Raw genomic sequence first — 57,671 nt, 5'->3', positions numbered from 1 at the left:
GGAATAAGGCCAAGCAGGTTTCCTTCGAGAAGAAGGAGGAGATCGAGAAGCCGAAGCCATCGTCTGGCAATTACCAGGCGCAAAGCGGCTTCAATTTCACCTCTGGAGGTGCCACGAAGGAAGCTGCTCAGGAAGGCACGGACGAGGGACAGACCACCATCGGTGGAGTACGGATTAACCGTCCGGCAGATTCCCTCCGGCAGCCGGAGGCGCGGCCAGAACCAAAGCGGGCGGAACCCAAGCAGCCTGAGCCTGCCAAGGAAGAAGCTCCCGCACCAGCCAAGCCGGTAGAGAAGCCGCAGACTCCGGAGCCAAAGACGCCAGAGCCAGCGCAGTCAGACAAGTCTGAGCCAAAGCAAGCTGAGCCAGAAAAGAAACCGGGGAAGGACTCAGAAGAGAAGCCGGAGCAGAAGGCCGATTCCGCGCCAATCGTGCCACCCGTGGCCGCACCGCCCGTGACTGCACCTCCTGTAGCGGACAAGGCCCAGGACAAGCCAGAGGCTGAAGAGGCCGAGGTTGGCGTCGAAAAGGAACAAGAGCAACCCGAACAGCCCTCCGAGACCCCGGAAGATCAGCTCAACGATGCCGCTGTCGCTCGGGCGGAAGAGCAGAGCCAACAGGTTGAACAGGCCACTACCCCGGAGACAATCCAGGAAGAACAGCCGACTGCGGACCCGGCGGATGACATTGCTCCCGTGGATGGACGCATGGGCAAGCTGCGTTCGCGCATGGCAAAGTCCCAGAATGTCATCGGTAAGGGGGTGCTGGGAATTTTGTCCGCTGGCGACCTCGACGAAGATGCGTGGGAGGAGATCGAGGACACGCTGCTGATGGCAGACCTTGGCACCAAGACCACACTGGCGGTGGTCGATGACCTCCGCGGAAGGATCGCTACGCAGGGTGTTTCCAGCGAGGCAGAGGCCCGTGCGATGCTGCGCGCTGCTCTGATCGATGCGTGCAAGCCGCAGATGGATCGCTCCATCAAGGCCATGCCGTATGAGGGCAAGCCCGCCGTGATCATGGTAGTGGGCGTGAACGGAACGGGTAAGACCACCACCACCGGCAAGCTCTCCCGTGTGTTGATCGGCATGGGCCACTCCGTGACGCTGGGCGCGGCGGATACCTTCCGCGCGGCAGCAGCAGATCAGCTGGAGACGTGGGGTCGGCGAGTCGGCGCCAAGACTGTCCGCGGTGATGAGGGGGCGGATCCTGCATCCGTCGCTTTCGATGCCGTGTCCAAGGGCATCGAGGATTCTTCGGACGTCGTGTTGATCGATACCGCAGGACGTCTGCACACCTCCGTGGGACTGATGGACCAACTGGGCAAGGTCAAGCGTGTTGTGGAAAAGCGGGCCAAGGTTGACGAAGTCCTGCTGGTGTTGGATGCGACCGTGGGACAAAACGGCCTGACCCAGGCGCGCGTGTTCCGCGAGGTTGTGGACATCACTGGCGTGGTGCTCACCAAGTTGGACGGCACTGCCAAGGGCGGCATTGTCTTCCAGGTCCAGGAAGAGCTGGGCGTACCGGTGAAGTTGGTGGGTCTCGGCGAGGGCGAGGATCACCTGGCTCCGTTTGAGGTGGAGAGTTTTGTCGACGCCCTGCTCGGTTAAATTCCGCCGTGGTTATCTGGCCGCTGGGAAACATTGCGGAAACATTTCGGGCTTCCGTTCACGAGGTTGTAAAAAAATAACCGAGTAATGGACACATCGGCTGTCTTAGATAGCTAATGACAGAAGTGTTGTCCCGAGAAAGAGATTGACCAATGACCCCCGACCAGCTCGCCGCCACCAGCGGCAATGCCTCTTGGATGCTCATGAGCGCCGCCTTGGTGCTTCTGATGACCCCCGCGCTTGCCTTGTTCTATGGAGGCATGTCCCGCCAGAAATCCGCCATCAACATGATGATGATGTCCTTCGGCTCCCTCGGAGTGGTCGGGGTTGTCTACATCCTGTGGGGCTGGTCGATGTCCTACGGAACCGAGTCCTGGCTGGGATTGTTTTCTAACCCTTTCGAATTCTTTGGCTTGGAAAACGCCATAACCGATGAGGCGGGGAATTACATCGCGGGTGCAGCTGGATACGCCAATGTGATTGATATCTGCTTCCAGGTCACCTTCGCCGCCATCGCGGTAGCCATCATTTCTGGCTCGCTGGCCAACCGAGTGAAGTTCAAGACGTGGCTGTTGTTCACCGCACTGTGGGTCACCTTTGCGTATTTCCCGATGGCACACATGGTGTGGGGTGGCGGACTGCTGAGCCACGCAGAAGATTCCTTCGCTTCCTGGATGTTCGGCACCATCGATGAGGCTGGCGAGACTGTCGCCGCAATTGCTCCCATCGACTTCGCTGGCGGCACCGTGGTGCACATCAACGCCGGTATTGCAGGTCTGATCTTGGCACTAATCATCGGCCACTCCCGTGGCTTCATGGAAGAAGAGACCAAGCCTCATAACATGCCGCTGGTGATGTTGGGCGCAGCACTGCTGTGGTTCGGTTGGTTCGGATTCAACGGTGGCTCTGCTTTTGCTGCCGATGGTCTGGCCGGTTTGGCCTGGATCAACACCACCGCCGCTGCGTGCGCTGCGATGCTCGGCTGGTTGCTGGTCGAGCGTGTGCGTGATCACCGGTCGACGTCACTGGGTGCAGCCTCTGGCGTGGTGGCTGGGTTGGTGACTATCACCCCGGCCGCTGGCACGTTCACGCCGCTGACGTCACTGATTGCCGGGCTCATCGGGGGCATTCTGGCTGCCTACGGCGTGGGCCTGAAGTTCCGTTTCCGTTTCGACGATTCCCTCGACGTGGTGGGTCTGCACTTGGTTGCAGGACTATGGGGAACGATCGCCTGCGGGCTGTTTGCTAAGGATATCGGGCTGTTCACGGGTGGTGGTTCGGATGGTTTCAAGTTGCTGGCCGTGCAGATTGTCATCGCGCTTTTCGCTGCGCTGTGGTGTGCCGTGGTCACCTTGATCATTGGATTGGCGCTGAAGTACACGATGGGATGGCGCATCAAGGGCATCCACGAGGAAGCCGGTATTGATAGTGCGCTGCACCGTGAGACCGCGTATCACTACGAGAACACATAGCGGCGTGCGCCAAATACCGCGCTGGAAAGCAGTGGTTGTTCAGCTCCCCTGTAAGGTAGGGGAGTTAGACATTGGCTCTGGTGGTGACCATATTCCCGCCGAGCACCACAAAGTGCCTGTTTGAGCAGGAACGAGACGCGAAGAAGGAGACAGACACAGCGTGTTTGAGTCGCTTTCAGATCGCCTTTCCGGCGCCCTCCAAGGGCTCCGCAGCAAGGGTCGGTTAACCGAGCAGGATATTAATGCCACAGCCCGCGAGATCCGCTTGGCGTTGCTGGAGGCTGACGTCTCCCTGACTGTTGTCCGTGGCTTCATTAGCCGCATCAAGGAACGTGCGGCGGGCTCTGAAGTTTCCGAGGCTCTGAACCCTGCCCAACAGGTCGTCAAGATCGTCAACGAGGAGCTCATCCAGATTCTCGGTGGCGAAACCCGTCGCTTGAACCTGGCGAAGAATCCGCCGACCGTCATCATGCTGGCAGGTCTGCAGGGTGCGGGTAAGACCACTCTGGCCGGAAAGCTCTCCAAGCACTTGGCAGAGCAGGGCCACACTCCGATGCTGGTGGCCTGTGACTTGCAGCGCCCTGGTGCAGTGCAGCAGCTGCAGATCGTCGGTGAGCGTGCAGGTGTTCCTACCTTCGCTCCGGATCCTGGCACCTCGATGGATTCGCTAGAGCACCAGATGGGCACCAGCCACGGCGACCCAGTGCAGGTCGCCCAGTCCGGTATCGAAGAAGCCAAGCGCTCTCAGCATGACATCGTGATCATCGATACCGCGGGCCGATTGGGTATCGATGAAGAACTCATGACCCAGGCGCGCAACATCCGCGATGCCGTCCAGCCTGACGAGGTCCTGTTCGTCATCGATTCCATGATCGGTCAGGACGCGGTGACCACCGCCGAGGCCTTCCGCGACGGCGTGGACTTCACCGGCGTGGTGCTCACCAAGCTCGACGGCGATGCCCGCGGTGGTGCCGCGCTGTCCATCCGTGAGGTCACCGGCAAGCCGATCATGTTCGCCTCTACTGGCGAGAAGCTGGAAGATTTCGACGTCTTCCACCCTGATCGCATGGCCAACCGCATCTTGGGCATGGGCGACATGCTCACTCTGATTGAGCAGGCCGAAAAGGTCTTTGATCAGGACCAGGCGGAGTCCTCCGCTATGCGCATGGCCTCTGGCGAGTTGACGCTGGAGGACTTCCTTGAGCAGATGATGATGATTCGCCGCATGGGCCCGTTGGGCAACATCTTGAAGATGATGCCGGGCGGTTCTCAGATGTCCAAGATGGCGGACATGGTCGATGAAAAGCAGCTCGACCGCATCCAGGCGATCATCCGGGGCATGACTCCGGGCGAGCGTCAAGATCCCAATATTCTCAACGCTTCCCGGCGCAAGCGCATTGCTAACGGTTCCGGCGTGGAAGTAACGGACGTCAACCAGCTGGTGGAGCGCTTCTTCGAGGCGAAGAAGATGATGGGCAAGATGGCCGGCCAGTTCGGCATGGGCGGTGGCTCGGCGACGAAGAAGCAGAAGAACCACCGCAAGGGCAAGAAAGGTAAGAAGGGCAAGAACGCTAAGCGTCGTGGCCCAACTCAGCCGAAGATGCCTCCGGGAATGGGCGGCATGCCGGGAATGCCCGGGATGCCCGGTGGTGGCGGAATGCCGGACATGGCCGAGCTGCAGAAGATGCAGGAGCAGATGCCCCCTGGATTCGAGAACATCGATCTATCTAAGATGGGCTTCGGCAAAAAGGGCAGGTAGCTGGGGTCCTTACGTGCCGCAGAATGTGGTGTAGGGTCCGAAGCCTTCCGGAGCAGGGTGTGCGAACTTTTCGTCGTGCACCCTGTTGTTTTTCTTTTCGACGCCAGACTCTTCGCTTCCGGTGCTGTCGAAAGGATCAGTCACGGCCGCAAGTAGTTCTTCAAAGGCTTCGAAGTCTCCATATGAAGCAGCTTGGAGTGCTTCCTCCACCAGGTGATTGCGGGGAATGCGCACGGGATTGGTGTGCCTCATCAACGCGGCATCGGGATTGAGCTCGTGCCAGCGATGCAGCCACTCTGCGGGTGGTAGTGCGGAAGCTTCCTCATCGCCGCTCGCACTAGCTGACACGGTGAGGTTCGTTGACTCTGCCAGCGTGGCGAGGCTCCGCAGGACTGAAAGCTGATCGGGTTGTGCCCCGTTGAGCCACTCCACAAACTCGTCGCACAGGGCACGCTGTTCCGAGCTAGGGGAATCGGAACCTGCCGTCGTGAATCCTAACGCGGGCACCATCGTCCGCGTAAACGCATTGCGATACATCGACGGGAATTCCTGCAAGACCTCCGTGGCTGCGGCGACTGCCCCCTCGGTATCAGTATCCAACTGCTCCTCAATCACAGGAAGCAGAGATTCCGCGAGACGTTCCAGATCCCACAGCATGATGGCTGGTTGGCGTCCGAATGCGTAGCGCCCTTGCTGGTCAATAGAGCTAAACCAAGTGTGGGGATTGAATGAATCGAGGAAGGCACAGGGACCGTAGTCAATCGTCTCACCGGAGATGGTGATATTGTCCGTGTTCATCACCCCATGGACAAACCCCACGTGCATCCACCGCGCCACGAGCCGCGCCTGCTTAGCGCAAACTTCTCGAAGCAACCCCAGGTAGTCGCTATCATCCAAAGGCGTGTCGCTGTCGGTTGCGTGGTGGCGTTCCAGCGCGAAATCTGCGAGTTCCTGGAGGAGCTCCGGAGAGCGCTGCTGCATCATCCGGGCGTATTGAAAACTGCCGACCCTCAAGTGAGAGCTAGCTACGCGTACCAGTACTGCCCCTGGCTCAGGAACGTTTCGTTGAACGGACTCGCCAGTGAGGATCACAGCCAAAGAGCGGGTGGTGGGGATGCCCATCGCGTGCATCGCTTCGCTGATGAGGAACTCCCGCAGCATCGGGCCCGCCGCTGCACGGCCGTCTGAACCACCCCGGGAGTACGGTGTGCGTCCGCTGCCCTTTAGATGAATATCGCGCGGTGCGGCAGTCTCGGGTGAACCTCCAGAAGTCACTTCGAGTTCGCCGAGTAGGGCCGCGCGACCATCGCCCAATAGTGGATTGAACTGGCCAAACTGATGGCCGGCATACGCCTGGGAAACCGGAAAGGCATCCTCCGGAAGCTCTTCTCCCAGTAAAAACCGCAAGCCATTTTCCGTGCGCAGCCACCCTGGATCAATACCCAGCTCGCGAGACAGGGGTTCGTTGAGGAGGAGAAGGTTGGCGTCGGAAAAAGGAACGGGGGACCACGGCGCACACATGGCGGGCAGACTGTTGGCGAAACGGGAGGTGAGGCGAGGGGAGGAGGACAACATGCTCGCCACTGTAACGATGAAACGTACAACGACGCGAAGGGTTTTGGTGAAACGAACCCCATCAACTAAAATGTGCAAGGTTGCTGCGTTACACCGACACCGACTCCGGTCGGCCGGTGGTCACCCGCAGCTAAAACATCAAGGGTTGAACCGGCCTTTTGCATCCGGCATAAGGTGACTGAACTGCCCCGTGACCAAATAAGGAGCCATCATGGCCGTAAAGATTAAGCTGCAGCGCTTGGGTAAGATCCGTACCCCTGAATACCGCGTGGTCGTCGCAGACGCCCGCACCCGTCGTTCCGGCAAGGTTATTGAGAACCTCGGTATCTACCAGCCAACCTACAACCCATCTGTGATCCGCATCGATTCCGAGCGTGCACAGTACTGGTTGGGCGTGGGCGCACAGCCAACCGAGCCAGTGCTCGCACTGCTCAAGGTGACCGGCGACTGGCAGAAGTTCAAGGGACTCGAGGGCGCCGAGGGCACCCTGAAGCCACAGCCAGAGAAGAAGTCCAAGCTGGACCTGTTCAACGAGGCTCTCTCCGAGGCTGCTGACGGACCAACCGCAGAGGCCATCACCGAGAAGAAGCGCAAGGCAAAGGAAGAGGCAGAGGCTAAGGCTGCTGCTGAGGTTGCCGCTGCTGAAGAGGCTGCAGAAAAGGAAGCAGCTGAAGAGGCCGCATCTGAGGAAGCACCAGCTGAGGAAGCTGCTTCTGAAGAGTCCGCAGAGTAATTTCGCGCTGCGATTCTTCTCGCTAGGCTTGGGATAACCGGGTATAAAAAGTGAAAAAGACCGACCTTCGGGTCGGTTTTTTGTATGCGCAACTAACCCTGCAATCACCCCTCGGTGGTAGTTGGTTGTCTCGCACCTCACTACAGTTGGGAAGGCACGAGGAATTTATGATGAACAACACAACTTGGAGGTAGCGCCACCGTGAACGTAGATCAGACCGTAAAGACCTATTACGAGCAGATTCTGCAGCGCAACGCCGGAGAGCCGGAATTCCACCAAGCAGTCTCCGAGGTATTGGAAAGCCTCAAGTACGTACTGCAAAAGGATGATTACTACGCCGAATACGGTCTGATCGAGCGCATGTGTGAGCCGGAGCGCCAGATCATCTTCCGCGTGCCCTGGACCGATGATCAGGGCAACGTGCAGGTCAACCGCGGTTTCCGTGTGCAGTTCAACTCTGTGCTGGGTCCTTACAAGGGCGGCTTGCGCTTCCACCCATCGGTGAACCTGGGCATCATCAAGTTCCTCGGTTTTGAGCAGATCTTTAAGAACTCCTTGACCGGCCTTCCCATCGGTGGCGGCAAGGGTGGTTCTGACTTTGACCCGAAGGGTAAGTCAGACCTGGAAATCATGCGTTTCTGTCAGTCCTTCATGACTGAGCTGCAGCGCCACATTGGCGACAAGATCGATGTGCCTGCCGGTGACATCGGCGTGGGAGGACGCGAGATCGGCTACCTCTTTGGCCAGTACCGTCGCATCAACAACGTTTACGAATCCGGCGTGCTGACCGGCAAAGGCCTGCAGTGGGGTGGTTCCTTGGTGCGTACCGAAGCTACGGGTTACGGCGCGGTGTACTTCACGCAGGAAATGATGAGCGCCGAAGGTGAACGCCTGGACGGTGCCAAAGTCATCGTTTCTGGTTCTGGCAATGTGGCAATCTACGCGATCGCCAAGGCGCAGGAATTGGGTGCCACTGTGGTGGGCTTCTCTGACTCTTCTGGTTATGTCTCCACTCCCGATGGCGTGGACGTGGAACTGCTCCAGGAAGTGAAGGAAAAGCGACGCGAACGCGTCTCCGAGTACGCCAAGGAAGCCTCCGAAGCCGAGTTCCATGAGAACGGTAATATCTGGGAGATCGAGGCCGACGTGGCTTTGCCGTGTGCCACCCAGAACGAGCTGGACGGCGAGTCCGCAAAGCTGCTGGCAGACAACGGCGTGAAGTACGTGGCAGAGGGTGCCAACATGCCGTGTACCCCGGAAGCAATCGAGGTCTTCCGCAAGCGCAAGGTTCGCTTTGCGCCCGGTAAGGCTGCCAATGCTGGTGGCGTGGCCACCTCCGCTCTAGAGATGCAGCAGAATGCTTCCCGCGATTCCTGGAGCTTTGAGTACACGGATAAGCGTCTTAAGGGCATCATGCGCAATATCTTCAAGTCATGTGCAGAGACCGCCGAAGAGTACGAAGTGGAGCGGGACTACGTCACCGGCGCAAACATCGCGGGCTTCCGCAAGGTGGCAGACGCGATGCTCGCACAAGGCGTGATCTAGCCGGATCTGTATTCGTTGTCACTGTCCTACCAGGCCTTCGGCTTATCTGCCCCGTCAGTATGATCTGCCACCCCCTGTGAATTACACTGACCAGCATGGTTGAACTGCAGATCGGACGCGTTATCAAACCCCACGGCGTGCGTGGGGAACTCGTGGTGGATGTCACCACTGACCAGCCCGAGCTGCGGTTCGCGCAGGGCACCGTTTTGCAGGGCCGGCAAGCAGGACGCGATATGGAGCTGACTATCCGCTCCACGCGTCCGCACCAAGGCCGCCTGCTGCTGACCACAGAAGAGATCACCGACCGCACGGCCGCTGAGAGCCTGCGTGGCCTGCGCTTTTTCGCCGATCCCATCTTTGACGAGGATGAAGAGGGATACTACGACCACGAGCTGGAAGGCCTGCGCGTGCTCAACGTGGGCGCCGTGGACGAAGAAACTGCTCACGCTCGCGCCTACGAAGGTGCCGAGCCAGAACCCGAGGACATCGGCGAAGTCACCGGTGTGACGCACGGCCCAGCGGGCACGCTGCTGGAGGTCGCGCTCGATGCTAAGCCCGGCAAGATCGTGCTGATTCCTTTCCGCACCGCCATTGTTCCCATCGTGGATCTGGACAACGAAGCCCTGGTCATCACCCCGCCCGAGGGCCTGTTGGATCTCTGAGAGGAACGCTAAGAGCCGTGCGCCTAGACGTCATCACCATCTTCCCTGAGTACCTCGAGCCACTTCGGCACGCGCTGCTGGGTAAAGCCATCGAGTCCGGAATCTTGCAGGTCGGAGTGCATAATCTCCGTTCCTGGACCAAGGGCGTTCACCAAGCCGTGGATGATTCTCCCTACGGTGGCGGCCCCGGCATGGTCATGAAGCCAGAGGTTTGGGGCCCAGCGTTGGACGACGTTGCCGCCGGCACTGGTGTAGTGGCCCAGTCCACGGATCTGACCTCCTCGGTCCCGCACCGTCCGTCGGCTTCCTCGTCTATCGTTTCCGACGCCAAGGATGAGCGACCTGGCGTCGAAAATAACAAGACCCCACTGTTGATCGTGCCCACCCCGGCGGGCATTCCGTTCACCCAAGACATGGCCGAACGATGGTCGCAGGAGGACCACCTGGTGTTCGCGTGCGGCCGATACGAGGGCATCGATCAGCGTGTGGTGGACGAAGCGGCGCGGACCTACCGGGTGGAGGAAGTATCCATCGGCGATTACGTGCTCATCGGCGGGGAGGTTGCGGTGCTGGTCATGGCCGAGGCCGTGGTCCGGCTCATCCCCGGTGTGCTGGGAAATCAAGCCAGCCACCAGGAAGATAGCTTCCAAGATGGGCTGCTGGAAGGCCCCAGCTACACCAAGCCTCGTCTGTGGCGCGAGCACGAGGTGCCGTCGGTGCTGCTGAGCGGCAACCACAAAAAGGTGGACCGGTGGCGCCGGGATCAGGCACTGCTACGCACAGCACAAAGGCGGCCCGAGCTGCTGGAACAGCTGCGAGCCGCCGGGGAACTCAGCCCCCGCGACGAGCAAGCCCTAGAAGCAGGCTGCTCGCCGGAGGGCTAGGTTCCCAGAGGGCTAGGTTCGGTCTGATCCGAACCTAACGCTTCAAATCTAGTGATCCGCACCAGGGATGGCGTGCCTGTGATCGCGCACTGCTTCGCCTTCGGCGTACAGTGGCATATCCTTCTTCGCCTGGTAGAAGGGGGCGTTATTTGGCTCCAGTGGCTGCTTGCCACGAATCAGGTCCGCGGCCTTCTCCGCCAGCATCATCGTGGGCGCGTAGATGTTGCCGTTGGTGATGATCGGCATGACTGACGCGTCAACCACGTACAGGCCCTCAGTGCCGTGGACTTGCATGGATTCAGGATCCACCACGGCCATCTCGTCTTCTGCCGGGCCCATCTTCGCCGTGCAGGAAGGGTGCAGAGCGGTTTCGCCATCGTTGCGCACCCACTCCAAGATCTCTTCGTCGGACTGGACGGCGGGTCCTGGGGAGAACTCCTTGGTGCCGTGCTCAGCCATCGCATCGGTGGCCATCAATTCGCGCGCCTTGTGTACGGCCTCCACCCACTCGCGGCGGTCCTGCTCCGTACGGAGGTAGTTAAACAGCATCTTTGGCTTGACGTGCGGATCCTTGGACTGGATGCGTACCCAGCCCTTGGTGTCCGAGAACATTGGTCCCACGTGCCACTGGAAGCCGTGCTTGACCTTGGCTGGGGTGCCATCGTAGCGCACGGCCATGGGCAGGAAGTGGAACATCAGGTTGGGGTAGTCCTCGTCGTCATTGGAACGAACGAAGCCGCCCGCCTCGAAGTGCGAGGTGGCCACCGGCCCCTTCTTGGTGAGCAGCCACTGCAGGCCCATCAGCGGCCAGCGCCACTTGTGCAGGAAAGGCTGGGAGGAGTACTCGGTATCCACTTCGTACTGGATGTAGACCTCGAGGTGATCCTGCAGGTTCTCGCCCACGCCTGGCAGGTCCTTGACCACGTCGATGTCGTGGTCTTCCAGCAACTCACGTGGACCCACGCCGGACAGCTGCAGCAACTGCGGAGTGTTGATGGCGCCGCCGCAGAGGATTACCTTGTCTGCGAACACGCGGTGGGTCTTGCCCTTCCATTCGTATTCGACGCCAACCGCCTTGGTTCCCTCGAACAGAACGCGGGTGGTGAATGCCCTGGTACGGATATCGAGGTTCTTCCGATCCTTAACGGGGTGCAGGTAGGAACGCGCAGAGGAGGCTCGAGAGCCGTGCTTAATGTTGCGGTCGAATGGAGCGAACCCCTCCTGGCGGTAGCCATTGACATCGTTGGTCAGGTGGTAGCCGGCTTGCTGCACAGACTTAAATAGCGCTTGGAACAGGGGAGTGGTGGCCGGTCCGCGGCTCAAGTACAGAGGGCCGTCATGACCGCGGCGAGGATCCTGTGGATCTGCACCCTTAGCGGTTTCCATCTTGTTGAAGTACGGCAGGCAGTGTGCATAATCCCAGTTGCTCATGCCGGGAAGCTGGCCCCACTTTTCGTAATCCATGGGGTTGCCACGCTGGAAAATCATGCCGTTGATGGAACCGGAGCCACCCAAAACCTTGCCACGCGCATGAGGTACGCGCCGTCCGTTCATCTCTGGCTCTGGTTCGGTCTCGTACATCCAGTCGTAGTGCTTATTGCCGATGGGGAAAGAGAACCCAGACGGCATGTGAATGTAGAGATCCCAGATGGAATCCATGCGGCCAGCTTCCAGAACCATCACGGACTGATCTGGATCCTCACTCAATCGATTGGCCATCACAGATCCGGCGGATCCGCCACCCACGATCACCGCATCACGTCGGCGGTCTTCCACCACCTCACCCGCGGTGTCGTTGGAATTAAATAGGGAACGCACAACGCTTGTGAACGCCATATATAGGACCTCTCTGTGTCGGTTCTCATTCGGATCTGCGACGGCTCGTGTGGCATGTCTTGCCCGAGTCATTCTTGGCTCGACGCTACCAGAATGCCGTTTTGACGTGGATCTATGCTGCCTCCGGCTGCAAGTTTGGAGGACTGATCTAAAGCATCAAAAGACAACTTCACTCCTGTGTAGGGTGAAAACGTTGCGTGTTGTTGGCAGTCAATCCTTGTGAATCAGGCGCCAGGCACGTGGGTCGCAACTCGACCAGATTGACGTTTCATGAACGTAAAAGCTGCGGAAGCACCATGTCTGCAGCGAACGACATTTGAGGAGATAACTGGATGAAAAATTCAGAGAACTCGCACGACCCCACCGACGAAAGACGAGCGTCAGAGCAGATCCAGCCAGAAGTGGTGATCGGGTCGTACAACGTGGGAAGCTCGGAGCCATACCTGCCGGGAAGCGTGGAGAGCCCGCGCATTAATTGGCCGGTCTTTCTCATTTCCGCAGCTGGCGTGTTGGCTGTCACGCTCTACGCGGGTATAGGCAAGGATTCTGCGGCCGAACAGTTGGCCACGGTGACCGGTTGGATCGCCACCAACCTGGGTTGGTTCTATATCTTGACCAGCACGATCGTCGTGGGTTTTGTCTTGTGGGTGGCGTTCTCCAAGGCAGGTACGATTCGTCTGGGGCCGGATCATTCTCGCCCTCAGTTCCGCTTGTTCTCGTGGGCGGCCATGTTGTTTGCCGCGGGTATCGGCGTGGATCTCATGTTCTTCTCGGTGGCGGAACCCGTCACTCAGTACTTGGCCCCACCTGAGCTCACTCCGGAGTCCCAGGCGGCCGCCGAGCAGGCCGTGGTGTGGGCGCTGTTCCACTACGGTGTCACTGGTTGGGCAATGTATGCCCTGATGGGCATGGCTTTTGGCTACTATGCCTACCGCCTCAATATGCCGTTGGCGATCCGCAGCGCTTTATCGCCTATTTTCGGCAAGCGCATTCATGGCCCTATCGGCGATACCGTCGATATTGCTGCGGTGTTGGGAACGGTCTTTGGTATTACGGCATCGCTGGGTATCGGCGTGGTGCAGTTGAACTATGGTCTCAGCCTCATGTTCGGGATCGAGCAATCGCTAGCTGCGCAGATTGCCCTCGTCGCCATCGCCGTGGTGGTTGCCACCATTTCTGCAGTCTCGGGCGTGGATAGGGGAATTAAGCTGCTCAGTGAGCTCAACGTGGTGCTGGCGCTGGGTCTGCTGGTGTGGGTCGTTGCCACAGGCAAGACCGCGTTTTTGTTCGACGCCTTCGTGATGAATATCGGCGACTATGTCTCGTCTTTCCCAGGCATGACCATGGAAACCTTTGCATTCGTCGAGGATCAAGCCGCCGTGAAGGAATGGATGTCTGGTTGGACTCTATTCTTCTGGGCTTGGTGGGTGGCATGGGCGCCATTCGTGGGTCTTTTCTTGGCGCGTATCTCCCGTGGCCGTTCACTGCGTCAGTTCGTGGTGGGCGTGCTGACCATTCCGTTTTTCTTCATCTTGGCGTGGATGAGCTTCTTCGGAAACTCCGCGTTGGATCGCATCATCAACGGCGGAGATTTCGCATTTGGAGAGACCACGGCGGCTGCCCCGGAACAGGGTTTCTATGACCTTTTAAGCACCTACCCCGGTGCGACTTTCCTCATCGGTTTGGCCACACTCGTTGGCCTGTTGCTGTACATCACGTCTGCCGATTCTGGTGCGCTGGTGCTTTCCAACTTCACGTCGAAGATCACGGATAGTAGGCAGGACGGCGGAAAGTACTCCCGTATGTTGTGGTCCGTTCTGGTGGGGGTGCTGACCATTGTTCTTCTGCAAATGGACGGTGTGACCACTGTCCAATCCGCCACCGTGGTGATGGGATTGCCATTTGCCGTGGTGATGTACGGCGTGATGTTGGGACTGGTCCGCTCGTTCCGGTTGGAGAATTACCACACCAACGCCCGGGCAATTTCCTTCCATGGTGCGATCTCCGGACGAACTGGTTCGGGTTCCCAGAATGTGGGTTGGCGCCACCGCCTGAGCCGAGCCTCAACGTGGCCACACAGTAAGCGAGCACAGGAATACCTAGACGCTGTGGCTCAACCTGCGTTGGAACAGGTCACCAGAGAGCTGGAGAACAAGGGACTGAAGGCCGTACTTATCAGCTCCGCGGTTTCTGGATTGCCAGTATCGCAGCTGGATCTCACGGTAGATATGGATCAGGAGCAGGATTTCCGCTACCAGGTCTATCCGATGGAGCATCCTGTGCCGTCGTTCACGCGAAACACCAGCGATGGAGAGGTTTATTACCGCCTCGAGGTCTTCGATCGCACTGGTTCTTTGGGATATGACGTGTTTGGCTACACGCAAGATCAACTGATCAATAATGTGCTTGACCTCTATGAACGCCACTTGGAGTTCTTGCACATTCAGCGTGATCTGCCCGGAACGTCAGATATCACGGACGGTTCGGAGCCCGCTCGCGAATGGTCAGAGGACGCCTAACCGCCAGTCCTGCCACGTCGCGGAAGCGCCAACAGATTCCGTAGGCTGGCATCCAGACAAAACCCGCACCAGAGGCGATTGGCTCATTGGCCCACACTCTGCCGTTGCATTTTTTCGCCTCTGAGAGATTTATAGGAGCTCGACAACCTTGACTACCTTGTTTGACCCCACCCAGTGCGACATGTTGCGCGGAGCCACGGACGGATCTACTCCGTCGACTCTGTTTATCGATGGTAAGTGGCAACCCGCAGCGTCGGCAGAATCCCGCACCATCATCAATCCAGCAGACGGTTCCACCGTAGGAACGGTCTCTGAGGCGGGGGAGGAGGACACGATTCGTGCGATCGAGGCTGCGCGCAAGTCCTTCGATTCTGGTGTCTGGTCGTCGGTTCCCGCGATGGAGCGCGGCAAGTTGTTGCTGAAGGTCGCGGATATTATCCGCGAGCGCAAGGACACGTTTGCCGCCGCCGAGTCCGCAGATACGGGCAAGCGTCTCGAAGAGTCGCAGGCGGACATGGACGATATCGCTGGTGCTTTTGACTACTTCGGCACGTTGGCTTCGCACGAGGCAGGCCGCGTTGTCGATCCTGGCAACCCGGATGTGCGTTCTCGTGTCGACGCCGAACCCGTGGGCGTCTGCGCGTTGATCACCCCGTGGAACTACCCGCTGCTGCAGGTCAGCTGGAAGGTCGCGCCCGCCTTGGCCGCCGGAAATAGCTTTGTTCTCAAGCAGGCGGAGCTGACCCCGCACACCGCCATGATGCTGCTGAGCATCCTCAAGGAAGCCGGACTGCCGGACGGCGTGGGCAATCTGATCACCGGCGCCGGTGCTAGCTGCGGTAATCCACTGAGCCAGCACCCAGACGTGGACATGGTTTCCTTTACCGGCGGACTGGTCACCGGCCGTCTGATTGCGAAGAACGCCGCAGAGTCCGTCAAGCGCACAGCATTAGAGCTGGGTGGCAAGAACCCCAATGTTATTTTTGCCGACGCCAACTTCGACGCTGCCGTAGATAACGCCATGTCTGCTGCGTTTTTCCATTCCGGTCAGGTGTGCTCCGCGGGTTCCCGCATCGTGGTTGAGGAATCCATCCATGACAAGTTCGTGGAGGAATTCACCAAGCGCACGGCCAAGATCAAGGTGGGTGGCCCCGTCGATTCCGTGGCGGAGACAGGCCCTCTGATTTCCGAAGAACATCGGGAAAAGATTGTTGCTTACGTCGAAAAGGCAAAGGAACAGGGCGCGAAGATCACCACGGGCGGCCGCATTCCTACTGCGGAAGACAATCAGGGTGACCACGGAACGGGCGAGACCGATCTGACTGCGGGGGTGTACTACTTGCCGACGATCTTGGACGAGTGCACCCAAGACATGGATTGTGTGCATGACGAGGCCTTCGGCCCAGTGGTGACCATCGAGACGTTCTCCACGGAGGACGAGGCAGTCGCCATTGCCAACGACACGGAGTACGGGCTCGCTGGAGCCGTCTGGACTTCGGATGCGGGCACGGCCGAGCGAGTGGCGCGCAAGCTCCGTCACGGCACCGTGTGGATCAACGATTTCCACCCTTACCTGCCGCAGGCGGAGTGGGGCGGTATGAAGCAGTCCGGCAACGGACGCGAGCTGGGTCCCACCGGTTTGGCGGAATACCAGGAGCACAAGCACGTCTACACCAATCTGTCCCCGGCAGTGACCGGGCAGTTCAAGGGATAAGGCGATTCCGCAATGACTCAGCAGCTCACGCATCCCGTGCTCGCCGATATCAACGCGCTGCTGCGCGCCGCGGATACTGATGCGGTGGCACGCAGGATCGCGGAAACGCTGAGTCAACGCGGGGCGTGTGACATCCAGGTGCATATCGCAGACGTGGCCGCCGGGTGCGAGCCGGACAACATGCTGGTTACCGAGTGGCAGCAGCGATTCGAAGCCCCTCCCATCGCGGAGAGCTTGCATCGGATCGTGGTGGGAGCCACCGCCCCGGAATCTTTGCCGGATGCGGATATCACGCAGACCGTTGCAGAAGCGCTACCGAAAGCACCGGACGGGTCCCAGGGCCTGTGGTACGGCTCCACTCGCCGCGCTGAACTGCAGAAAGCGGATCTGAGCATCCCCATTGCGTGCCGAATGAACTAGCCACGCACCCGCTTTATTAGAGTGATCCAGATGATTAGCCAGACTATTGCGCGCGAACTTGGCGTCGGAGAAAACAACGTCAAGGCGACGATCGCCCTGTTGGATGAAGGAAACACGGTGCCTTTCATCGCCCGCTACCGCAAGGAAAAGACCGGCGGGTTGGATGACACCCAACTGCGAACGTTGGAACACCGGCTGAACTACCTGCGAGAACTCGAGGACCGCAAGGCTACGGTCATCGAGGCCATCGAGGCGCAGGGCAAGCTCACCGACGAGCTACGGGCGGAGATTCTCGGCGTAGACACGAAGGCGCGCCTGGAAGATCTCTACCTGCCGTACAAGACCAAGCGCCGAACCAAGGCGACGATCGCCCGCGAGGCCGGTCTGGAACCTCTAGCCAAGCAGCTGGTTGCCCCAGGAGTCACGGTGGATCCGGCCGAATTGGCCGCCGAGTTCGTGACGGAGGGTTTTCCCGACGCCACCTCCGTGCTCACCGGCGCCCGGCACATCGTGGTGGAGGACATCGCCACCGATGCGGACGTGGTGGGCCGTGTCCGCGACGAGTTCTACTCCCGGGGCAGTGCCATCGCTGAAGTAGTCGAGGGGAAAGAGGACGCAGGTGCGAAGTACCGGGACTACTTTGAGTTCTCGGAGCCGTTCACCGCGCTGCCCAGCCACCGCATTTTGGCACTGCTGCGAGGTGAAACCGAAGGCGTGCTACGCGTGAACTTTGCCGCTGGTGACGGCTCCGATGAGGATGCCGATAATGCCTACTTCCAGCAGCTCATTGCGCGGGACGCAGAGCTGGAGCCACAAGGCGATGTGGCAGACAAATTCCGCGCGGAGTGCGTGCGCTTTGCATGGCGGACCAAGTTGGCCGTCAGCTCCGCGGTGGATGTACGCATGCGACTCAAGGAGCGTGCCGATGAAGGCGCCGTGGAGGTGTTCTCCCGCAACCTGAAAGATCTACTGCTGGCAGCACCGGCTGGTCAACGGGCGACGCTGGGGCTGGACCCCGGCTACCGCAATGGCGTGAAGTGCGCCGTGGTGGATGCCACGGGCAAGGTGCTGGATACCGTCATCGTCTACCCGCACCAAGGCGCGGCGAAGTGGGATCAGGCTAGGACTGTGCTGTCTGAGCTCACTGCCAAGCATGGTGTGGAGCTGTTGGCCGTGGGCAACGGCACAGCTTCTCGCGAGACAGAAAAGCTGGCGCGGGAGATCGCGGATCTGATTGCGCAGGCCGGTGGCGCTAAGCCGCAAGCAGTGATCGTGTCCGAGTCGGGAGCATCGGTGTACTCGGCATCGGAGGTGGCGGCGCGCGAGTTCCCGGAGATGGATGTCTCTCTACGTGGCGCGGTCTCGATTGCCCGCCGCCTGCAGGATCCCTTGGCCGAGCTGGTCAAGATCGATCCGAAGTCCATCGGCGTGGGCCAGTACCAGCATGACGTGAACCAGAATCTCCTCAGCGCGGGATTGGATTCGGTGGTGGAAGATGCCGTGAACTCCGTGGGCGTGGACGTTAATTCTGCTTCTGCCCAGTTGCTGCAGCGCGTGGCCGGAGTCACCCAGACTCTGGCGGACAACATCGTGGCCTACCGCGATGACAACGGCGCGTTCACTTCTCGCAAGGAGTTGCTCAAGGTTCCTCGTCTCGGACCGCGAGCCTTCGAACAGTCCGCTGGATTCCTCCGTATTCATGGCGCGAAGGATCCTTTGGACGCCTCCGCTGTGCACCCAGAGGCCTACCCGCTGGTGCGTCGGATGAGCGAGGAGTCCGGGCTGTCCGTGGATTCCCTCATCGGCAACACCCGCGTGCTGAGTACCTTGCGGCCGCAGCAGTTCGCCGATGAGCAATTCGGCGTGCCGACGGTGACGGACGTTCTGGCTGAGCTGGACAAACCCGGTCGCGACCCTCGCCCTACCTTCAAGACCGCGACATTTACCGAGGGCGTGGAAAAGGTTTCAGACTTGACTCCGGGCATGATCGTCGAGGGAACGGTCACCAATGTGGCTGCCTTTGGAGCGTTCGTCGATGTGGGCGTGCACCAGGATGGCCTAGTCCACGTCTCCGAGATGAGCACCAGCTTCGTCAAAGACCCCCACGAGGTTGTCTCCTCGGGGCAGGTCGTCAAGGTTCGTGTGGTGGACGTTGACGTGCAGCGCAACCGAATTGGTTTGTCGCTGGTTCTTGCCGCTGACGCCAACTCCAAACGATCCCACTCGCGTGCCGGTGCACAGCAGGGTGCTGGCCAGGGAGGAAAGAAGCAGGGAGGCAGGAAACAGAGCGGCGAGAAGCCAGGCGGTAACAATCCGGGCGGCCGCGGAAACGGCAAGAGCCCACAACAGCAGGGGAGTGCGCGACCATCTGCTGGCGGCGGATCTTTGGCCGACGCGTTACGTAAGGCCGGGTTTGGCAAGTAGCCGTGTCAGATTTGCCTGATCAGCTTGGGTACTGGCATACTACTCGGGTTAATCAGTTGTGGGTACGAACCCGTAGGCGCACCAGTGAGTGAAAAGCCGCGAGGATCCTCTATCCAGACGAGCACGAAGGATTATATCCATGCATATTCTTGACAAGGTCGATGCAGCACAGCTGCGTTCCGACATCCCAGATTTCCGCCCAGGCGATACCCTCGACGTTCACGTCAAGGTCATCGAGGGCACCAAGTCCCGTATCCAGGTGTTCCGCGGCGTTGTTATCCGTCGTCAGAACTCCGGTATCCGCGAGACCTTCACCATCCGCAAGGTGTCCTTCGGCATCGGCGTGGAGCGTACTTTCCCAGTGCACTCCCCAAACATCGATCACATCGATGTTCTGTCCCGCGGCAAGGTTCGTCGCGCGAAGCTGTACTACCTGCGCAACCTGCGCGGCAAGGCAGCCAAGATCAAGGAAAAGCGCTAAGCTTCCCCTTCTTCTCACTAGCCCCCATCGTCACCACCTCGCGTGGTTGCGGTTGGGGGTTTTGTGTTGGGCTCATCGTGGGACGTGGGGCGGAGTATGGCGTCGGAGAAAAAGAACACCGCACGTCAACCGCTACACAGACACGGACAGCACGTGACTCACCAGAGGTGACAGTTCCCGCTGGTACGCTGTCACCTTGTGACTGAACAGCGTGCTCAAGATTCCGATCCGACCGGCCAACAGGCCGCTACCGGTGCCGCCATGGCCCGCAAGAAGGAAAAGAAGGAAAAGAAGACCTACCCGTGGTGGGTAGAAATGCCGATCATCATCGTGGTGACGCTGCTGCTCCTCGGTGCGTTCAACACGTTTGTTGGGCGCTTGTACCTGATTCCCTCTGAGTCCATGGAGCAAACCCTGCATGGCTGCAACGGCTGTACTCCAGACCGCATCTTCGTCAACAAGCTTGCTTACGGAGACGACGAAAGCCCCGAGCCGGGCGACGTGATTGTCTTTGAAGGACCCGATTCGTGGAACGGCAGCTACGTCTCCACCCGTAACTCCAATAAGGTCATCCGCGGCATCCAGAACGCGGGTACCTTCATCGGCCTGGTCGCGCCGGACGTGAACACGCTGGTAAAGCGAGTGATCGCCACCGGTGGGCAGACGGTGCATTGCCAGGAGGGGGACAAGGGCATCATGGTGGACGGCAAGCTGCTCAATGAGCCGTACATCAATGACCCTCCGGCCTTCCCCATTGCTTCTCCGACGGGCTCAGAGGCTTGCGGTGGAGAGTACTTCGGCCCCGTGACCGTGCCGGACGATCACCTGTGGATGATGGGCGATAACCGCACCAACTCGCTGGATTCCCGCGGACACATGGGCGATGAGCTGCAGGGCACGGTGCCAGTCAGCAACGTGGTGGGACGCGTGGAGGCGATCGTGCTGCCCGTCAGTCGCATTGGCCGCGTGGAATCCGTGGACAACCAGGCTGCTTAAGCGCTGAATTTTTAAGCCGAACCCGTGTTATCTACTGAACACCCAGCCACCTCGGCGCGCCCGCAGGTCCGTGAGATGTCGCATGCACGCACTCTGGAGCACGCGTTAGACGTGGCGGGCTTGGGGCCCGTGGCGGGAGTGGATGAAGCCGGGCGTGGCGCATGCTGTGGGCCGATCACCATGGCGGCCTGCATTCTTCCGTCGGGCCCGATTCCGGAGTTGGATGCCTTGACGGACTCGAAGAAGCTCTCGCCGAAAAAGCGTGATCAGCTGTTCGGGGTTATTCAAGACAAGGCCGTGGCGTGGTCCGTGATCCACGTGACCGCCGCAGAGATTGATCGGCGAGGCATTCAGCCCGCCAACGTGGATGGCATGCGACGCGCGGTGGCCGTGCTCGATGTCAATCCCGGCTACGTACTGACCGATGCGGTGAAAGTGCCGGGGCTGATGCAACCGCACTTGCCGATGCTCAAAGGTGATCAGCTCTCGCGGTGTATCAGTGCCGCGAGTGTGCTGGCCAAAGTCTCGCGGGACCGGCTGATGGTGGAGATGGACGCGGAATTCCCGGGCTATGGACTGGCAGGGCACAAGGGATATGGCACTGTGGATCACATGCGCGCGGTGAGTCTCCACGGCGGAACCCCGCATCACCGTTACACTTACAAAAATGTGGCGGCGGCTCGTGCTGAGTACGAGCAGCAGCGCACGTAAAGCCTGATTGAGCTGCGGGACACGCCTGGGCGTGGACTGTGGCGCGCGATTTTCTTGGAAGGTGTGGAGGCTCAAGTGAGCGCTGAAGAGCTAGACGACTACGAGGCAAACGTCGAGCTGTCCATGTACCGCGAATACCGCGACGTGGTTAGCCAGTTTTCCTATGTGGTGGAGACCGAACGCCGTTTCTACCTGGCTAATGCCGTGGAGCTGATTCCGCGTAATTCTGGCGGCGAGGTCTACTACGAGGTTCGCATGTCCGATGCGTGGGTCTGGGACATGTACCGTCCCGCCCGCTTCGTGCGCTACGTCCGCGTGATCACGTACAAGGACGTCAACATTGAGGAGCTGGACAAGCCGGAGCTGCAGCTTCCGGAGAACTAGCGTTCTTTTTCTTTTCTTCCACAGGCCAGGGGTTGTCCACAACCTCCTGGTCTTTTGTTGTTTTCGTTCCCTTTTTCCCGACGCCAAACTCCTGCCCGTAGTGCACCGTAGCCTGCATGACAACGAGACACCTGGGCAATGCAGGCGAGGATATGGCCGTGGCCTATCTGACAACCTTGGGCTGGACAATCCTGGAGAGAAACTACACGTGCCGCTATGGGGAACTGGACATAGTGGCACTACCAGATAATCAGCGAGCCGACGTGCTTGCGTTTATCGAGGTGAAATACCGGGCCCGAACGTTTTTCGGCACTGGGCTGGAAGCGGTGACTGTGACGAAGCAGCGGAAGGTCTCGTTGGCAGCCACGCACTGGATGTCTGAGCGCAGGAAGCAGCTTGATGCGGCGGGTGCTCATAGGCCGCACGTGCGCTTCGACGTCATGGATATCGGTCCTGCTGGCGTGCGCGATCACGTGATGGGGGCGTGGTGAACCATGGGTGTGGGATACGCGTGGGCTATGGCATTGGAAGGTTTGGAGGGACTGGCGGTACGAGTCGAGTGCGACTTGGGAATGGGCTTGCCGGGCATCAGCGTGATCGGCATGGGGGATGCGGCGGTGGTGCAGGCACGGGATCGCGTGCGGGCTGCGCTGAATAACTCTGGTTTGCAGTGGCCGGGGCAAAAGGTGGTGATGAGCTTATCTCCCGCGGGAGTGCCCAAGCACGGTGCTCGGTATGACTTGGCGATGGTCTGTGCGATGTTGGCTGCGCGAACCACTAGGGCAGGGATGCAGGAGAGGCTCAAGAGCGCTGTGCTGGTGGGCGAGCTTGGTCTGGACGGAAGGCTGCGTCCTGTCTCTGGTGTGCTTCCCAGCGCGGTGGCTGCCAGCAGGCGAGGATTCCGCTGCATGGTTGTGCCGGAAGCCAATTATGCCGAGGCGGCACACGTGGCAGAGCTTGTCCAGGATGTGCGGATCTGGGTGGCGGGTGCACTCGTTGACGTGGTGCGCTGGATGCGCTCAGGGGAGGGACTGATGGAGGCGCGGGAGTTCGCGCAACTGATGGGTCAGGATGCAAACAGTCAGGGTGTTGGCGGACAGGGCACTGACAGACAGGGCGCTGAGGGAATGCACGCGCAAGAGCCAAATAGGAGCGCGAGCAGCTGGAGAGGACACACTGATGACGCACCGGACATGGCCGACGTCGCCTCTCAACCGGAAGCTCGTCGCGCACTGGAAGTGGCCGCAGCCGGGCGGCATAACCTCATGTTGTTGGGCCCTCCGGGAACGGGAAAGTCGATGCTCGCTCAGCGCCTTCCGGGAATCTTGCCGGAGTTGACCACCCACGAGTTGTTGGAAAGCGCTGCGCTGCACTCCATCGCCGGAGGCAACAGCCAGATGCACCAGATCTTCTTGGGCAGGCGCCCTTTTATCGCCCCTCACCACACAGTCACTCAGGCAGGATTAATTGGGGGTGGTGCACGCCCCAAACCCGGCGCGGTGAGCTTGGCTCATCACGGAGTGCTGTTCCTCGACGAAATCCCAGAAGTGGCGCGAGCAGTGGTGGATACCCTCCGCGTACCGATGGAGACCCAGTATGTGGAGCTGACCCGGCAGCAAAGAACGTGGAAGTTTCCCGCGAAGTTCCAATTAGTGTGTGCGGCCAATCCGTGTCCGTGTGGAGCGGAGTTCGACACACAGTGCACCTGCGCCTCGGGGATTCGTGCGCGCTATCAATCGAAACTCTCCGGTCCGCTGCGGGATCGAATCGACATCTTCGCGCGAACCCGAAGTAACAAGCTGGCGTCTCTCCGCCCCGGTGGGGAGGAGAGTTCTGCCTCAGTGAGGCAGCGCGTGGTGGAGGCAGATGGACGGGCGCGAGCGCGATGGGCAGGCGTCGATAAGGAAGGAACCTACAAGCACGCCGTCAACGCGAACATTCCGGGAAAGGTCATGCGCAGGGATGCGCCGGCGGAGGACGAGGGCATGTGGGCGCTCCAGGATCTTCTGCGGCGAGGAACGCTTTCGCAGCGCGGAGTGGATAGAGCGCTGCGGGTCAGTTGGACGCTGGCGGATTTGCACGGCAAGACGCGCCCGGGGGCAGCGGAGATTCTCGATGCAGTGGAGATGTACAGCGATGACTCTGAGTGAACATCAGCGCACCGAACTCGCGTGGATCTACCTGCGACACGTGGTGGAAGGCAGTAGGCGGGATGTGCTCGATCTTCTGTGGCCGGACGGGTGGGAACTGAGACGGATGAATCAAACCCCAGGAGATGCCATTCGGGTGGCGGGGATGATTTTGCGCCGGGATGAAGCTCTGCCGGAGTCTTTGCTTAACGCGACAGCGCACCGCTATGACTTTGACCCACGTGCTACCCAGGAGCGGAGCAAGCGGATGGGGATGCGCTTGCTGGCCTCGGACTCGGAAGAATGGCCCACGGAATTCACGGATGCCTTCGTGAGGATGATGGGAACCGGGGCAGATAAAGACGCGGGAGTCAGGGGACAAGCTGAGGCGCCGTTTGCCGTGTGGGTGCGCGGGGAGGCGAGCCTGGCGGAACTGGTGAAGCATTCCATCACCGTGGTGGGCACGCGCGCGGCCACTCGCTATGGGCGCGCTGTTGCCTACCAGTTCTCCACGGAGCTGAGTATGCAGGGCTACACCATGGTCTCTGGAGGGGCAGATGGGATAGATAAGCAAGCGCACATGGCCGCGCTGGAGGCGGGAAGCCACACGGTGGCAGTCATGGCCTGTGGGGCGGATGTCAGTTACCCCGCGAAAAACCATGAGCTTTTTACTCGCATGGTGAATTCCGGTTCGTTGATCGTCAGTGAGTACGCGCCGGGAACGAGTGCCGCTCGTCACCGGTTTCTTACGCGCAACCGCCTAGCGGCAGCCCTGGGAAAGGGCACAGTCATGGTGGAGGCACCTGTGCGCTCGGGGGCTATCAACACCATGAACTGGGCCGAATCAATGCTCAAGCCCACGCTTGCGGTTCCAGGCCCAGTGGACACAGCGGCGAGCCAAGGCACGTTGTTGCGTATCCAAGAGGGCAGAGCGCAGATGGCAATAACATCCCAAGACATCCTGGACGCGGTGGAACCGCTTGGCAAGCAACTGGAGTTGGATGTCTGTACTTCCGGTGGAAGCGAGAATAATCGGGGCGAAGGGAGAGGGGCCGAAGGTGGTTTTGATCAGCGAGGAACCGGACCGAAGTTGAGTTGGCAAGAAACCGCAGTGTTCGACGCCGCGGGAATCGAGAACGATGACAGCGGCAGTATGACCGAGATTCAGCGAGACACGGGTTTAGACGGGGTGCTGGTGATGAAGTTGGTCAGAGACCTAGAGGCAGGGGGACTTTTGCGAAGAATGGGAGATCGGTGGGTCAAAGTTCGTGACTAGGCGCGAGGCCGGTCTATCATTGGCCACATGAGTCCCACTGGTAACTCCGGTAGCCCAGCGGAGGAGAAACGAAGCCGAGTCGACCCGAACTCGCCGCTGGGACAAGCAATGCGGGACTACGAAGAACACCTGCAGCTGGTGCTAGGGCGCTCGGACAACACCATTCGCGCCTATCACCAAGATCTATCGACGGCTCTTGAGGGCAAGACTCAGATCTCCGAGCTGACCCTCGAGCACGCCCGTGACGTGCTGGGATGGGCAGTGGAAAGCGAAGCCAGCCGCGCGAGCATCGCCCGCATGGTCTCCTCACTGAAGGGGTTCGGCGGATTCTTGGCACACCGCGAACTGGTGGAGGCCAATCCTGTTTCCTCGCTCAAGGCACCGAAACCGCAGCGCCATCTTCCACGCGTACTGCGGGTGGACCAGGCTAAAGAACTGCTGGATGCTGCTCGGGAACGTGCGAAATCCGAAGCCAACGAGGCGGAAGATGCGAAGAATTCCCGCCAGAAAGCGCTCGCCATTCGTGACTGGGCGATCCTCGAAATGCTCTATGCCACAGGTATTCGCGTCGGCGAACTAGTCAGCGCAGACGTGGCCGACGTTGACCTGAACAACCGCTACCTCCGCGTGACCGGTAAGGGCAACAAGACTCGCGTGGTGCCCTTTGGCTCCCAAGTGATTCAGGCGCTATCGGCGTGGATGGACGCGCGCCCGGAGTTGCTCACTACGGGCGGTCCAGCATTGTTCCTCGGCTCGAGGGGTGGCCGTATCGACCAACGCCAAGTACGCAGTCTGGTCCAGCGCGTCACTTCTGAGGCCAGTGGTCCCACGCTTTCCCCGCACGGCTTCCGCCACTCCACGGCCACTGCAGTGCTGGAAGGTGGGGCGGATCTGCGTTCCGTGCAAGAGCTTCTCGGACACTCCAGCATGGCCACGACCCAGATCTACACCCACGTGGGAACCGAAAGACTGCAGGCCGTCTTCCGCCAAGCTCACCCCCGCAGTGGAGCAGACGACTAGCCCTCGCCCCCTCACCGCTCGTCCGGGTACAGCCGCACATGGGGAGTGCCCAGCAACGTCATCGGGTCAATATAGCGCTCGTCTATCTTCGCGCCCCAAGAAAGCCCAGGAGACTTTCGCGCATGCTGTCCAAGTAGGGAAGCGTCCGCCACAGTGCCGATCTGTTCGCCTCGACGCACCGCCTGACCTTTGCGAACGGTGGCGGTAACTGGCTGATAGGTGGTACGAAGTCCGTCAGAATGCAGAACCGAAATCGTCGGCGTTCCCACCACGACCCCCGCGTAGTAGACGGTTCCTCCTCGTGAGGCCAGCACCGCGTCGCCTGGGTTGGCCTTTAAGTCGACGCCACGGTGGCCCCGATTCCAGTTCTGGTCTGGAATCTCCGCGGGAAGCAGAACTGCGTCAGTTGGATCACTCGAGGGGGCGTGCGCGATGGGGAGACGATGAGTTGCAGAGATCGTAGGCGCGTCCGAGGCTGGAATCGGGTGTGGTGGGGGAGCTTGTGCGGCATCCACAGTGGTGTTGAAGCAGGTCAGAAAGGTGATCAGTGTGAGTGTGGTGAGGAAAGCGCAGAAGCGAACGGCCATGCGGTGCGTTACGGTGAGCGTGCCGGAGGGGTGAGAGTTCATGAGACAAATGTGACGTCGGAAAAGATGAAGAACAACCACCCACTCCGCCAGCCTGAGGATAACGAACTTTATCCACAGACACGCTGCTCAACGAAGTTGTTGAGTAAGCGGCAAACGGGGTAGAGTTGTGCGCAGCAGTGTGCCAAGACTTGGCTACAACAAACTGAAAAACGAGCGGGACGTATTACCGCTCGCCAAGCCGGACATGCTGACTACGCGTAGACGCAATACGACCTCACATTATGGTTCAACCACTACGGTCCTCACTTCACGTGGGGCACAGGTTGGACACGGCCTTGAGGATGTCTGCCAGGACGTCGCACAAACCTCAACCACAACCGGATGAGCGTGAGTGAGGCGAAGAAACCGTAAGAACCCTAGACTTTTGAAAGCGAGGAAGGGGCAGCACTTCAAACAGAAGCGCTGATACAGCGAGACTGCCCCTGTAACACCATGGCTGTTGTTACTATGCGCGAGCTGCTCGATGCCGGTGTCCACTTCGGTCACCAGACCCGCCGTTGGAACCCGAAAATGAAGCGATTCATTTTCACCGACCGCAACGGCATCTACATCATCGACTTGCAGCAAACCCTGACCTACATCGACGAAGCATACGAATTCGTCAAGGAGACCGTTGCCCACGGCGGCAACGTGCTCTACGTGGGCACCAAGAAGCAGGCACAGGAAGCCGTTCAGGTTGAGGCTGACCGCGTGGGCATGCCTTACGTTAACCACCGCTGGTTGGGTGGCATGCTCACCAACTTCCAGACCGTGGCAAAGCGCCTGCACCGCCTCAAGGAGCTCCAGGCAATGGACGCTGCAGAGGACGGCTACCAGGGTCGCACCAAGAAGGAAATCCTGATGCTGACCCGCGAGCGCAACAAGCTCGAGCGCGTTCTGGGTGGCATCTCCGACATGACCAAGGTGCCTTCCGCACTGTGGATCGTGGACACCAACAAGGAGCACATCGCGGTTGCTGAGGCTCACAAGCTCAACATCCCCGTGGTGGCAATCCTGGACACCAACTGTGACCCAGACGTGGTTGACTTCCCAATCCCGGGCAACGACGATGCCATCCGCTCCGCAAACCTGCTGACCTCCGTCATTTCCTCCGCAGTAGAGGCTGGCCGCGCGGCTCGCGCCGAGCGCCAGGAAGCTGCAGCTAAGGAAGCAGCGGGCGATGCAGACAACGCTGACAAGACCGAGGCTCCAGCAGCTGAGTCCACCGAGGCTCCTGCCTCCGAGGCACCAGCAGCAGAAGCTTCTGAGGACAAGTCCGCAGAGTAGGCCCAACGTTCGCCCACCCCGTATGGAACGCCGTCACGGTATCCAACGGGCGTGGGCGATCGTCTTCACTTAGGCTGTTGTTCAAACGGCCACTTAGACCTTTCCACCAATAAGGAGGAACGCCACACATGGCGAACTACACCGCAGCAGACGTTAAGAAGCTCCGCGAAATCACCGGCTCCGGCATGATGGACTGCAAGAAGGCACTCGAAGAAGCTACCGGCGACTTCGACAAGGCCATCGAGATCCTGCGCATCAAGGGTGCCAAGGACGTGGGCAAGCGTGCTGAGCGCTCCGCTTCCGAGGGCCTGATCGCTGTTTCCGGAAACACCATGATCGAGGTCAACGCAGAGACCGACTTCGTGGCAAAGAACTCCGAGTTCATCGACTTCGCTAACAAGGTTGCTGAAGCTGCTGCTGCTGCAAAGGCAAACTCCCGTGAGGAGCTGGAGAACGTTGACGTTGACGGCCAGACCGCCAACGATGCACTCCAGCAGCTGTCCGCCAAGATCGGCGAGAAGCTGGAACTCAAGCGCGCCGTCACCATCGAGGGCGACAACGTTGCTGTGTACCTGCACCACCGTTCCGCTGACCTGCCTCCAGCAGTTGGCGTTCTGGTTGCTTACACCGGCGATGACGCCGAGGCTGCACGCGCCGCCGCAATGCAGGTTGCTGCACTGAAGGCTCGCTACCTGAGCATCGAGGACGTCCCAGAGGAGATCGTTGCCAAGGAGCGCGAGATCGCTGAAGCCACCGCTCGCGAAGAGGGCAAGCCAGAAAAGGCACTGCCAAACATCGTTGAGGGTCGCGTCAAGGGCTTCTTCAAGGATGCTGTTCTGCTGGAGCAGCCTTCCGTGACCGAGTCCAAGAAGACCGTCAAGCAGGTAGCCGAGGAAGCTGGCATCCAGCTGACCGGTTTCCAGCGCTTCGAGGTTGGACAGGCCTAATTGAGCGCATAGCTCACACCACTGCCCGCCTTCTCCGGTGGGCAGTAGGCAAGCCGGCGAGACAACGCACTGTTGTTCTCGCCGGCTTTGCCCATGTTTGGGTGGCTACTTCGCACATCCACAGGTGCCCACGGTAGGCTAGGCAACCGGATAAAGACCTCAGATATGCGCAGCAACTCTGATATTCATATTGCTCTTGCTCAACCACTCTCACACCTAGGAGACATCCGCGTGACAAGCACCAATGACCGCACTGCGTACAAGCGAGTAATGCTCAAGCTGGGTGGTGAGATGTTCGGCGGCGGAAACGTGGGCATCGATCCTGACGTGGTGCAGAATGTCGCGCGACAGATCGCTGAAGTTTCTAAGACTGGCGTGGAAGTGGCGGTGGTCATCGGCGGCGGAAACTTCTTCCGCGGCGCACAGCTGCAGCAGCGCGGTCTGGACCGTTCCCGCTCGGATTACATGGGCATGCTCGGCACCGTAATGAACTGCCTGGCGCTCCAGGACTTCCTCGAGCAGGAAGGTGTGGATTGTCGTGTGCAGACCGCCATCCAGATGACTCAGGTGGCGGAGCCTTACTTGCCGCTGCGTGCGGACCGTCACCTGGAAAAGGGCCGCGTGGTCATCTTCGGTGCTGGCATGGGAATGCCGTACTTCTCCACGGACACCACCGCAGCACAGCGCGCTCTGGAGATCGGCTGCGACGTGTTGCTGATGGCCAAGGGTGTAGACGGCGTGTACTCCGATGATCCCCGCACCAACCCAGATGCAGAACTATTCCGCGAGATCACCCCGCGCGAGGTCATCGAGAAGGGCCTGAAGGTGGCGGATGCCACGGCCTTCTCCCTATGCATGGACAACAACATGCCAATCCTGGTGTTCAACTTGCTGACCGAAGGCAACATCGCCCGCGCAGTATCCGGCGAGCGCATCGGCACGCTGGTGGAGTCCTAAACTGCCCACGGCACGCCTTCACAACCACCCTCGAGCTCAACTGGTAGATTCATACACATGATTGATGACGTTTTGCTCGAGTCCGAAGAGCGCATGTCCAACTCCGTGGAACACGCTCGCGAGGATATGACCACGATCCGCACCGGTCGTGCCAACCCCGCAATGTTCAACGGTGTTCACGCGGAGTACTACGGGTCCATGACCCCTATTACCCAGATGGCCACCATCAGCGTTCCCGAGCCCCGCATGCTGCTGATTAAGCCATACGAGGCATCTTCCATGGGCCTGATCGAAAACGCCATCCGCAATTCGGATCTGGGCGTCAACCCCACCAACGACGGCCAAGTTTTGCGCGTTACCATCCCGCAGCTGACGGAAGAGCGTCGTCGTGACCTGACCAAGCTGGCTAAGTCCAAGGGCGAGGACGGCAAGATCGCCATCCGTAACATCCGCCGCAAGGGCATGGAGCAGCTGGCCAAGATCCAAAAGGACGGCGAAGCTGGCGAAGACGAAGTCAAGGCTGCCGAAAAGGAGCTAGACAAGGTCACCCAGACGTACGTCGCCCACGTTGATTACTTGGTTGAACACAAGGAAAAGGAGCTAATGGAGGTCTAATCCCCATGGGAGCTCCGAAACCGAAAAACGGTGCTGGTCGTGACCTCAAGCAGGCGATCGGCGTGGGCGTGCTACTCGGTGCGCTGGTGCTGCTCTGCCTGCAATCACCGTTGTTGTGGTACCCGCTGGTAGCCACAGCGATTGGCCTGGCCACCTATGAGGTCTGGCGCAGGCTGTATGAAGCGGGCTATGTGCTCCCGCTAGTGACGCTGGTGCTGGGTAGCCAGCTGATGGTCTATCTCTCTTGGCCTTTCGGAACCACGGGCTTGGTGGCAGGCTTTGCGCTCAGCGTCCTACTGCTGATGATCACCCGACTTTTCCACCACGGTCGCAAGTCTCCTCCGCACAATTACGTGCGAGATACTGCCGTGGGAATTTTCATTCTAACCTGGATCCCGTTGTTCGGTGCCTTCGCCGCGATGCTCTCCCGTATGCAGAATGACGAGGTCGCGGGATCATCCTTTATCTTCACGTTCATGTTGAGCGTGGTCGCCTCTGATATCGGCGGCTATGTCTTCGGCGTGTTCTTTGGCACGCACGCTATGGCGCCAGCTGTGAGTCCAAAGAAATCTTGGGAAGGTTTTGCCGGTTCGGTGATATTCTCCACTGCCGCGGGCATCGCCTCAGTGGTCTTCCTTCTGGGCGGTCCGTTCTGGGTCGGCATCCTCTTGGGCGTGGGCTTGGCGGCATGTGCCACCCTCGGAGACTTGGTGGAGTCTCAGTTCAAGCGAGATTTGGGTATCAAGGACATGTCCGGGATGCTCCCCGGCCACGGCGGCTTGATGGATCGTATGGACGGCCTGCTACCGGCGGCGATGATCACCTGGGTGGTTCTCAACATGCTCAGCGCCGTGTAACAGTCGCTTTAGTTGTGGGGGATTAGCGGTTGGTGTGAGTGACTTGGCGTCGGAGTTGAATGATCCGCACGCCACCCACCAGCGCCATGATGAGGGCGCCGGCAATCGCGGCGATCAACATGCCCGCACCAATGGGGAAGGTCATCTCCCAAGCGAACAGCTGCAGCTGGACGTTCTCCTGGTTTTGCATGATGAACACCAGCAGCAGGATCAGCAGAATGGCGCCCACGATCAGCGCAACCCACGTGCTGCCCGCGAAAGACCTCTTGACCTGTGGCTTTTGTTGCGAATCGGTAGTCTGGTCCAGCGTGGAGTTGGTGAAGTCCTCGTTATTTGTCGACGCCACCTCTCGGGATCCCGCGTCCGTCCCCGGGGTGTAGGGCTGGGTGCCGTTGGGCTCATAGGTTGGGTCTTGATTAGTCATGGATTCAATTTAACGTGAAGTGGGCTGCATGCGCTACTACGCAAAATGGGTAAAATGCCATTAACGTGCAATAATGGCTGGCATTATGGCTACACCAGTGCAACTGAACTTCACCGCGCCCCGACGAGGCATGCCGCCGACGCACATGGCGGATCTAACTCGGGAGAAGCTGCAAACCACGATTCAGGATCTTGGCCTGCCAAAATTCCGGGCGGATCAGATTGCGCGCCAGTACTACGGGCGCCTGCAGGGTGACCCGCGGGAGATGACGGACCTGCCGGAATCCAAACGCGAGGCAGTCAGCGAGGCCTTGTTCCCGCAGTTGATGGCTCCGCTGAAGGACACGGAGGCCGATGACGGAGAGACCCGAAAGACGTTGTGGCGCTTGCACGATGGCACGCTGCTGGAGTCCGTGCTCATGCGTTACCCGGGTCGCGCCACGCTGTGCATTTCTTCACAGGCTGGCTGCGGTATGGCATGCCCATTCTGCGCCACTGGGCAGGGCGGGCTAGACCGCAACCTTTCTACCGGCGAGATGGTGGAGCAGGTTCGTTTGGCTGCGGCAACGATGCGAGATGGGGAAGTGTCCGGCGAAGAGGGCCGGTTGTCCAACATCGTGTTCATGGGTATGGGCGAGCCACTGGCCAACTACAAGCGCGTGGTGGAAACCATCCGCAAGATCACCAACCCCGCACCGGAAGGATTCGGGATTTCCCAGCGCAACGTGACTGTCTCCACCGTGGGGCTGGCTCCGGCGATTCGGAAGTTGGCGGATGAGGAGATGTCCGTGCGTCTCGCTGTGTCTCTGCACACCCCGGATGACGAGTTGCGCGATGAGCTAGTGCCGGTGAACAACCGCTGGTCCGTGGAGGAGGTGCTGGATGCTGCCCGTTACTACGCGGAGAAGTCCGGCCGTCGTGTCTCCATCGAATACGCGCTGATCCGCGATATTAACGACCAGGCATGGCGTGCGGAATTGTTGGGCAAGAAGCTGCATGGAGCATTGGGCTCCAAGGTGCACGTGAATGTGATTCCGCTGAACCCCACTCCGGGCAGCAAGTGGGACGCTTCCCCTAAGGAGCGCCAGGACGAGTTCGTGCGTCGCGTCATCGAGCAGGGCGTGCCGTGTACCGTCCGCGATACCAAGGGTCAAGAGATCGCTGCAGCCTGCGGACAGTTGGCAGCTGAAGAGCGCTAATTTGCGTATATGCTCAGCGTATGTTGAGTGCTATTTCCGCAATTCCGGCGCACCCACTTCTTGTCCACTTGCCTGTGGTCGGAATTCCGGCCGCGGCGTTGCTCGCGAGCATCGCAGTATTTTTGCAATCGCCCCGCTTCGGGCGCTTCCGAGTGGCCACCACCGCGGTGGCCACTATTGCTCTCATCCCCAACTTCCCGGCCCGTATGTCTGGCGAGGAACTGTTGGCCTCCAAGGGCTTCACGGAGGAGGATCCAGGTCCCGTCGTCGAGCACGCTCAGTTCGCCGATTACTCGCTGGCTGCGATCATCGCGCTGGTAGTGCTGTTGGGTCTATTCACCGTTGTGTTGAATCGACGCAAGGCTCAGGGCTCTAGTGCTCTGAGCGGGATCCTTGGCGTGTGTATTCTTCTCTCGAGCATCGTGGCCATTGTGAGTACGGTGCTCACCGGCCACTAAGGTGCCTTGTTGGTGTGGAATGAAATGGTGCCCTGATAGATACAACAAAAAGCCCGTGACCATGAATATGGTCGCGGGCTTTTACCTGAGAAAGAGCAGCGGATTAACCCTCGGAGGTGCCGTCCATGTTCAGGGCGATGCGCTGCTCCTTGGACAGGTTGGCGTACACACCGGTCATCTTGATCTGCTCAGCGGTCCACTCTGGCTCCACGTGACCCAGTGGCTTGTTGTGAGAGGTAACGGTCTGGCGCTGAGTCAGCTTCGGCTGGAAGGTGACGATGGCAGTTCCGAGGAACACGATGACAGCCAGTGCGATCAGCCAGTAGTTTTCAACGTTGCCCTTGTGGTTGCCGAAGAGCATCATTAGCAGAAACAGCCCGCCGCAGACACCGGAGATGGCAACGGCGCGACGTGACAGCGCACTCCATCCCCAGGCTGCAGATGGCACGTCTTCAGTAGAGACGTTGTTGTAGATTTCGACCTTCTTAGCGTGGGAAGCCATCGAGTCCTCCAAGTGTTGTTCTCAAAACGAGCGACAAAGCGTCAGGGATGTGTAGTGCCTCATATGAATCTCAAGTTGGCGTTCACATGATTGACTACACAGGTATTTCTATCTGTTGTAGTTTCGCACATTTACCGACGAAAGTCGCCATCGCCACCCAATAGGGGTTAGGGTGTGTCAGCATCATTGGCAGGGGTTTCACAGCAGCCCCGTATCTCTGTGTCAATGCAAGCGTGGAAAGATGGTTCAGGTGAAAAAGCGCGTCGTCCTTCTTGGAAGCACAGGTTCTATCGGTACGCAGGCTCTGGAAGTCATTGCGGAAAATCCTGATCGGTTTGAGCTCATTGGTCTGGCTGCCAGAGGCAGCGATCCGGAGTTGATGGTCTCTCAGGCGCGGAAGTTTGCTCTTTCCGCAGGTCAGGTTGCTGTGGCCTCGGAGCGTAGCGCCGATATTTTGGATGCCGAGTTAGGTGGGCGCACCATCCGCGGCAACGATTCTGCTCGCCAATTGGTCCAAGCCGTTTCTGGCGATCTTTCCGAGGATGACGTGGTGCTCAACGCCCTTGTGGGTTCTTTAGGTCTCGACGCCACACTCGCCACCCTGTCCACTCCGGCCAAGCTCGCACTGGCGAACAAGGAGAGCTTGGTAGCGGGTGGGGAATTGGTGCTGCGCGCTGCTGACCCAGGCCAACTCATCCCTGTCGATTCCGAGCACTCCGCAATGGCGCAGTGCCTGCGTTCTGGCACGGAACAAGAAGTCGCCCGACTGCTGTTGACCGCCTCCGGAGGCCCATTCCGCGGATGGACACGCGAGCAGCTGGAGCCCGTGACCCCCAGCCAAGCGGCGGAGCACCCCACGTGGTCCATGGGGCAGATGAACACCCTGAATTCGGCGACGATGGTGAACAAGGGGCTGGAGCTCATTGAGGCTGCGCTGTTGTTTGGAATTCCTGCCGAGCGCATCGACGTGACGGTTCACCCGCAGTCCATCGTGCATTCCATGGTGACGTTTGTGGACGGCTCGACTATTGCTCAGGCCTCGCCGCCGTCGATGAAGCTGCCTATTGCCCTGGCTTTGGGTTGGCCAGAGCGCGTGCCGGAAGCTCAGCGCAGCTTAAATTTCTCGCAGGCATCGACGTGGGAGTTTGAGCCACTAGATGATGAGGTTTTCCCTGCCGTCGAACTTGCACGACGTGCGGTGACGATGGGCGGCACCATGCCCGCGGTCTACAACGCGGCCAACGAGGAGGCTGCGGTGGAGTTCCTCAACGGACGGCTGAGCTTCCCCCGCATCGTGGACACCATCGCGGCGGTCATGGAGGACTGCGCGGATTTGCAGGCCGTGCCAGAGACCGTCGAGGACGTGCTGGCGGCAGAGAAGCGGGCGCGCGCCCAGGCACATGAGAGGATGCGCGCATGGCTTTCTTAGTTGGTGTGGTGTTGTTTGCGCTGGGCATCGTGGTGTCCATTGCGCTGCACGAAGCAGGACATATGACCACGGCGCGCATGTTTGGAATGCGCGTGCGTCGGTACTTCATTGGTTTTGGCCCCACGCTGTGGTCCACCAGAAAGGGCCACACGGAGTACGGTTTCAAAGCCATTCCACTCGGTGGCTTCTGCGATATCGCGGGCATAACCAAGCTGGACGAGATGACCGAGGACGAGCGGCCGCACGCGATGTACGATCGGCCTGCCTACCAGCGCATCATCGTGATGCTGGGTGGCATCATCGTCAACATCGCTCTGGCGCTAGGGATTATCTACGGCGTGGCGCTGGCATGGGGCTTACCAGATACCAGCCAGGTGTTCACCCCGACTGTCAAGGCCACGCAGTGTGCCGCACCTGCACAAAACACTGACGGCACGTTGGCTACGTGCGAGGGGCCAGGGCCAGCGGAGCGCTCCGGCGTGCGCCCGGGGGACACCTTTGTTTCTGTCAACGGCGATCGCACCGAAACCTTCCCCGATTTCCAGAAGGCCATCACCAAGGTGGGGGACAACGCGGACGGTCAACCCGGTGAGGTGGTGACTGTGCCAGCCGTGGTCTCTCGGGACGGCAAGGACGTCAACTTAGACCTGCAGGTGGAGCTGGTGGAACGGCTCGCCACTTCAGGAAACACCATGGTGGTGGGCGCTGTTGGTGTGCAATCAGAAGTGCCACAAACCCAGCTGCTGAACTACAACCCGCTGACCGCTGTGGGCGGCACGCTGAAGTTCACCGGCGTGATGGTAGAGCAAACTTTCCACGGTCTGATCCAATTGCCACAGCGTTTCCCTGGTGTGGTGGAGTCCATCTTCGGTGGCAACCGCGAGGCCGATTCGCCCATGAGCGTGGTGGGTGCTTCTCGGCTCGGCGGAGAGCTGGTGGAGCTGAGCATGTGGCAGAGCTTCCTGATGGCGCTGGCCAGCCTCAACTTGTTCCTCGCTGCATTCAACTTGGTGCCACTGCCACCGCTGGATGGCGGGCACATCGCCGTGATCATGTTTGAAAAGATTCGAGACTTCTTCCGCAGGTTGCGAGGCCTCGAACCCGGCGGTCCGGCCGACTACACCAAGCTGCTGCCACTGACTTACGCGGCGACGCTGGTGCTGATGGTGTTTGGTTTCACGGTGATCGTGGCGGACATCGTCAACCCGATCAAGATGTTCTAACGCGAGGTAGGGATGTCCCTGTGGCACCTGTCCCGGGGACGGGTAAGGTGGACGCGGAATGCACGTAGTGTGCGAGAAGTATTCGTCAGCTGCAGCTTGACCTTGTGAGTGAAGGCTTAATACCAGGCTTATTCACCCGGTCAGGCACCGCCGCAGAAAGAGGTCAGTAGTCCACATGTCCGGAATTTCTCTCGGAATCCCCGACGGCCCGCCGCCCACCCTCGCGCCGCGCCGCAAGACTCGCCAGCTGATGGTCGGCGGTGTGGGAGTGGGCAGCGAGCACCCGATCAGCGTGCAGTCTATGACCACCACCAAGACCCACGATGTCAATGCCACGCTGCAGCAGATCGCGCAGCTCACGGCATCAGGTTGTGACATCGTCCGCGTGGCTTGCCCCAAGACAGTCGACGCTGAAGCACTGCCGATAATCGCGAAGAAGTCCCCGATCCCAGTGATTGCGGATATTCACTTCCAGCCGAAGTACATTTTCTCCGCAATCGATGCTGGCTGTGCCGCCGTGCGCGTCAATCCCGGCAACATCAAGGAATTCGATGGTCGCGTGAAGGAAGTGGCGAAGGCCGCAGGAGATGCGGGCATTCCCATCCGCATTGGCGTCAACGCTGGTTCCTTGGATAAGCGCATCATGGAGAAGTACGGCAAGGCCACTCCAGAGGCGCTGGTGGAATCCGCGCTGTGGGAGGCTTCGCTGTTCGAGGAGCATGGCTACGGCGATATCGCCATCTCGGTGAAGCACAATGACCCGGTGATCATGGTGGAGGCTTACCGCCAGTTGGCTGCGAAGTCCGATTACCCGCTTCACCTCGGCGTGACCGAGGCCGGCCCTGCATTCCAGGGCACCATCAAGTCCTCCGTGGCTTTCGGAGCACTGCTTGCCGAAGGCATCGGCGATACCATCCGCGTATCTCTGTCCGCTGATCCTGTGGAAGAGATCAAGGTGGGCGATCAGATTCTGCAGTCGCTGAACTTACGACCGCGCAAGCTGGAGATCGTGTCCTGTCCTTCCTGTGGCCGTGCCCAGGTGGATGTCTACACCTTGGCCGAGGAGGTCACAGCTGGCCTGGAAGGCATGGAGTTCCCGCTGCGTGTAGCCGTCATGGGCTGCGTGGTCAACGGACCTGGCGAGGCTCGCGACGCTGACTTGGGCGTGGCCTCAGGTAACGGCAAGGGCCAGATCTTTGTCAAGGGTGAGGTCGTCAAGACCGTTCCCGAGGATCAGATCGTGGAAACCCTCATCGAAGAGGCCATGCGCATTGCTGACGAGCAGGGCTTGGAGGCCATCGAGGGCGCCAAGGCTGAAGTTCGCGTCACCAAGTAGTTCCGCCTAGAGACAAGCTCCTGACTGTGCCAATGTCGGCTCAGCAGGGGCTTTTTGCGCTAGGATGCCGTCCCGCAGCGTGACCACGCGATCCAACTCCGCTAGCTGTTCGGTATCGTGAGAGACATAGATCGCAGGGATCTGAGCCTCTGAGACCAGCCGGCGAATGAGCTGGGTGACGGTCGTTGCGGCTTCCGAATCCAGTGCTGCGGTGGGCTCGTCGATGAGCAGCAACTGCGGATCATTCATCAGCGCTCGCGCCACGTTCACACGCGCCTGCTGGCCTCCTGAGAGCTGGCCCGGCATCCGATGCCCGAGCTCTCCCAGACCCACGTGCTCTAGCAGCCGGTGGGCCTTGTCCTTTTCTCCGCGCCTTGCCTTACCTCCCAGAGGCACAACCCGATCCAATCGCTTCATCACCAACAGCTGATCCAGAATGCTCAGGGAGGGAAAGAGGTTGGCCTGCTGAAAGACGATCCCTAGGTAACGCCTACGCAGTGCCGCCGCTTGTCGTGAGCTGGGGGAGTATTCGGTTAAGTCAATGGATTTTCCGCTGCTCGGCAGCAGAGTCACACTCCCTGAGGTGGGCTTCTGCAAGGCCCCGGCGATAGCCAGCAACGTGGATTTGCCGGAACCCGAAGGCCCGGTGATGCCCAGCAGCTCACCGCTGTCTACCTGCAGAGATACGTTGTCCAGAATGCGCCGATGAGTGGAGCCATCGGTGACGTCCAGGGTGATGTTATTGATGGACAGATGCGTGTTCAACGTGGAGATCTCCTCAATCGTGGGTGGGTGGTTAGTGGGTGAGTTCTTAAACGTTGGCCAGCGCGGAACGGGGCTCCACGCCCAGTACGGGTTTGAGAGAGACCGCGGAACCGGCCAGCCCCGCTGCGCCCAAGATCACCGCGGGCAGCGCGAGGGTGGCGGCGGAAATCTCGATGGGAATGCTTCCGCCGATCAGCATGGACGCGCCCCACGTCAGCAACACACCCGCTCCGATCCCGGTGAGAAGTACCAGGAAGGCCTGGCCCATGGCGTCGGAAATAAGGACCCGACAGGAGGCACCCAGCGCGGCGCTGATGACCACCCCGCGCAACCGCTGCAACGTCCATACGGTGAAGAACGCGCCGAGGACGAGGGCGGAGATGACGTAGAGGAGGTTGATCATCAGGTTCAGGCTCATCTGCTCGCCGGCGTAGGAGGAGCTGGCATTCCACCGATCCTTGCCCTCGAGGACGGTGAGGCCGTCGGTGTTTACATCCGTGCCTGCGGGGAGCACTCCGGCCGACGTGGCACCGGGGAGCGCAGAGACGTCCGCGGCGGATTCGAAGCGCGCGGGTTGGTGGTCGAAGTACAGGTCATCTGGCAGAGGCGTGGAACTGGAGAGCACCACGGTGGGTTGCTCGTCGATGCGCGTGCGGGCCATATAAAGAATCTCGCCACCGGCGTTCGTAATCTGTTGGGTTTGCTCGTCGGTGAGGCGAGAGGAGGCGAGGGTGGAGGTTCCCGTGTCTTCCACCGCCAGGGATGTGTTCGAGCCGAGGCGCTCCTGCAGCGCGCTGACGGACTGATAGCTCAGGCCCGCCGCCAGCGACGATAGAAACGTCACGAGGACGGTGATGAGTGTGATGGTCGCGATGATGAGTGCCGCACGGCCGCGAGCCGCGCGCAATTCCCTGATTCCTTGGAACATACTTCTATGCTCTGCTGATCTGCGCGACTGCACATCGGGCAATAGGCTAAACATGGCCTCCTACTAAAGTTGCATGGCATGGTTCACACTCCCCAAAAATCGCGGCCGCTCGCCAGCGCTGATGCGATGGAGCGTATATGGCTTCTGTGGCGGATCAGCATCCACGTGCTGGTAACGCTGTTGTCCGCGGTGGTGTTTGTTCGTGACGGTTTTAGCTGGCCACTGGCGGCATTCATCGTCACGTACGCGGCCGGCCGTTGGGTCCCCGTCAAGCAGCTGTGGGTGCTTGCGGTGTTGGTGTTATGGGTGGTTCTTTTAATGGACGCCACGAGCGCCGGCTTCCTTGCCTTTGCCCTGTATTTCATGGTGATCAATACCTTGCGCCCGGCGTTGGCCGTGCCATCGGTGGGGGTGATCGCGGGCATCGCCGTGTACGGCCTGGGCCGGCATAACGGATGGAGTATCGGCGGGGTGGTGGGACCCATCGTGGGCGCACTGGTGGCATGCGTACTGGGCTATGGTTTTCTGCAGCTCCGGCGCGAATCCTATGCACGGGTAGCTGCCAGCAGACAAGCCGGTGAGGCGGATGAGCGGGCGCGTCTGGCAGGCGAGATTCACGACACGATTGCCCAAGGGTTGAGCTCCATCCAAATGCTGCTGCACTCCGCGGAGCGGCGCGTTACGGAGCATCAAATCGATGACCCGGATTTGCTTCGTGAGCTGCGGTTGGCCCGAAACACAGCTGCGGACAACGTGCTGGAGGCGCGACAAATCATCGCGGCGCTGCAACCGCAGCCGTTGGTGGGCACACAGTTGCCGGTGGCGCTGGCTCGCGTGGTGGCCAGCAGCCCGCAGGGACAGGCGATCGCTTTTGCGACAGATGGTCAGCCGCGGCAACTTCCCGAGGACGTGGAGGCGGCGTTGATGCGCGTCACGCAATCGCTGGTCTCTAATGTAGTTCGGCACGCTCACGCCACACGGGCGCAGGTGACGCTGACATATCTGCCGGATCAGGTGAGCGTGGACGTGGTGGATAATGGCGTGGGGTTTGATTACGACGCGCAAGTGCAACGGGCGGTGAGACGAAAGTCCGGAGCCGAGGGAATTCTCGGCGTGCGTACACGAGTGGCCAAACTCGGCGGAGACGTGCACGTGGAGACCGCACCCGGGCAGGGATGCGGCGTATCAGTGATGATTCCGACATCGCAGGAACGAGACACAGACAGGGGCGCGAAGCATGAGTGAGACAACGGACGGGACCCCAGGTATTCGGGTGCTGATCGCTGATGATCACCCGGTGGTTCGCGCAGGACTGGAAGCGATGATTTCCGCTTTTGTGGGGATCGATGTGGTCGCTACGGCTGATACGGCGAAGGCAGCAGTGGATTACGTTGCAGGAAACCCACATGCGGTGGATGTGGTGTTAATGGATCTGCGCTTCGGGGATGCACCCCACGCTCGATCTGAGCACACTCAGGATGGTGTGTGGGCGACATCTCAAATCAGAGCAAAGGGACAGCGCGCGCCACACGTTGTGGTGGTGACCAACTATTCGACTGATGCCGATGTGGTGGCTGCTATCAGTGCTGGCGCGCAAGGCTATCTGCTCAAGGACTGTCAGCCTGCGGACTTGCGCGAGGGCATTAGAGCAGCCGCGCGCGGGGAATCCATCATGAACCCGCGTGCCATGGACGCACTCATGGGCAGTATGCGCACCCCGACGGTGACACTGACCGCCCGCGAGGTCGAGGTCCTTGAGAGGGTGGCTTTGGGAGAATCGAACCGGCAGATTGCTAGGGCATTGGTGCTGACGGAAGCCACGGTGAAGTCTCACATGGGCAACATCTTTTCCAAGTTGGGCGTGTCCAACCGCACCTCCGCAGTCAATAGCGCGCGAGAGCGCGGGTTGGTCTGAGCTGCAACGCAATCTCACAGATAGGGGTTTGCTGAAAGGGCGGGTGGCGCAGAGTGTCACAGCCATTTCGCGTGCATACGCGGTGCTAACGTGACCGGCATGCGCCGAAGCATCCTGTCTGCAGTCACCATTTCTTCACTCATGTTCGCCTTGGGGGCGTGTACCCCCAAGCCGGACCAAGCAGATGACGCAGTAGAGTCCTTCTTGGAATCGCTGAGCAGCCACGCAGAGCCTGGAGAATTCACGGATAGCCCGGGCAAGGCGCAGGAGGAGATCAATAGTTCCTGGGACAGCCTGCAGGCCGAAGGCTTGAATACCAGTCTCAATAACGTCCGCACGAACGGCAACGTGGCCACGGCGGACTTCACGATGGATTGGGATCTGCCTGGGGAGCGGAATTTCCAATATCAATCGCAGATGACGCTGACCAAGACTCAGGACGATTGGACGGTACGCTGGCAACCGACCGTCATGCACCCGGATCTGGGTGCCAACCAGCACTTGGAACTGCGCACTGTCCCCGCGGAAATGGCCACGGTAGTGGGCTCTGACGGCGCTGCGTTGCTGCAACCGGGAACGCGCTATCGGGTGTTCGTGGATACCTCTACGGGAGATCTACAGTCCACGATGCGACAAGTGGCCATCGAGTTGGATGCGATGCGTGCCAACGATGAGTCCGTGCCCAGCATCGATGCTGAGGAAAAGGCCAAAGAGGCAGAAAATGTCGAAGGTGAATTCTCGCTGTTGACGCTGAACCAGCAACAAGGGCTGGATTTGAAAAACCGCATGTCCCGGGTGGAAGGCCTGCGTTTCAACGAGGAGCAGGCCATGGTTCGCCCAGACCCGAACTTCGCGCCGGACATCATGAGTCGCGTGTCATCTGTCGTGGAAAAGGATCTGGAAGGATCCAACGGATGGAAGGTGGTGGCTGCCACCTCCGAAGGTGCGGAGATCCGGGAACTGGGCGGGCAGGATGCGCAAACCGCTCCCAGCGTTGACGTTTCCTTGTCGAAGAAGGTTCAGGATGCGGCCCAAGCTGCCGTCGATACACGCAGCGATGCCAAGGTGATGATGGTGGTGATGCAACCATCCACCGGCGGCATTCTGGCTGTTGCGCAGACCCAAAAGGCTGACGAAGATGGCGATGCTGCGCTGATGGGTCAGTACCCACCGGGATCTACATTCAAGATCCTCACCGCGTTTGCGGGCATGCAGAATCAGGGGCTTACGCCGGATTCCATCGTGGGATGCCCTGGTACCCAGGACATCGGCGGCCGTATCGTGACCAACTACAACAACTTCTCGCTGGGCAACACGGCCTTGGAGAATGCCTTTGCGAAGTCTTGTAATACGACGTTCGCACAAGTCTCCACCGATCTGCAGCCCGGCCAGCTGCAACAGACCGCCAAGCAGTTCGGCTTAGGCGTGAACTTCAACATTGAAGGTCTCGATACCATCACGGGATCGGTGCCTCGTGGTGATGTCATGCTGGAGCGTACTGAGGCCGGTTACGGCCAGGGTCTGGACTTGGCCAGCCCCTTCGGCATGGCGATGGTGGCCTCCACGGCAGCCTCGGGTCGCATGCCCACTCCGTACCTGATCGGGGGTCCGGAGCACCGCACGGAGGCGCAAGGCGAAGACGGCAATCAGTTGCCTAAGGAACAGCTGGACAACCTGCGTCGGATCATGCGCTCGGTGGTGACCAGCGGTTCCGGTAGCGGAGTTGCAAGCGCCGGTGAGGTCTACGCCAAGACCGGTGAGGCCGAGATCAACGGAGGATCTCACTCCTGGCTCACCGGATACCGTGGAGATTTAGCCTTTGCCACGCTGATTGTCTTGGGCGGCGGCTCGGAGCACGCTACCTCCGTAACCAACACCTTCTTCCAAAATCTGGACGGCAAATAGGCAGCCCTAGTGGGGATGGGCGCCCTGCGCGCCAGCACCTTGCGGGAGGCGCAGGTACAGGGCGTACAGTAAAGACTCATGAGTAGAGCTGCACTAACCCCAGGCCAACCCACGCCGATTCGTACTGTTCCGGCCCATATCCCGCGTCCTGAATACGCGTGGAAGGATTCGGTTGCGGAAAATGTGGGAGAGCCGTGGGTGCAGGCTCCCGAGGTCATCGAGAAAATGCGCGAGGCCAGCCGGATTGCTGCAGAAGCGCTGCGGGAGGCGGGCGCGGCTGTCGTTCCTGGTGTGACCACCGATGAGCTGGACCGCATTGCCCACGAGTACATGGTGGACAATGGTGCGTACCCGTCCACACTGGGCTACCGCGATTTCCCGAAGTCCTGCTGTGTGTCTCTGAACGAGATCATCTGTCACGGCATCCCGGACACCACGGTGGTGGAGGAGGGAGACATCGTCAACATCGATGTCACCGCCTTCAAGGACGGCGTGCATGGCGATACCAACGCCACGTTCATCGCAGGTGAGGCCTCCGAGGAGCACGCGCTGCTGGTCGAGCGCACGGAAAAGGCACTTTGGCGCGGCATCAAAGCGGTCAAGCCAGGACGCGAGATCAACGTCATTGGCCGAGTGATCGAGAGCTACGCCAAGCGCTTCGGCTACAACGTAGTGCGCGATTTCACCGGACACGGTGTGGGCCCAACGTTCCACAACGGCCTAGTGGTTCTGCACTACGATTCCCCCCACGACCACACTGTTCTGGAGCCAGGCATGACCTTGACCATCGAGCCGATGATCAACCTCGGCGGCTTGGGTTACGAGGTGTGGGACGATGACTGGACCGTCCAGACCAACGACCGGAAGTGGACTGCCCAGTTTGAGCACACCCTCGTGGTGACCGAAGACGGCTGCGACGTCCTCACAGCCCTGGATAGCTAAACTGCCCAGCTAGGGCTGGATGCCTGCGGGGTCGGGACCAGTAAATTCTAGCCCCAACAGCGCGTTTTCCACGACTTCGGACAGTGATGGGTGTGGCCAGTATTGGTTCTTGGCCACTAGGCGCGCGTCCAAATCAAAGACCATCACGGTGATCAGCTGCTGAATCAGAGTGGTGGCCTGTGGGCCCATGATGTGGCTGCCCAGGATCTTGCCCGTCTCCGCGTCCGCGATGATCTTGCAGAACGTGCCACTTTCCTCCATCGCCCATCCATAGGCCACATCGGAGTATTCCTGCACCTTGACGGTGATCGCGCGGCCCGTTTCCTTTTCGTACACGCGTGCTTGGTCTTCCGTCAGGCCCACCGTGGCGATCTGTGGGTGGGTAAAGATTCCCGACGGCACGTTGGTGTGATTCAGCTTCTTCAAGTCCTCCGGGTGCAACAGATTGTGCTGCACCACGCGAGCCTCGGCGTTTGCCACGTGCTTGAGCTCGTACTTATTGCTGGCATCACCCAGCGCCCACACACCCTTGGCTGAGGCCCGTCCGTATTCATCGACAGAGATCCTGTCGTGCGAATCTACCTCCACACCGCCTGCAGAAAGATTCAGCAGGTCAGAGTTGGGGATACGTCCCAGTGCCACGAGCAATTCGTCGGAGACTACTTCCGTGCCGTCGTCCAGGACGACGGCGATCGAGCCATCGTCGTTGGTGCGGAAGTCCTGGAAGCTCTTGCCCAAAATGTTCGTCCACTGCTGCTCAGCTTTTTCGTTGAATCGCTCCACCACCGTGGAGTCCAGCTTCTTGAGCAGGTGAGGGGAGCGATTGATCACCGTGACCTCGGTGCCGAGTGCTGAAAAGACGTGCGCGAACTCCACGGCGATGATGCCGCCACCCAAAATCGTCAAGGAGTTCGGGAGCTTTTCGAGGCGCATGATGTCTTCGTTGGTACGGAAATTAACCCCAGAATTCTTGATCGCGTCCGGTATGAACGGGCGCGTACCCGTGGCCAAGACAATATTATCCGCGGTGATGGTGACCGGATCGGCATCGGAGTTGGCGTCGAAAAAAGAAACAGTGAGCTCGCGTGGCCCGCTAAAGGACGCGGTGCCGGAGTACAACGTGATGTTCGGGGTCTTTGGACCGCGACGGTATTCCTCGCCGCCGACGGAGATTGGGTCGATGCGCTCGGCGAATACCCGGCGCTGAATGTCTGTCCAATCGACGTTGGTGATCTCTCCGGTCAAGGAAAGACGCTGTGCGTCGGCGACCTCGCGGGCGACATCGGCGGTGTGGACGAACATCTTGGTGGGAATGCATCCCACGTTGATGCAGGTGCCGCCGAACACGCCGCGCTCGACGATGGCGATCTTCTTATCGTGGAGTTCGACTCCGGGGATGGAGTTGCCCGAACCGGTTCCGACGATGATGATGTCAAAGTGCTCGCTAGTCATGCACCCCAGAGTGCCATCAAACACGCGTGGGCGTGGCAGTGGGTTACTTGACCGTGGACTAGCCGGTGGGAGCGACTTCCTGCAACCACTCGAGGGTGACTTCGAAAGCGTGATCGCGCACCGGCTTACGAGACAAGAACACGTCATGCAACGCATCCGGGATTACGGCAACTTCCGCATCCTTGTTGGCGTGCGGGGCGAACCGGCGCATCTGCTCCGGCTTGAGGATCACATCCGAGGTGAATGCGCGCTCGTCCATCTTCCGCCCGAAGTAGTGCTTGTCGCTGCACAGAAGCAAAGTGGGTACACCGGTGGAGTAGTTGCCCGTTTGCAGCTCGCGGATCTCTTCGCCCACACCCGTGATCCAGGAAATGGTCTTCGGGCGGGCATATAGCGGTTTGAGCTCCACGTTGTAGTCCCACTCGCCGGCTTCGGAGGTGTGTAGGGTCAAGCCGTAGAGGGGATTGATCCCGCCCTTGATCACCATGTTCGGATGGAAGCGGCTTAGCACTGGCATCACCTTGCTGATGGCGAGGCGCGTGAAGGCATCGAATTGCAAACCGAACCACGGCGAGTTGAGGATAACGCCGGACAGACGGGAGAAAAGCTGAGCTTGCGGGCTCTCTGGCATGTCCACCGCATCGCGGTGCAGGCGGGCCGCCCACATGGTCACGCCGAGGCCACCGTTGGAATGTCCAAGGACAACGAGGTTCGGATGGGTCTTGGTGATCAGGGAGGCGGCGACGGTGAGATCCTCGCCGTAGAGGGATTGAGAACTGACGTGGTGCCAGGTTTGACCCTCACGCCACGATCGGCCGCATTTGCGCAGGTCGAGGCCGTAGACCGCGTAGCCTTGAGCGGTGAAGATCTTCGCCGCGTTTTTATGGAAGAAGTAGTCCGTCATGCCGTGGACCATGAGGATCGCGGGGCGGGCGTTCCACGCCGAGCCGTCAGGCTGGTCGTCTGCTTCTGGCCGGTAGCGAACCAACGTGAACCGAACGGGAGCTTCTTTATCTGGGTCTTTGCCCATCTCCACGTAGTGGTAGCCGAAGCCTTCGCCGAGCTCGTCTGGGCCGAACTCTAACTCACTCGCGGCGGGGGCGGATGGGTCATGCAACGCGCGTTGCACCGTCACTTTGCTGCTGAAATCACTCACCTCACTCATACTAATCAACGGGAAACTCCGCGGGGCGCTCATTGTGAAGTCGGAGCGAGGGCGTATGGTTAATGGGCACAACCGTCGTAAGGCATTCACCTCTAAGGCGTGAGTGTCTATCACGCCAGCGATAAAGGAACTAAGAAAAGTGTCAAGTAACGCTTCTGGTAATAAAGACTCGGTTGATGTCCTGCTCATCGGCGCGGGCGTCATTTCCTCCACCCTGTCTGTGATGTTGCAGCAGCTCCAGCCGGACTGGAGCCAGATGATCGTCGAGCGTCTGGACGTTCCCGGCGCAGAGTCCTCGGACCCATGGAACAACGCGGGTACCGGCCACTCTGCACTCTGTGAGCTCAACTACACGCCTGAAGTGGGCGGCAAGATTGATATCTCCAAGGCCGTGGGCGTCAACGAGAAGTTCCAGGTCTCCCGCCAGTTCTGGTCCTACTTGGTGGAGCAGGGTGTGCTGGGAGATCCTTCCGAGTTCATCAACGCAGTTCCGCACATGTCTTTCGCTAATGGCATGAAGCAGGTGGACTACCTCAAGGCTCGCTACGAGGCTCTGAAGGACCACCCACTGTTCCCGAACATGCAGTTCAGTGATTCCGAGGAGAAGTTCAAGGAATCCGTGCCTCTGATGGCGAAGGGCCGTGACTTCAACAACCCGGTAGCCATCAGCTGGTTCGATAACGGCACGGACATTAACTACGGCGCTTTGACCCGTCAGTACCTGGATGCAGTGGTGGAGCGCGGCGTGACCGTTCGCTACGGCACCGAGGTTAAGGACATCACTCGCGACGGCGCGAAGTGGAAGGTCACCACCAAGAACCTGCACACCGGCGATACCTCCACGGTCACCGCCAACTTCGTGTTCGTTGGCGCTGGCGGCATGGCGTTGCCATTGCTGCAGAAGTCCGGCATCCGCGAGATCAAGGGCTACGGTGGCTTCCCCGTGGCCGGCGAGTGGCTGCGTTGCACCAATGAGGAATTGGTGGAGCAGCACCAGGCCAAGGTCTACGGCCAGGCCTCCGTGGGCGCGCCTCCAATGTCCGTTCCTCACTTGGATACCCGCGTCATCGACGGCAAGAAGGGCTTGCTGTTTGGCCCTTACGCCGGTTGGACCCCGAAGTTCCTGAAGAAGGGCTCCTACCTGGACCTGTTCAAGTCCATCCGTCCAGACAACCTGCCTTCCTACCTGGGCGTGGGCGTGCAGGAGATGGGTCTGACCAAGTACCTGATTGAGGAAGTTCTCAAGGATAAGACCGCTAAGGTCGAGGCTCTGCGTGACTACATGCCTACCGCTCGTGACGAGGACTGGGAAGTTGTTATCGCTGGTCAGCGCGTGCAGGTCATCAAGCCGATCGGTGCTCCGAAGTTCGGTTCCCTGGAGTTCGGTACCGCCATGGTCAACTCCGCTGACGGCACCATCGCCGGCCTGATGGGTGCATCCCCTGGAGCGTCCATCGCACCGTCCGCCATGATTGAGGTTCTGGAGCGCTGCTTCGGTTCCAAGATGGGCGAGTGGAGCCCGAAGCTCAAGGAAATGGTTCCTTCCTACGGCACTCGCCTGGCCAAGGATTCCGCACTGTTCAACGAGCAGTGGGACCGTTCGCAGAAGACTCTGAAGCTGGGCTAAAATCCCCTTCATGAGTTTGCATCTCTCCGGCCTCACGGTCTTTGTCCCTTCTACTGCCTCCGCGGAAATTTGTGCGCGGCGGATTGCGGAAAGTGGGGCATTGCCGGTGGTCGGGGAGATTTCTTCGTTTTTATCCGACGCCAAACTCGAGTCCCCTTATTCTTTAGCCATGATCCCCGCGGATCTCGATGCCGCGGATGCCGAGCGCGTTGTGCAACGCGCTCGCGCGCTGCGGATTCCGGTGGATGATCGCCGCAGTGTGGGAACTCGACAGACCCCCACGAGCTCAGATAATGAGCTGGGCACCGTGACCTTGGTGGGTGGCGGCCCGGGGGATCCGGAGCTGATCACGGTCGCGGGTGCGCGGGCGATCGCCGAAGCCGACGTGATTCTGGCTGATCACTTAGGTCCGTTTGAGCTGGCAGAGACGGCTGCGGAGGAATCCGGTGCGGAAGTTATCGACGTGTCCAAGTTGCCGTATGGCAAACAGGTTGCCCAGGAACAGACCAATCAATTGCTGATTGAGTGCGCACAGGCGGGAAAAAATGTGGTTCGCCTCAAGGGCGGCGACCCGTTTGTCTTTGGCCGTGGCTTTGAGGAGTGGGAGGCATTGCACGCAGCGGGTATTCCTGTGCGGGTGATTCCGGGCGTGACCTCCGCAACGTCCGCACCTGCCGTGGCCGGACTGAGCCTGACTCACCGTGGTGTGAACCACGATTTCACCGTGGTTTCCGGCCACGTACCGCCAGGGGATCCACGGTCTGAAACCAACTGGGAGGCCGTGGCACGCCTGACGGGAACCTTAGTTTTAATCATGGCGGTCAAAAACGCCCCAGCTATCGCCACGACATTGATGAAGGTAGAGGGCGGCAAATCTACGGAAACTCCGGTCAGCATCATCGAAAACGCCTCGATGCCTTCGCAGCGTTTGCTAACCACCAGTTTGGGGCAGCTGGCCGAAGTACTACGCACGGAAACGGTGAAGCCTCCCGCACTGTTCGTTATCGGCGAAGTAGCCGATAAGCACATGCAGCTGGGCTGATTTTTCCGTGTTGTGCCTACCCTGCACCTGAGGGGTTTAGGCGCCCACTGTGGTTCCGAATACCCAGCCTATGCCGAAGGTGACCAGCAACGCCAGCCCTCCTCCCGCCACCAGCCGTGTAACGGCCTTGGTTCGACTACCTTCACTGATGCGTGCAGAAATGGAACCAGTGATGGCCAGCGCCATCAACGTGGCCACAATGGTCATCCAGGCTTTGGCTCCCTGCGGTGCAACAATGGCTACGATCAGAGGCAGAATCGATCCGAGGACAAACGAGAAAGCCGAAGCTGCCGCAGCCGCCCAAGGACTAGTGAGGTCCTCCTCGTCCAATCCCAGCTCCACACGTAAGTGACCAGCCAAACGCTGCTGCGGGGACATTTCTTCGGCGGCAGTGAGCGCGGTGGCACGAGACATGCCCAGTTCCTGTAGAGAAGTCACTATGTCTTTAGTTTCTGAGGCGGGATCTTTTTCGTGCGCCTCGCGGTGGATTGTGACCAACTCACGCTCGGTATCCCGCTGCGCGGAGACAGAAACGTATTCTCCGAGAGCCATCGAAACGGCACCTGCAGTAACAGCGGCCACCCCGGCCGTCAGGATCGCGGAAGCGCTGGAACCCGCAGCAACCACGCCCACGATAATTCCGGCGGTAGAGACGATGCCGTCATTAGCACCGAGGACCCCCGCGCGGAGCCAATTAAGTTTTGCAGCGAGCCCGCTATCTTGCTGGGCATTGTGAGTTTCATAAGACATGAACGCGAGCTTAGAAAGTGGTGTGACCTGCGTCAACGATGCATAGCCTGTGCACAGTGAGGAAATGCTTGCATTAGCCTGCAGTCCAGAAGCCAGCACGTGCAGCTGGATTAGAAGGGCTACTTCTCCGCAGGCACGATCAAGGTGACGTTTTCTTCATCGACTATTTCCGTGGAGAAGTTGGCGTCGGAAAAAGAAACCACGCCTGCCACCACATCGCAGAAGGCCTGCGCGGCACGGTCGGCAGGAATGGAGACGTCGGCTAAAGCCAGCTCGCGGGCCACCAAACCCTTGTAGTGCTTGTTGAAGTGGCTGACCACCTTGCGCGTGCCGTCCGGATACAAGGACTCCACCCGTAGCTTCAGAGAACCGGGCACGGGGCCGAGATTCAGATAGCCGCCGGAGCGCAGATCAATGATGGCGTTATCGTCCGCAGGCAACTGCGCCTGCCACTGCTCGAGAGCGGGAGTCAGCACGCCAGACCAGCGGGAACGAACGGTAACGTGATCAGCCTTGCCGCGCAGCTTGAGCTTGGAGCCGGCAGACAGGCGGTAGTAGGGGATGAGGTCCTCGGCGCCGATCACACCAAACAAAGCGGAACCGATGGCCAACTTTTCCCGCGCGGCGGAATTCAACGCGGTGCCGGTGCGCTCGCCGATGACATCCAGCGCGTCGTAGGCCACTCCCGTATAGCGCTCGATGGCGGGCATGGTCGGGGAGGTGAGCAACTCCTTATTGTGGCTGAGCTCGCCGACCTGAGAATCGCGGAGACCGAGTAGCGGTTGGGCCACCTTCGGGGACATGGAAGTCAGGCTCGTGGCGATCTGCTTGCGCACCGTCGTCACCGAGGAATCAACGTTTGAAAGGAACAGCTCCGAAAGTTCCAACGGGGCGGAATCGCCACCCACGGCCTTGGTTTCTGACGGAGGTAGGATGATCAGCATGCATCACATTTTAAGGGGTGCTGGATAAAAGCCCCCTTTGGGTATGTGAGCAGTGCCGCAGGTTGTAGGCTAGCCCTCATGATCACCCGGATGTCTCACCTATTTTTGCGCACATTGCGCGATGATCCCGCCGATGCGGAGGTCCCTAGCCACAAGCTTTTGGTCCGCGCAGGCTACGTTCGACGAGTGGCACCCGGTGTGTATTCGTGGCTCCCGTTGGGCCTGAAGGTACTGCGCCGCGTGGAGGACGTGGTGCGCAAGGAAATGAACGCCATTGGTGGACAGGAACTGATGTTCCCCGCCCTGCTTCCTCGCGAGCCATACCAGACCACGGGCCGCTGGGCCGAGTACGGCGATGCGCTGTTCCGCCTGAAGGACCGCAAGAATGGCGATTACCTCCTGGGCCCTACCCACGAGGAAATGTTCGCATCCATCGTGAAGTCCGAGTTCAGCTCCTACAAGGACTTCCCGGTTACCCTCTATCAGATCCAGACCAAGTACCGCGATGAGGAGCGCCCACGCGCCGGCATCCTTCGCGGTCGCGAGTTCGTGATGAAGGATTCTTACTCCTTCAACCTCGACGATTCTGGCCTGGAAGAGTCCTACCAAGCTCACCGCGGTGCCTACCAGCGCATCTTTGACACCTTGGGCATCGAGTACGCCATCTGCTTCGCCACCTCCGGCGCCATGGGCGGATCTGCTTCCGAGGAGTTCCTCGCAGTGGCAGAACACGGCGAGGACACCTATGTACGCTCCACTTCCTCTAACTATGCGGCCAACGTAGAGGCCGTGGTCACCGTTGCGCCCGAGGCCAAGCCGATTGATGGACAGCCCGAAGCAACCGAGTACACCACTCCGGATTCCGAGACCATCGCCGCATTGGTGGACTGGGCCAACGGGGAAGACGTCACGATTGATGGCCGCACTGTGGAAGCCGCCGACACCCTGAAGTGCATCGTGGTCAAGGTCACCGAGCCGGGAGTGGACGAGGCCGGACAGCCGCACGAGCCCAAGCTCACCGGCGTTCTGGTCCCTGGCAACCGCGAGGTAGACATGAAGCGCCTCGAGGCAGCCATGGAGCCCGCCGCTGTGGAGCTGGCGGTTGAGGATGACTTCAAGCGCAACCCGTTCTTGGTCAAGGGTTACGTGGGCCCACGCGGCTTGGCCGCCAACGGCGTGCGTGTGTTGGCCGATCCTCGCGTGGTGGAAGGCACCTCGTGGATCACCGGTGCCGACGCCAAGCATCGCCACGTTGTGGGTCTTGTCGCAGGTCGGGACTTCACCCCAGATGGCTACATCGAGGCCGCTGAGGTCATGGAAGGCGACCCATCTCCGGACGGCGAGGGCACCCTGACGCTGGCTCGCGGCATCGAGATTGGCCATATTTTCCAGCTGGGACGCAAGTACACCGAGGCCTTCGATGTGCAGATCCTCGATGAGTTCGGCAAGCGTGCCGTGCCCACCATGGGCTCCTACGGCATCGGCGTATCCCGCTTGGTGGCCGTCATCGCCGAGCAGATGCACGACGAAAAGGGCTTGCGCTGGCCAACTTCAGTGGCTCCATTCGGGGCGCACGTGGTCATCGCCAATAAGGATGCCGCCGCAGCAGAAGCAGCGGAAAAGCTGGCCGAGCAGTTGGATGACAAGCGCATCGAGGTTCTGCTGGACGACCGTCCGAAGGTTTCCCCGGGCGTGAAGTTCAAGGACGCCGAGTTGTTGGGCATGCCGCTGGTGGTCGTTGTGGGCCGTGGATTTGCCGACGGCAAGGTTGAACTGCGTAACCGTCTGACCGGTGAGACCGAGGAAATCAACTACGACGACGCAGTAGCGACCATCGAGTCCGCGCTGGACTAAAACCGCTGCGTGTTACTGATCCTGCGTGGCCTCCGCGGCGATGCGGGATTGCTCCTGTGCTAGGTAAACAAGCCAGTGGGCGGCGTAGCGTCGGTCATCGACTGCGCGGGACCCTAATGTGGCCTCCCGTAGATCATCGGTGACGGTGGGCGTGATCTGCTCGATAAACGACATGACCTCTGCTGAATTCTCGGGCTGCTCTAGCCCCTCGCGGAGGGTATAGCCGGCGGGAAATGGGGCGGGCGAGGTTCCGTCCAGTGATTCCGCGTGTGCGGTGAGATCTTCCTCCAGCGTGCGTAGTGCGCAGCGCAGCGGGCGAATCTCCCAGGCATGCGTGCCATCATCTTTGGCAAGACCCAACCCCGTGGCGAACCATCCGGCGTGTGCCGCTTCGCGAACTTTTTCAAACTCGGGGGAGTACTCGGTCAGGGGAAGTTCAGACAGCTCGTCTGGATCGAGGTCACCCAAGACGGGTGCCATGTCCGTAGCCAAATCTAGTAATAGCTCCGCGCTGGGCTGGTTCTTGTCTGGCTGGTCGGCGGTGTTGTTTGAGCTGGTTTCGCTGCCGTCCGAGCTGGAAGCGGCGATCGGTTCCGCAGAAACCACAGCATCGATCAGGGAATCGTTGAGTGAGCCGATGGTGATGCCAGGGTCTACGGCAGCCGCGTCCGCTTGCGCCTCATCAGTACATTCCGCGGGAGCATTGCCCTCGCTGTCTTCTCCACACAGGCGCAACCATTCTTCACGCACGCTGTTTGCTTGGTCCTTCAGCAACTGCCGGGTTGGTTTATCGATATTCGGAGAATCGATGACCTGTTGGTATTCCCCATATAGCTGCGCCAGCGTCTGGTTGGCCTCTGGCTCACCAAAGACCGAGCCCAACGGGTCCTCAGCACCGCACGCGCTCGCCCCCATAAGCAGAGCCGAACAACCTAGTGCAGCAGTGAACTTCCGAGCAGCACGGGGTGCGCGCTGAGTCCGCGAATTGGCTCGCGGAGCAGTCACCGCGACGGCGAGATCTGAATCTTGGGGCTGAGTGCTCACGCGTTCCATAGTGCCATCCCGGCATCCTGATATTGTTCTGGACATGGCATTTCCAACTCCTGAGCAGCTCACCAACACCATCGAACCCCTGCTCGCTCAGTTCGGCATGGTGGTCGAAGACATCAAAGTCACCAGGGCGGGCGCAAAGTCGGCAGTGAGGATCGCCGTGGATGCGGCAGACCCCACTGCCGAGCGACCTTCCCTGGACACACTCGAGGAAATCAGCAAGGCAGTCTCACAACTGCTTGACGATTCAGAGGAATCCGGAGCGCTCAATTTTGGACCCGGGTACACCCTGGAACTCACCACGCCCGGAGTGGAATTTCCTCTGACGTTGCCACGGCACTGGCAGAAGAACGTCGGCAGGCTCGTGAAACTGCCACAAGCAGGAACGGCGCGAATCCTCCAAGCAGACGAGAGTGGCGTCGTCGTACTCACAAAGAAAAAGAAACAACACACGGTGACCACACACGAATTCGGTGATGTGGCAGGTGCAGTGGTAGAAGTTGAGTTCAACAACGTGCCCGGCGATGAAGCCAAACTCATCGGACTGCAACGGCGCGAGTATGAGCCGCTGATCGAACAGGCGGACAAGGAGAACAAGTGAACATAGACATCGCCGCGCTGCGAGCGCTGGAAAAGCAGGAAGGCGTAGGTTTCGACGACCTGCTCCGCTCAGTCAAGTACGGACTGCGAGACGCCTACCGCGGGATCACCCGCTACGAAGGCGAAGTGGACGTCTCGATCGATCCTCGCAGTGGCGAAGTGGCGATATACCAGGTGGAACGCGACGAAAATCGCGAAGTCACGGGGCGCCTTGACGATACTCCCGCAGACTTTGGACGCGCCGGTGCACTGGCAGTCCGTGACGTGATCCGCCAAACCATCACCGCAGCGCGCGTGAACCGCAAGTACGATCAGTATGCACATCTGCGCTACACCGTGGTCTCCGGCGTGGTCTCCCGCGATGCCCGCGCCAACGAGCGTGGAATCACCGTGGTTCGCTTGGGCACGGAAGCAGATGGCCTCGACGGACAGATCCTGGCCGCCGAGCAGATCCCCGGCGAGAAGCTGGAGCACGGCCAGCGCGTGAAGGCGTTTGTCACTGACGTCATCAACAACGGCAACCGCAACGTGCAGATCAACCTCTCCCGTACCCACCCAGAGCTGGTCAAGGGTCTGTTCGCGCTCGAGGTTCCAGAAGTGGCCGACGGGTCCGTGGAGATCGTCTCCACCGCTCGCGAGGCCGGACACCGCACCAAGATCGCTGTGCAATCCACCATCAAGGGCCTTAACGCCAAGGGCGCCTGCATCGGGCCGCGCGGACAGCGCGTAGCCGCGATCATGGAAGAGCTCGGTGGCGAGAAGATCGACATCGTTGACTGGTCCGAAGACCCAGCCGTACTGGTGGGCAACGCATTGGCTCCGTCCAAGGTGGTCAGCGTGCGGGTTATCGACCCGGAAATGCAGATTGCGCGAGTGGTTGTGCCTGACTACCAGCTATCCCTGGCTATCGGCAGGGAAGGGCAGAACGCCCGCCTGGCCGCGCGTCTGACCGGATGGAAGATCGATATCCGCTCCGAGACGGATGCGCAGGCTGAGGCTGCGGACGCTGGGGCTGACGACGCTGGGGCTAACGAAGGTCGGCCGGAAGCGGTTAGCGAGTAGCGCGGAGATCCCACGCCAGCGTCGATCTGCCGGGCTTGGTTTCCCACGCCGAGACACTCGCCAGTTAACCGTTTGTTAAACAACCGCGTTATGATGGTTGATGGTCTTGAGCCACATTGGCCGGTGGACGAACCGCATGTCAGCGAACGAAAGGACGTGATGCGCTGGATGAATACTCCAGAAGTATTCCCTCGCACCATCACCCACATTCCGCAACGGACATGCATCGCCACCCGGAAAACAGCACCGCAGAGCCAACTTCTGCGTGTCGTGGCTCAATTCAAGGACAACGGAGACGTGAAGATCGTCCCCGATCCACTACGGCGACTACCCGGTCGCGGCGCGTGGATCACGCCCGAACTGCAGGCATTTGAGATCGCGGAGAAACGACGAGCTTTCCCCCGAGCGTTGAAAGTGTCTGCCAACGCGGACCTCGACGAGGTCCGTGCGTACCTCGTACACAAGCAAGAGAAAGTACCCGATCACTGATGAGCGCACGATGAAGCAGCATCTGCGATGAGCAGCATCAAGTACGGGAGCCGTACGTAGCCGGTGAATTGTCCGGCCTACGGCTCCAACAAACCAAAGGAGAGTAGTGCCCGGAAAGCTACGCGTACACGAGCTTGCGAAAGAGCTCGGCGTAACCAGCAAAGAACTTCTCGCTCAGCTCAAGGAGCAGGGCGAATTCGTCAAGACGGCGTCTTCCACCGTGGAGCCGCCAGTCGTAAAGAAGATGAAAAAGCACTATGGAGAAGCAGGGGAGTCTCAGGACTCCTCCGCTCCCGCCGGCGCTAAGCCGGGGGCTGCAAAGCCCGGTGCCAAACCCACCCCAGGTGCGGTCAAGTCCGCAGGAGCTAATCCTGCAGCTGCGGCAGCCAAGAGCTCCGCAACCCCTGGCCCCAAGCCGGGAGCCACAAAGCCCACCAATCCAGTAGTGGCAAAGGCAGCAACTGCACCAACCACCTCCGTCAAGCCAGGAGCCACCCCGAACACCGCAAATGCGGGCAAGCCGGGAGCTGGCAAGCCTGATGCAGGCGCCAAGCCGGGCGCGCAGGGCACGAAGCCGGCTGCGAAGCAGTCCGCTTCCGGCCAGCGCGGACAGCAGCCTGCCGGTGGCAGCGCTGCAGCAAAGCCAGGTGCTAAGCCAGGTGCTGGCGCTGCAGGAGCTAAGCCTGGCGCATCCAGGCCAAACCCAGCGGCTGCGGAAGCTAAAACTGGTGCGAAGCCAGGATCCGGCCCGAAGCCAGGATCTGCTGCCGGAACCGGAGCAAAGCCAGGCCCGAAGCCGGGCGGACGCGCGCCACGCGTGGCCAACAACCCATTCTCCTCGAACGCGGAGCGCCCAGCGCCTCGCCCACGCGGAGGACAAGCTGGCCCAGGCGATATGCCACGTCCGGGAGCTTCTCGGTCCGGCCAGGGTGGTCCACGTCCGGGCGGTCGCCCAGGCGGTCAGGGCGGTCCTCGTCCAGGTGGCACTCAGGGCCGTGGCGGTAAGCCAGGCGGCGCACCGCGCGGTGGCGCAGAGCGTCAGGGCGGCGGAAGCCGTCCATCGCCAGCAATAATGCCGAGCCATCCAAGCCCGGGTCAGATGCCCAGCAAGTCTGCGGCTGGTGGCCCAGGCGGCGGTCGCGGACGCGGCGGCTCCGGCGGTCCCGGTG

Annotated in this window: 52 protein-coding genes (1 of these 52 running past the window's edge); 40 read left to right on the top strand and 12 right to left on the bottom strand. The window is 60.1% G+C overall.

Going from position 1 to position 57,671, the window contains the following annotated elements; genetic code table 11:
• The 3 genes from ftsY to ffh all read left to right on the top strand — a co-directional run.
• Positions 1 to 1,610 carry the 3' portion of a signal recognition particle-docking protein FtsY gene (ftsY, locus tag CS919_RS00260; RefSeq protein WP_099297131.1) on the top strand. 88 nt of this gene lie to the left of the window's left edge, so 1,610 of the gene's 1,698 nt are visible here — the last part of the coding sequence; its start codon lies beyond the left edge, outside the window; it ends in the stop codon at positions 1,608 to 1,610.
• Between the two features lie 152 nt (positions 1,611 to 1,762).
• Positions 1,763 to 3,082 (top strand): ammonium transporter, encoded by a 1,320-nt coding sequence (locus tag CS919_RS00255; RefSeq protein ID WP_099297129.1) that lies wholly within the window; start codon positions 1,763 to 1,765, stop codon positions 3,080 to 3,082.
• A gap of 160 nt (positions 3,083 to 3,242) precedes the next feature.
• Complete coding sequence (ffh, locus tag CS919_RS00250) at positions 3,243 to 4,841, top strand: signal recognition particle protein (protein ID WP_099297127.1); 1,599 nt, start codon at positions 3,243 to 3,245, stop codon at positions 4,839 to 4,841.
• A gap of 9 nt (positions 4,842 to 4,850) precedes the next feature.
• Here the strand turns inward: ffh and CS919_RS00245 are convergent, their stop codons facing one another.
• Positions 4,851 to 6,416, bottom strand: a complete 1,566-nt coding sequence (locus CS919_RS00245) for a protein adenylyltransferase SelO (protein WP_099297125.1) — start codon at positions 6,414 to 6,416, stop codon at positions 4,851 to 4,853.
• A gap of 211 nt (positions 6,417 to 6,627) precedes the next feature.
• Between CS919_RS00245 and rpsP the strand changes: the two genes are divergently transcribed.
• The 4 genes from rpsP (at position 6,628) to trmD (ending at position 10,240) form a co-directional block, all read left to right on the top strand.
• Complete coding sequence (gene rpsP, locus CS919_RS00240; protein WP_099297123.1) at positions 6,628 to 7,149, top strand: 30S ribosomal protein S16; 522 nt, start codon at positions 6,628 to 6,630, stop codon at positions 7,147 to 7,149.
• 201 nt (positions 7,150 to 7,350) lie between these two features.
• The gene (gdhA, locus tag CS919_RS00235; RefSeq protein ID WP_099297121.1) at positions 7,351 to 8,694 is read left to right on the top strand and encodes an NADP-specific glutamate dehydrogenase; all 1,344 of its coding nucleotides are present in this window, start codon (positions 7,351 to 7,353) and stop codon (positions 8,692 to 8,694) included.
• A gap of 95 nt (positions 8,695 to 8,789) precedes the next feature.
• Positions 8,790 to 9,356, top strand: a complete 567-nt coding sequence (rimM, locus tag CS919_RS00230; protein WP_099297119.1) for a ribosome maturation factor RimM — start codon at positions 8,790 to 8,792, stop codon at positions 9,354 to 9,356.
• On the top strand, positions 9,353 to 10,240 hold the full coding sequence (trmD, locus tag CS919_RS00225; protein WP_234990727.1) for a tRNA (guanosine(37)-N1)-methyltransferase TrmD: 888 nt from the start codon (positions 9,353 to 9,355) through the stop codon (positions 10,238 to 10,240). Before rimM ends, trmD begins: the two co-directional genes overlap by 4 nt.
• Positions 10,241 to 10,288: 48 nt before the next feature.
• On the opposite strand, the gene betA is transcribed toward trmD, so the two are convergent.
• Complete coding sequence (gene betA / locus CS919_RS00220) at positions 10,289 to 12,076, bottom strand: choline dehydrogenase (RefSeq protein WP_099297115.1); 1,788 nt, start codon at positions 12,074 to 12,076, stop codon at positions 10,289 to 10,291.
• Between the two features lie 332 nt (positions 12,077 to 12,408).
• Here betA and betT point away from each other — a divergent pair, with 332 nt between their 5' ends.
• The 12 genes from betT to CS919_RS00160 all read left to right on the top strand — a co-directional run bounded on the left by betT (position 12,409) and on the right by CS919_RS00160 (position 26,150).
• The gene (gene betT / locus CS919_RS00215) at positions 12,409 to 14,595 is read left to right on the top strand and encodes a choline BCCT transporter BetT (RefSeq protein ID WP_099297113.1); all 2,187 of its coding nucleotides are present in this window, start codon (positions 12,409 to 12,411) and stop codon (positions 14,593 to 14,595) included.
• Between the two features lie 181 nt (positions 14,596 to 14,776).
• Positions 14,777 to 16,309: an aldehyde dehydrogenase family protein gene (locus CS919_RS00210; protein WP_099297579.1), complete on the top strand. Its 1,533-nt coding sequence runs from the start codon at positions 14,777 to 14,779 to the stop codon at positions 16,307 to 16,309.
• 12 nt (positions 16,310 to 16,321) lie between these two features.
• Positions 16,322 to 16,729: a hypothetical protein gene (locus CS919_RS00205; protein ID WP_099297111.1), complete on the top strand. Its 408-nt coding sequence runs from the start codon at positions 16,322 to 16,324 to the stop codon at positions 16,727 to 16,729.
• A 30-nt stretch (positions 16,730 to 16,759) separates the two neighbouring features.
• On the top strand, positions 16,760 to 19,153 hold the full coding sequence (locus CS919_RS00200) for a Tex family protein (RefSeq protein WP_099297109.1): 2,394 nt from the start codon (positions 16,760 to 16,762) through the stop codon (positions 19,151 to 19,153).
• A 139-nt stretch (positions 19,154 to 19,292) separates the two neighbouring features.
• Positions 19,293 to 19,634 carry a 50S ribosomal protein L19 gene (gene rplS / locus CS919_RS00195; protein WP_099297107.1) on the top strand — a complete coding sequence of 114 codons (342 nt, stop codon included), beginning with the start codon at positions 19,293 to 19,295 and terminating at the stop codon, positions 19,632 to 19,634.
• 261 nt (positions 19,635 to 19,895) lie between these two features.
• Positions 19,896 to 20,630, top strand: coding sequence for a signal peptidase I (lepB, locus tag CS919_RS00190; protein ID WP_099297577.1), 735 nt, complete (start codon positions 19,896 to 19,898; stop codon positions 20,628 to 20,630).
• Positions 20,631 to 20,705: 75 nt separating this feature from the next.
• Positions 20,706 to 21,341, top strand: coding sequence for a ribonuclease HII (locus tag CS919_RS00185; RefSeq protein ID WP_099297105.1), 636 nt, complete (start codon positions 20,706 to 20,708; stop codon positions 21,339 to 21,341).
• A gap of 75 nt (positions 21,342 to 21,416) precedes the next feature.
• Positions 21,417 to 21,725 (top strand): DUF2469 domain-containing protein, encoded by a 309-nt coding sequence (locus CS919_RS00180; protein WP_099297575.1) that lies wholly within the window; start codon positions 21,417 to 21,419, stop codon positions 21,723 to 21,725.
• A gap of 116 nt (positions 21,726 to 21,841) precedes the next feature.
• Positions 21,842 to 22,216 carry a YraN family protein gene (locus CS919_RS00175; RefSeq protein WP_099297103.1) on the top strand — a complete coding sequence of 125 codons (375 nt, stop codon included), beginning with the start codon at positions 21,842 to 21,844 and terminating at the stop codon, positions 22,214 to 22,216.
• Positions 22,217 to 22,243: 27 nt separating this feature from the next.
• A complete protein-coding gene (locus tag CS919_RS00170) occupies positions 22,244 to 23,875 on the top strand; it encodes a YifB family Mg chelatase-like AAA ATPase (protein WP_234990687.1) in 1,632 nt (543 codons plus the stop codon).
• Entirely contained in the window at positions 23,862 to 25,130 is a 1,269-nt protein-coding gene (gene dprA, locus CS919_RS00165; protein WP_099297099.1) for a DNA-processing protein DprA, read from the top strand. Before CS919_RS00170 ends, dprA begins: the two co-directional genes overlap by 14 nt.
• Before the next feature lie 27 nt (positions 25,131 to 25,157).
• On the top strand, positions 25,158 to 26,150 hold the full coding sequence (locus CS919_RS00160; protein WP_099297097.1) for a tyrosine recombinase XerC: 993 nt from the start codon (positions 25,158 to 25,160) through the stop codon (positions 26,148 to 26,150).
• 11 nt (positions 26,151 to 26,161) lie between these two features.
• Here the strand turns inward: CS919_RS00160 and CS919_RS00155 are convergent, their stop codons facing one another.
• On the bottom strand, positions 26,162 to 26,779 hold the full coding sequence (locus tag CS919_RS00155; RefSeq protein WP_228073686.1) for a M23 family metallopeptidase: 618 nt from the start codon (positions 26,777 to 26,779) through the stop codon (positions 26,162 to 26,164).
• Between the two features lie 453 nt (positions 26,780 to 27,232).
• Here CS919_RS00155 and rpsB point away from each other — a divergent pair, with 453 nt between their 5' ends.
• The 5 genes from rpsB to CS919_RS00130 all read left to right on the top strand — a co-directional run bounded on the left by rpsB (position 27,233) and on the right by CS919_RS00130 (position 31,442).
• Complete coding sequence (gene rpsB, locus CS919_RS00150) at positions 27,233 to 28,066, top strand: 30S ribosomal protein S2 (protein ID WP_099297095.1); 834 nt, start codon at positions 27,233 to 27,235, stop codon at positions 28,064 to 28,066.
• 128 nt (positions 28,067 to 28,194) lie between these two features.
• Positions 28,195 to 29,013 (top strand): translation elongation factor Ts, encoded by an 819-nt coding sequence (gene tsf, locus CS919_RS00145; RefSeq protein ID WP_099297093.1) that lies wholly within the window; start codon positions 28,195 to 28,197, stop codon positions 29,011 to 29,013.
• 270 nt (positions 29,014 to 29,283) lie between these two features.
• Positions 29,284 to 29,970: a UMP kinase gene (gene pyrH, locus CS919_RS00140; protein WP_228073698.1), complete on the top strand. Its 687-nt coding sequence runs from the start codon at positions 29,284 to 29,286 to the stop codon at positions 29,968 to 29,970.
• 57 nt (positions 29,971 to 30,027) lie between these two features.
• The gene (frr, locus tag CS919_RS00135; protein ID WP_099297089.1) at positions 30,028 to 30,585 is read left to right on the top strand and encodes a ribosome recycling factor; all 558 of its coding nucleotides are present in this window, start codon (positions 30,028 to 30,030) and stop codon (positions 30,583 to 30,585) included.
• 5 nt (positions 30,586 to 30,590) lie between these two features.
• Positions 30,591 to 31,442 (top strand): phosphatidate cytidylyltransferase, encoded by an 852-nt coding sequence (locus CS919_RS00130; protein ID WP_099297087.1) that lies wholly within the window; start codon positions 30,591 to 30,593, stop codon positions 31,440 to 31,442.
• Positions 31,443 to 31,464: 22 nt separating this feature from the next.
• On the opposite strand, the gene CS919_RS00125 is transcribed toward CS919_RS00130, so the two are convergent.
• On the bottom strand, positions 31,465 to 31,866 hold the full coding sequence (locus tag CS919_RS00125; protein ID WP_099297085.1) for a LapA family protein: 402 nt from the start codon (positions 31,864 to 31,866) through the stop codon (positions 31,465 to 31,467).
• A gap of 85 nt (positions 31,867 to 31,951) precedes the next feature.
• Between CS919_RS00125 and rlmN the strand changes: the two genes are divergently transcribed.
• Together rlmN and CS919_RS00115 are read left to right on the top strand one after the other, a co-directional pair.
• Positions 31,952 to 33,064: a dual-specificity RNA methyltransferase RlmN gene (gene rlmN / locus CS919_RS00120; RefSeq protein ID WP_099297571.1), complete on the top strand. Its 1,113-nt coding sequence runs from the start codon at positions 31,952 to 31,954 to the stop codon at positions 33,062 to 33,064.
• A 20-nt stretch (positions 33,065 to 33,084) separates the two neighbouring features.
• Positions 33,085 to 33,522 carry a DUF2231 domain-containing protein gene (locus CS919_RS00115; protein ID WP_099297083.1) on the top strand — a complete coding sequence of 146 codons (438 nt, stop codon included), beginning with the start codon at positions 33,085 to 33,087 and terminating at the stop codon, positions 33,520 to 33,522.
• A gap of 103 nt (positions 33,523 to 33,625) precedes the next feature.
• On the opposite strand, the gene CS919_RS00110 is transcribed toward CS919_RS00115, so the two are convergent.
• Positions 33,626 to 34,024, bottom strand: a complete 399-nt coding sequence (locus CS919_RS00110) for a DUF2631 domain-containing protein (RefSeq protein ID WP_099297081.1) — start codon at positions 34,022 to 34,024, stop codon at positions 33,626 to 33,628.
• 241 nt (positions 34,025 to 34,265) lie between these two features.
• Between CS919_RS00110 and dxr the strand changes: the two genes are divergently transcribed.
• From dxr to ispG, 3 genes are all read left to right on the top strand, one after another.
• Positions 34,266 to 35,453, top strand: coding sequence for a 1-deoxy-D-xylulose-5-phosphate reductoisomerase (gene dxr, locus CS919_RS00105; protein ID WP_099297079.1), 1,188 nt, complete (start codon positions 34,266 to 34,268; stop codon positions 35,451 to 35,453).
• Positions 35,441 to 36,676 (top strand): M50 family metallopeptidase, encoded by a 1,236-nt coding sequence (locus CS919_RS00100; RefSeq protein WP_099297077.1) that lies wholly within the window; start codon positions 35,441 to 35,443, stop codon positions 36,674 to 36,676. The genes dxr and CS919_RS00100 overlap by 13 nt, the downstream gene beginning before the upstream one ends.
• 175 nt (positions 36,677 to 36,851) lie before the next feature.
• Complete coding sequence (gene ispG, locus CS919_RS00095; RefSeq protein WP_099297075.1) at positions 36,852 to 38,012, top strand: flavodoxin-dependent (E)-4-hydroxy-3-methylbut-2-enyl-diphosphate synthase; 1,161 nt, start codon at positions 36,852 to 36,854, stop codon at positions 38,010 to 38,012.
• Between the two features lie 6 nt (positions 38,013 to 38,018).
• On the opposite strand, the gene CS919_RS00090 is transcribed toward ispG, so the two are convergent.
• Both CS919_RS00090 and CS919_RS00085 read right to left on the bottom strand, forming a co-directional pair.
• On the bottom strand, positions 38,019 to 38,777 hold the full coding sequence (locus tag CS919_RS00090) for an ABC transporter ATP-binding protein (protein WP_099297073.1): 759 nt from the start codon (positions 38,775 to 38,777) through the stop codon (positions 38,019 to 38,021).
• Positions 38,778 to 38,823: 46 nt separating this feature from the next.
• Entirely contained in the window at positions 38,824 to 39,705 is an 882-nt protein-coding gene (locus CS919_RS00085) for an ABC transporter permease (protein ID WP_099297071.1), read from the bottom strand.
• 78 nt (positions 39,706 to 39,783) lie between these two features.
• Between CS919_RS00085 and CS919_RS00080 the strand changes: the two genes are divergently transcribed.
• The 4 genes from CS919_RS00080 (at position 39,784) to map (ending at position 44,467) form a co-directional block, all read left to right on the top strand.
• Positions 39,784 to 40,950: a sensor histidine kinase gene (locus CS919_RS00080; protein ID WP_099297069.1), complete on the top strand. Its 1,167-nt coding sequence runs from the start codon at positions 39,784 to 39,786 to the stop codon at positions 40,948 to 40,950.
• Positions 40,943 to 41,620 (top strand): response regulator, encoded by a 678-nt coding sequence (locus CS919_RS00075; RefSeq protein ID WP_099297067.1) that lies wholly within the window; start codon positions 40,943 to 40,945, stop codon positions 41,618 to 41,620. Before CS919_RS00080 ends, CS919_RS00075 begins: the two co-directional genes overlap by 8 nt.
• A gap of 99 nt (positions 41,621 to 41,719) precedes the next feature.
• On the top strand, positions 41,720 to 43,525 hold the full coding sequence (locus tag CS919_RS00070; protein WP_099297569.1) for a penicillin-binding transpeptidase domain-containing protein: 1,806 nt from the start codon (positions 41,720 to 41,722) through the stop codon (positions 43,523 to 43,525).
• Positions 43,526 to 43,603: 78 nt separating this feature from the next.
• Complete coding sequence (gene map / locus CS919_RS00065; RefSeq protein ID WP_099297065.1) at positions 43,604 to 44,467, top strand: type I methionyl aminopeptidase; 864 nt, start codon at positions 43,604 to 43,606, stop codon at positions 44,465 to 44,467.
• 9 nt (positions 44,468 to 44,476) lie between these two features.
• Here the strand turns inward: map and mtr are convergent, their stop codons facing one another.
• Both mtr and CS919_RS00055 read right to left on the bottom strand, forming a co-directional pair.
• On the bottom strand, positions 44,477 to 45,919 hold the full coding sequence (gene mtr, locus CS919_RS00060) for a mycothione reductase (RefSeq protein ID WP_099297063.1): 1,443 nt from the start codon (positions 45,917 to 45,919) through the stop codon (positions 44,477 to 44,479).
• A gap of 58 nt (positions 45,920 to 45,977) precedes the next feature.
• On the bottom strand, positions 45,978 to 47,084 hold the full coding sequence (locus CS919_RS00055; protein WP_370551580.1) for an alpha/beta fold hydrolase: 1,107 nt from the start codon (positions 47,082 to 47,084) through the stop codon (positions 45,978 to 45,980).
• A 139-nt stretch (positions 47,085 to 47,223) separates the two neighbouring features.
• Here CS919_RS00055 and mqo point away from each other — a divergent pair, with 139 nt between their 5' ends.
• On the top strand, positions 47,224 to 48,711 hold the full coding sequence (gene mqo, locus CS919_RS00050; RefSeq protein ID WP_099297061.1) for a malate dehydrogenase (quinone): 1,488 nt from the start codon (positions 47,224 to 47,226) through the stop codon (positions 48,709 to 48,711).
• Positions 48,712 to 48,721: 10 nt separating this feature from the next.
• Positions 48,722 to 49,753, top strand: coding sequence for a uroporphyrinogen-III C-methyltransferase (gene cobA / locus CS919_RS00045; RefSeq protein WP_099297059.1), 1,032 nt, complete (start codon positions 48,722 to 48,724; stop codon positions 49,751 to 49,753).
• Positions 49,754 to 49,789: 36 nt separating this feature from the next.
• On the opposite strand, the gene CS919_RS00040 is transcribed toward cobA, so the two are convergent.
• Together CS919_RS00040 and CS919_RS00035 are read right to left on the bottom strand one after the other, a co-directional pair.
• Positions 49,790 to 50,503, bottom strand: coding sequence for a VIT1/CCC1 transporter family protein (locus tag CS919_RS00040; protein WP_099297565.1), 714 nt, complete (start codon positions 50,501 to 50,503; stop codon positions 49,790 to 49,792).
• Between the two features lie 119 nt (positions 50,504 to 50,622).
• Complete coding sequence (locus CS919_RS00035; protein WP_099297057.1) at positions 50,623 to 51,447, bottom strand: YaaA family protein; 825 nt, start codon at positions 51,445 to 51,447, stop codon at positions 50,623 to 50,625.
• Positions 51,448 to 51,525: 78 nt separating this feature from the next.
• Between CS919_RS00035 and CS919_RS00030 the strand changes: the two genes are divergently transcribed.
• Complete coding sequence (locus tag CS919_RS00030) at positions 51,526 to 53,301, top strand: proline--tRNA ligase (RefSeq protein WP_099297055.1); 1,776 nt, start codon at positions 51,526 to 51,528, stop codon at positions 53,299 to 53,301.
• A gap of 12 nt (positions 53,302 to 53,313) precedes the next feature.
• Here CS919_RS00030 and CS919_RS00025 read toward each other — a convergent pair whose 3' ends face one another.
• Positions 53,314 to 54,345 (bottom strand): hypothetical protein, encoded by a 1,032-nt coding sequence (locus tag CS919_RS00025; RefSeq protein ID WP_143341728.1) that lies wholly within the window; start codon positions 54,343 to 54,345, stop codon positions 53,314 to 53,316.
• A 43-nt stretch (positions 54,346 to 54,388) separates the two neighbouring features.
• Between CS919_RS00025 and rimP the strand changes: the two genes are divergently transcribed.
• The 4 genes from rimP to CS919_RS00005 form a co-directional block, all read left to right on the top strand.
• Positions 54,389 to 54,952, top strand: a complete 564-nt coding sequence (gene rimP, locus CS919_RS00020; protein WP_099297563.1) for a ribosome maturation factor RimP — start codon at positions 54,389 to 54,391, stop codon at positions 54,950 to 54,952.
• The gene (gene nusA, locus CS919_RS00015; RefSeq protein ID WP_099297051.1) at positions 54,949 to 56,013 is read left to right on the top strand and encodes a transcription termination factor NusA; all 1,065 of its coding nucleotides are present in this window, start codon (positions 54,949 to 54,951) and stop codon (positions 56,011 to 56,013) included. Before rimP ends, nusA begins: the two co-directional genes overlap by 4 nt.
• A 168-nt stretch (positions 56,014 to 56,181) precedes the next feature.
• Positions 56,182 to 56,502: a YlxR family protein gene (locus CS919_RS00010; RefSeq protein ID WP_234990685.1), complete on the top strand. Its 321-nt coding sequence runs from the start codon at positions 56,182 to 56,184 to the stop codon at positions 56,500 to 56,502.
• A 106-nt stretch (positions 56,503 to 56,608) separates the two neighbouring features.
• Positions 56,609 to 57,671, top strand: a 1,063-nt coding sequence (locus CS919_RS00005) for a translation initiation factor IF-2 N-terminal domain-containing protein (protein WP_200818310.1), incomplete at its 3' end; no start/stop codon positions are given.

The sequence above is a fragment of the Corynebacterium dentalis genome (assembly GCF_900232865.1).
GTDB lineage: Bacteria > Actinomycetota > Actinomycetes > Mycobacteriales > Mycobacteriaceae > Corynebacterium > Corynebacterium dentalis.
Note: the sequence above shows the minus strand (reverse complement) of the source record. Positions and strands in the feature narration are given on the sequence as shown.

Bases quoted from the DNA above. Each gene is read 5' to 3' on its own strand.
- CS919_RS00255 (WP_099297129.1), top strand. From the start codon at position 1,763: ATGACCCCCGACCAGCTCGCCGCCACCAGCGGCAATGCCTCTTGGATG.
- CS919_RS00245 (WP_099297125.1), bottom strand. From the start codon at position 6,416: ATGTTGTCCTCCTCCCCTCGCCTCACCTCCCGTTTCGCCAACAGTCTG.
- rpsP (WP_099297123.1), top strand. From the start codon at position 6,628: ATGGCCGTAAAGATTAAGCTGCAGCGCTTGGGTAAGATCCGTACCCCT.
- rimM (WP_099297119.1), top strand. From the start codon at position 8,790: ATGGTTGAACTGCAGATCGGACGCGTTATCAAACCCCACGGCGTGCGT.
- betA (WP_099297115.1), bottom strand. From the start codon at position 12,076: ATGGCGTTCACAAGCGTTGTGCGTTCCCTATTTAATTCCAACGACACC.
- betT (WP_099297113.1), top strand. From the start codon at position 12,409: ATGAAAAATTCAGAGAACTCGCACGACCCCACCGACGAAAGACGAGCG.
- CS919_RS00210 (WP_099297579.1), top strand. From the start codon at position 14,777: ATGTTGCGCGGAGCCACGGACGGATCTACTCCGTCGACTCTGTTTATC.
- CS919_RS00205 (WP_099297111.1), top strand. From the start codon at position 16,322: ATGACTCAGCAGCTCACGCATCCCGTGCTCGCCGATATCAACGCGCTG.
- CS919_RS00200 (WP_099297109.1), top strand. From the start codon at position 16,760: ATGATTAGCCAGACTATTGCGCGCGAACTTGGCGTCGGAGAAAACAAC.
- rplS (WP_099297107.1), top strand. From the start codon at position 19,293: ATGCATATTCTTGACAAGGTCGATGCAGCACAGCTGCGTTCCGACATC.
- lepB (WP_099297577.1), top strand. From the start codon at position 19,896: ATGGCCCGCAAGAAGGAAAAGAAGGAAAAGAAGACCTACCCGTGGTGG.
- CS919_RS00185 (WP_099297105.1), top strand. From the start codon at position 20,706: ATGTCGCATGCACGCACTCTGGAGCACGCGTTAGACGTGGCGGGCTTG.
- CS919_RS00175 (WP_099297103.1), top strand. From the start codon at position 21,842: ATGACAACGAGACACCTGGGCAATGCAGGCGAGGATATGGCCGTGGCC.
- CS919_RS00170 (WP_234990687.1), top strand. From the start codon at position 22,244: ATGGCATTGGAAGGTTTGGAGGGACTGGCGGTACGAGTCGAGTGCGAC.
- dprA (WP_099297099.1), top strand. From the start codon at position 23,862: ATGACTCTGAGTGAACATCAGCGCACCGAACTCGCGTGGATCTACCTG.
- CS919_RS00160 (WP_099297097.1), top strand. From the start codon at position 25,158: ATGAGTCCCACTGGTAACTCCGGTAGCCCAGCGGAGGAGAAACGAAGC.
- CS919_RS00155 (WP_228073686.1), bottom strand. From the start codon at position 26,779: ATGAACTCTCACCCCTCCGGCACGCTCACCGTAACGCACCGCATGGCC.
- rpsB (WP_099297095.1), top strand. From the start codon at position 27,233: ATGGCTGTTGTTACTATGCGCGAGCTGCTCGATGCCGGTGTCCACTTC.
- tsf (WP_099297093.1), top strand. From the start codon at position 28,195: ATGGCGAACTACACCGCAGCAGACGTTAAGAAGCTCCGCGAAATCACC.
- pyrH (WP_228073698.1), top strand. From the start codon at position 29,284: ATGCTCAAGCTGGGTGGTGAGATGTTCGGCGGCGGAAACGTGGGCATC.
- frr (WP_099297089.1), top strand. From the start codon at position 30,028: ATGATTGATGACGTTTTGCTCGAGTCCGAAGAGCGCATGTCCAACTCC.
- CS919_RS00130 (WP_099297087.1), top strand. From the start codon at position 30,591: ATGGGAGCTCCGAAACCGAAAAACGGTGCTGGTCGTGACCTCAAGCAG.
- CS919_RS00125 (WP_099297085.1), bottom strand. From the start codon at position 31,866: ATGACTAATCAAGACCCAACCTATGAGCCCAACGGCACCCAGCCCTAC.
- rlmN (WP_099297571.1), top strand. From the start codon at position 31,952: ATGGCTACACCAGTGCAACTGAACTTCACCGCGCCCCGACGAGGCATG.
- CS919_RS00115 (WP_099297083.1), top strand. From the start codon at position 33,085: ATGTTGAGTGCTATTTCCGCAATTCCGGCGCACCCACTTCTTGTCCAC.
- CS919_RS00110 (WP_099297081.1), bottom strand. From the start codon at position 34,024: ATGGCTTCCCACGCTAAGAAGGTCGAAATCTACAACAACGTCTCTACT.
- dxr (WP_099297079.1), top strand. From the start codon at position 34,266: ATGGTTCAGGTGAAAAAGCGCGTCGTCCTTCTTGGAAGCACAGGTTCT.
- CS919_RS00100 (WP_099297077.1), top strand. From the start codon at position 35,441: ATGGCTTTCTTAGTTGGTGTGGTGTTGTTTGCGCTGGGCATCGTGGTG.
- ispG (WP_099297075.1), top strand. From the start codon at position 36,852: ATGTCCGGAATTTCTCTCGGAATCCCCGACGGCCCGCCGCCCACCCTC.
- CS919_RS00085 (WP_099297071.1), bottom strand. From the start codon at position 39,705: ATGTTCCAAGGAATCAGGGAATTGCGCGCGGCTCGCGGCCGTGCGGCA.
- CS919_RS00080 (WP_099297069.1), top strand. From the start codon at position 39,784: ATGGTTCACACTCCCCAAAAATCGCGGCCGCTCGCCAGCGCTGATGCG.
- CS919_RS00075 (WP_099297067.1), top strand. From the start codon at position 40,943: ATGAGTGAGACAACGGACGGGACCCCAGGTATTCGGGTGCTGATCGCT.
- CS919_RS00070 (WP_099297569.1), top strand. From the start codon at position 41,720: ATGCGCCGAAGCATCCTGTCTGCAGTCACCATTTCTTCACTCATGTTC.
- map (WP_099297065.1), top strand. From the start codon at position 43,604: ATGAGTAGAGCTGCACTAACCCCAGGCCAACCCACGCCGATTCGTACT.
- mtr (WP_099297063.1), bottom strand. From the start codon at position 45,919: ATGACTAGCGAGCACTTTGACATCATCATCGTCGGAACCGGTTCGGGC.
- CS919_RS00055 (WP_370551580.1), bottom strand. From the start codon at position 47,084: ATGAGTGAGGTGAGTGATTTCAGCAGCAAAGTGACGGTGCAACGCGCG.
- cobA (WP_099297059.1), top strand. From the start codon at position 48,722: ATGAGTTTGCATCTCTCCGGCCTCACGGTCTTTGTCCCTTCTACTGCC.
- CS919_RS00040 (WP_099297565.1), bottom strand. From the start codon at position 50,503: ATGTCTTATGAAACTCACAATGCCCAGCAAGATAGCGGGCTCGCTGCA.
- CS919_RS00035 (WP_099297057.1), bottom strand. From the start codon at position 51,447: ATGCTGATCATCCTACCTCCGTCAGAAACCAAGGCCGTGGGTGGCGAT.
- CS919_RS00030 (WP_099297055.1), top strand. From the start codon at position 51,526: ATGATCACCCGGATGTCTCACCTATTTTTGCGCACATTGCGCGATGAT.
- rimP (WP_099297563.1), top strand. From the start codon at position 54,389: ATGGCATTTCCAACTCCTGAGCAGCTCACCAACACCATCGAACCCCTG.
- CS919_RS00010 (WP_234990685.1), top strand. From the start codon at position 56,182: ATGAATACTCCAGAAGTATTCCCTCGCACCATCACCCACATTCCGCAA.